Source organism: Deinococcus sp., from assembly GCF_018260555.1.
Classification (GTDB): Bacteria; Deinococcota; Deinococci; order Deinococcales; family Deinococcaceae; genus Deinococcus.
In genome coordinates, this window is sequence record NZ_JAGLBB010000008.1 from 1 (window position 1) to 57,671 (window position 57,671).

The window sequence follows — 57,671 nt, forward strand, 5'->3', positions numbered from 1 at the left end:
CTGCACCGCGCCGCCACGCTGCTCGAGTACCCCACCCCCGCCGAGCGCGGCGCCGCCCACAAGAAGATCGGGGGCACGCCGGTCGGCGAGCGCTTCCTGCTGCCCGGCACCGCCCCCTTCAAACTGCCGTCCGGCACGCCCATCCTGCTGGCCGACACGCCGCCCACCGCGACCTTCTCGTTCAACCCGGACGGGTCCTTCCGCGCCCAGGGCAGCGTGGACCTGCACGCCCGCAGCCTCCTGCGTGGCCGCGTGAGCACCCGCCCGGACGGCCGCCTGGAACTGCGGCCCACCACGCCCGGCGGGTTTCCCACCTCGTTCCTGCCGGACCTCGAAGCGCGCGTCAAGGGCCGCCTGCCGGGCGCGTTGCGGCTGCAACTGGGCGTCTGGAGCGGACAGACGCCGCCGCCGTCACTGGCGAGCGTGGCGCTGCTGTCTCACCCGCAGGCCGCCGCGCTGGCCGCGCACCCGCGCCTGAAAGGCCTGATCGGCCCGGTCATCGGCCCGAACCTGTTCACGGTGGACGCCGCGAACGTGGACGCCGTACGCCGTGAACTGGACCGCCTGGGTCTGAGCCCCACCACGAACCTGACCGTTCCGGGAAACAGCTCGGCGGAACTGACCATCATGGACGACACCCGCCAGAAACGCGCCTTCCTGGAACGCGCCATCGAGGCCGGTCAACGCGTGCTGGTACAGTACAACGTCGAGAAATACGTCGGCTGGTCCGGAAACCCCACCGCCGGGCGCAGCGTCCTGGAGGAACTCGAACCCCTGAGCATCGAGCGCGGCAGCGGGAGCACACCGTACCTGAACGCCCATCTTGTCGGGGAGCCCGGCAAGGGCCGGGCCGCGCAGGCGACCAAGGAGCGGCACATCCGCATCCAGTACATCACAGGTATGGCGCTGCGCTGAGGCGGGCCGCCTTCGAGGAACTCCTCCCCGACCTGTTCGGCCGGGGCCGGGGACGTCACGCTGGTCGTCCGCAAGGACCGCACGCAGGACATCAAGAAGGTCGTGCAGCAACCCAGGGGCAGACCCGGAGCTCGCCCGCTTCGCCTGAACGCTGCCCGCGTGCTGGTCAGGCTGGCACCGGTCCGCGCAGGTGGTCGAGAACCCCGCCGATCAGGGTGGTGACGTGGGCGTCCAGCAGGCGGTAGTACGCCACGCGGCCCTGCCTGCGGACGGTCACGATCCGCTGTTCGCGCAGCAGGCGCAGCTGGTGGCTGACGGCGCTCTCGCTCAGGCCGATCACGGCGGACAGGTCGCACACGCACAGTTCCCCGGTCCGCAGGGCACTCAGGAGTTTCAGGCGGGTGGGGTCGGCGATGACTTTCAGCAGGGTGCTGGCGGCCTCGATGTCTGCCGGGCCGGGCTGCTCCGCGCGGGCCTGCGCGACCTCCTGCGGGTGAAGGCATCTGACCTCGCACCGCGCGTCAGGGTCGGGCAGCGCCTGGTCAGCTGCCGGGCGGCGGGCGGGCGTGGTCACGTGGCCTCCGGGTGGGGGAACGCTGCGGGCGCGGCCGGGCGGGCGGCTGCCAGCGCAGCAGGCGCAGGGCGTTCGCGGTGACGATGGCGGTCGCGCCGGTGTCGGCCAGGACCGCCATCCACAGGTTGGTGTAGCCCAGCAGCGTGGTGATCAGGAACACGGCCTTGAGGCCCAGCGCGAAGGCGATGTTCACGCGGATGTTGCTCATGGTGGCGCGGCTCAGGGCGATCAGGTCGGCCACGCCACTCACCTGCTCCCGCAGCAGCGCGGCGTCCGCCGTTTCGAGGGCCACGTCGGTGCCGCCGCCCATGGCGACGCCCACGTCCGCCTGGGCCAGGGCCGGCGCGTCGTTGATGCCGTCGCCGATCATGGCGACCGCGCCGCGCGCCTGCAGGTCGCGGATCAGGCGCAGTTTGTCTTCCGGGAGCAGCGCCGCGTGCACCTCCAGTTCCGGCGCCCCGGCGCGCCGCAGGTCGTCCGCGATGGCCCGCGCGGTGCGGCCGTTGTCGCCGGTCAACATGACGGTTCGCACGCCCAGGCGGTGCAGCGCAGCCAGGGCGGGGGCCGCGTCGGGGCGAAGTTCGTCCCGCAGGCCGATCACGCCGCGCACCTCGGGCGCGACCCGCCCGCCCGGTTCACCGAGCAGGACGAGGACGGCGGTGCGGCCCTGTGCTTCCAGCCGCGTGACCTGCGCCTGCACGTCCGGGGCGAGGTCGGTCAGTGTGGCGGTGTGCCCGGGGGAACTCACGGTGACCTCGCGGCCCGCGTCAGGTTCAGCGCCGGTCAGGCGGGCGGTGACGGCCCGGCCGGGCAGGGCGCGCGCGTCGGTCGTGGCCGGAACGTTCAGGCCGCGTGCGGCGTGCAAGACCGCGCGGGCCAGTGGGTGACTGCTGCCCGCCTCGGCCGCCGCTGCCAGCCGCAGCACGTCCTCGCGGGTGCCGCCCACCGGGTGCACGTCCGTCACGCGTGGGTGACCGGCGGTGAGGGTGCCGGTCTTGTCAAACGCGACGGTCCGGACGCCGCCGATGCTTTCCAGGGCCGCGCCGCCCTTGATCAGCAGGCCGCGCCGCGCCCCGGCACTCACGCCGCTCGTAATGGCGGCCGGGACGCTCAGGATCAGCGCGCACGGGCAGCCGATCAGCAGCAGGCTGATGCCCCGGTACAGCCAAGAGTGCCAGTCGCCGCCCAGTAGCGGGGGCACGGTGGCCACCAGCGCCGAGACCAGGACCACGCCCGGCGTGTACACGCGGCTGAACCGGTCGATGAAACGGGCGGTGGGGGCGCGGCTGGCCTCGGCTTCCTCGACCATGGCGGTGATCCGCGCGATGGTCGTGTCGCTCGCCTCGCGGTCCACCCGCACGGTCAGCACGCCGTCGCCGTTGATGCTCCCCGCGAAGACGCCGTCGCCCACGCTCTTGACGACCGGGACGCTCTCGCCGGTCACGGGACTGTCGTCCACCCCCGACGTGCCACCGAGCACCGTGCCGTCTGCCGGGACGCGCGCACCCGGGTTGACCTGCACGGTCTGCCCGGCGCGCAGGGTACCGGCCGGCACTTCACGCGCCAGGGGCGCCGTCCCGTCAGCGCTGTCCGGCAGCAGCAGGGCCGTTTTCGGGGCCAGCGCCGCGAGCGCCTGAATGCCCGCGCGCGCACGGCCCGCCGCCACGCCCTCAAGCAGTTCGCCCACCGCGAAGAAGAACACCACGACCGCCCCCTCGGCCGCCTGCCCGATCAGGACCGCGCCGGTGGCCGCGAGGCTGACCAGCATGTTGATGCTGAACGGGTCCCCCAGGCGCGCACTCGCCACGGCCCGGCGTGCGAGCGGCCACACGCCCAGCAGCGTCGCCGCCACAAACGCCGCCGTACTCAGGGCGGGCGCTGCGAAGCCCAGGACCCACGCGGCGGCCAGAAACGCGCCCGACAGCACCACCAGTCGTCCCTGGGGACTCTGGTGCCAGGGTCGCCCAGGCCCCGCAGCGGCCGCCTGCGAGTGCCCGGGCGCGTGGCTGTCTCCGTGCTCATGTCCGTGCTCGTGCGGGTGCTGCGTGTCCGGAGTCGTCTCGCGGCCCTGCAACGTGGGCACGTACCCCAGCGACCGCAGGTGCTGTTCCAGCGTCTGCCGGGGCGTGCGGGTCTCGTCCAGTTGTACCTTCAGGGTCTGCCGCGTGAAGCTGGTACTGACCTCGCCCGTGCCGGGCAGGCCGCCCACCAGCCGCTCGACTTTTGCCACGCAACTGGCGCAGTCCATGCCCTGCACGAAGTAGCTCAGGGTGGTCGGCTGGGACGGTGTGGCCTGCCGGACCGCTGTGGGAGAGGGAAGGCGAGGCGAGGATGTCACGCCCCAGTATACCTGAGCAGACGCTCAGATGTCCCTGATCTACCGGACGGACGGCCGCCCGTTTTGATCACAACCCGTTCATGCGCCCGGTAGCCAACGACATGCCCAGTAGGTGATTCCCTCGTGCTGATGCTGCTCTGGTTCAACAGTCTCTAACTATCCAACCTGAGTCCACATGAGCGGTGAAGGCCAGCCCGACCAACAGGACGGGACGCCCTGAGGAGGTGTCCGGTGCGGGTGAAGCTTGACTGTTCGGACGGTTGTGGTGTGGAACGCAGGTGTTGTCCTGACTCGCCGTGTCCTGCCTGGCCGCGTCTTTACTCGCTGCCCTGCGCCGCGTTCCGGGCAGCGGTCTGCACACGCTCGGGAAACAGGACAGGCAGGGAGATCAGGGGGACCATGATGGCGGCCAGAGCGAACAGGAGTTCCATACCTCCAGTGTCCCTGGAATGCGGCAGGCACAGATAACAGTGGCCTTAGTGTCCCGCAGAGCGGCGCTTGAGGAGGTGCACACCTGCCCTTAGGGTCAGGCAGAGTCCGTTCTCATATCCATGTGAGTCCGTCTCTTATGGTTACTTGTTCGGTTCGCAGCCGACTGCGCTTGCGAGGTCTAATACGGATTCCGATTGATTTGGCGCACTTCCAAATCAATCCGAGCGGACGCGAGTAGGAACAGCATACGGATTTCGCGGTATGGAGCCGCAGGCGGCGATTTTCCGACTGTGGTGGAATTTAGCGGAATGCGTATAAGCGGAACAGACGGCAGTCTGCCTGACAGGTCTGCCACCCGGCCGGGCACCTGCTCTGATCACGGTCATTGGCCCTGACCGGCCAGCAGGGTATTCCCGACGGCGCGGCGCAGGCCCTGAATGTCGAAACTGGTGTGGCGGTTCGGATGTACGCGGTTGGTCAGCAGCGTCCACGCGAGGCCGCGCGCGGGGTCCACCCACAGGCCCGTGCCGGTAAAGCCGGTATGCCCGAACGCGGCGGGACTGGCGAGGGCGCCGCCGCTCCAGCCGGGGCTGGCCGTCACGAACGCGAGGTTGCGGCCCTCGACCTGGGGGCGCAGCGTTTCGGCCTGCGCGGCCGGGGAGAGCCAGCCGCCGCGCAATAGCCCTTCGCCCTGGCGGAGCACGCCGCCCAGCGTGCCGAACAGCCCAGCGTGCCCGGCGACGCCGCCCATCGCAGCGGCGTTCTCGTCGTGCGTCTCGCCGCGCAGCAGACGCTCGCGCCACAGGCAGTGTTCCGTGGCGACCGTGTCGGCCGGGTCGGGCGTGAAGCTCAGTCCGCCGTCCAGTGGCAGGTCCCGCAGCGGGTGCCCGTGCAGGCGTTCCAGCACGCGCCCCAGCAGCATGTACCCCAGGTCCGAGTACACGACCGGCCCGGCCTCGCTGACCGGCCAGGGTTCATGCAGGAAGCGGGCGCGGATGGTGCGCTCGTCGCCCCAGGTGAACAGTTTCGCCCAGGCGGGCAGACCGGCGCTGTGCGTCAGCAGGTGCCGCAGCGTGCGCCCGCGCAGGCCATCCCCGACCGACTGGCCCGGCATCCACGCCAGGTCCGGCAGGTGCGTGCCGAGGGGGTCGTCCAGGTCCAGCAGGCCGCGCTCGGCGGCGCGTATGATCTCGCGGGCCGTCAGCAGCGGCTTGGTCAGGCTGGCGAGGTCCCACCAGGAGTCCGCGTGCACGGGAGACGCGTGCGCCGACTGGTCGGGGCGGTGCAGCGTGCCCAGCCGGACGCTCGCCTGCTCGCCGGCGGCGTTCACCACGCCCAGCGCGGCGGCGCTCGGCCCGCCGTGACCCTGCGTGGCGCGCTCCAGCAACGCCCGCGTGTGGGCGGGAATGACCGGGCGCATGACCGCCGGGTCCGGGCGGGCCACGCGGCTCAGGCCTCGCCCAGGGCGGCGCGCGCGTGGCCGCCCGCTTCGTCCAGGCGGCGGGCGGCCTCGTGGACGCCCACGCCCAGGCGCAGGGCGACCACGGCGACTTTCACCTGCCCGTTCGCTTCGAGCAGCGCCGCGCGGGACTGCGCTTCGCTGGCGTTCGCGGCGTGCATGACCAGCCGCAGCGCCCGCCCCTCGAGTTTGGTGTTGCTGGCGCGCACGTCCACCATCAGGTTCCCGTACACCTTGCCCAGGTGCACCATCAGTGCGCTCGACAGGGTGTTCAGCGCGATCTTCTGCGCCGTGCCGGCCTTCAAGCGGGTGCTGCCGCTGATGAGTTCCGGGCCGGTGTCCAGCAGCACGGCGCAGTCGGCGGCGTCCAGCAGGGGCGTGCCCGGATTGTTCGACAGGCCGATGCTCAGCGCCCCGGCGGCCCGCGCGGCGTCCAGCGCGCCCAGCACGTAGGGCGTGGTGCCGCTGGCGGCCACACCGATCAGCACGTCGTCGGGACCGACCCCGGCGGCCTGCACGTCCCGCCGCCCGGCCTCACGGTCATCCTCGGCGCCCTCCACGGCGCTGCGAATGGCTCGTTCGCCCCCGGCGATCAGGGGCACGGCCCGCTCGGCCGGCCAGGAGAAGGTCGGCGTGAGTTCCGTGGCGTCGAGCACGCCCAGCCGCCCGCTGGTTCCGGCCCCGACGTACACGAGGCGCCCGCCGCGTTCCAGGCGGGGCAGCGCGGCCGTGACCGCGCGGGCCAGGGCGGGCGCGGCGTCTCGGGCGGCATTCACGGCCTGCACCTGGTCGTCCGCGAGCGCCTGCACCAGCGCGCCGGTTTCCAGACGGTCCAGGTCGGGGTGGTCAGCGCGGAATCCCTCGGTGCGGCGGGACTCGGGCGGCAGCGGCGCGGGCGGTCGCGGCGAACCATCCAGCCGGGGCAGGCGTCCGGCGGGCCGTGATGTGGCCGGCAGTGGTGTGGCCGGCAGCACCGTGTCCGGCAGCGCTGTGGCGTCCGGCGTGAGGCTCTGACCCGGGGTGTCCGGCTGGAGAACCTGCGGCTCGGAGGAGGGATCCGGTGGGTGCGTCAAGGGCGGTCTCCAGGGAAGAGGGCGGGGGTGACAGGAACCGGGCGGCGTGGCGCAGCTGGAGGAGCGGGCGTCCAGCGACCGGCGATGACGGCGTGGCGCGCACCCGTGGTGTGCGGCAGGGTGTTCGGCCAGCCCTGCGCGTGCGCGTACCCCAGGAACGCGAAGGCGGCGGCCTCACGGGTGGCGTCGGTGAATCCGGCGTCGGTCCAGCCGAGGTCCGCGAAGGTCCGCAGCGGCGCGGGTGTGGGCAGGTCCGCCAGGGCGGCGGCCAGCGCGCGCATCAGGGTGGGGTTGCGTGCCCCGCCGCCCGCCACGACCACCTCGCCGGGTGGGCCGTCCAGGAAGCGTAGCGACTGGGCGACACTCCGGGCGGTCAGGGCCGTGGCGGTCGCGGCCAGATCGGCAGCGCTCAGGTCCGGCGCGGCCGGCAGGCGTCCGAGCGTCCAGACCTCCCGCCCGGTGGCCTTCGGGGGGCGCTGCGCGAGGGCCGGGTGCGACAGCCAGCGCGCCAGGGTGGGTTCGTGCACCTGACCGGACGCAGCCAGGGCGCCGCCGGCGTCGTGGGTCTGGCCGCTGCGGGCGGCGATCTCGTCGATCAGGCAGTTGGCGGGCCCGGTATCGAAGGCCTGCACGCGCCCCGGGTCCAGGCCGGGCAGGGCGGTGACGTTCGCGATGCCGCCCAGGTTCAGCAGGGTGCGGTTCACGCCGTCCTGCGCCAGCAGCGCCCAGTCCGCGAACGGCACCAGGGGCGCGCCCACACCCCCGGCGGCCATGTCGGCGGGCCGGAAATCGGCCACGACGGGACGCCCGGTGTGGGCGGCGATCACGGCCGCCTCCCCGAGTTGCAGGGTGGCGGGGCGGGTCCAGCCGCGCGCCGGGTCGGGGGCCGGGTGGTGCTGCACCGTCTGCCCGTGGCTGGCGATCAGGTCGGCGTGCGCGGCGTGCGGCGCGGCGGCCAGCGCCAGCGCCTCTCCCAGCGCCCAGTGCAGCTGGGTCAGGTCGGCGGTGCCCACCCCGCCGTGCATGGCGGCCAGCACGGCGGCGCGCAGGTCCGGCGGGTAGGGCGTGAAGGTGTGTGCGACCACCCGGCCGCGTGGCGCGTGCGGCCGGTCATTCAGGGCGCTCAGGTCCCTCAGGGTCTGGGGGCTTGGAGGCGCGTGGGGCGCGCGCAGCCCGGGCCAGCCGGGCAGTTCCAGCAGCGCGGCGTCGATGCCGTCGGCACTGGTGCCGCTCATCAGGCCCAGCACCCGCGGCGCGCCCCTCAACGCGGGTCCCCGCGAAGTTCCATCACGAAGTCGTACCGGTCCCCGCGGTAGTGCGCGCGGGCGTACTCGATGGGCTGCCCGCCAGCCAGCCAGGACACGCGGTCGGTCGCCAGGAGGGCCGCGCCGACCGTGACGCCCAGCAGCGGCGAGAGGTGCAGGTCCGCGTTCAGGGCGCGCAGGTGGCGGATGGCGCGCACGGGGCTCAGGCCACGGCCCTGCAGCAGGGCGTACAGGCTGGCGTCCTGCACGTCCTGCTCGGTCAGATCGCCGACGAGCGTGGCGGGCAGCGTGGAATCCTCGACGGCCAGCGGCTCCCCGTCGGCGGTGCGCAGGCGGCGCAGGCGGTACACGCTCTCGCTGGGGGAGAGTGCAAGGCTCATGGCTTCCTGCGCGTTCGGGCGGGCCCGTTCGAAGCTCAGGACCTGCGCGCCGGGCGTCTGCCCGCGCGAGCGGACGTCCTCGGAGAACGAGGCCAGCAGCGCCAGGGGTCGGCTGGGCAGGTCGCCGGGCTGGGCGGGCGGCGTGACGAAGGTGCCACTGCCGTGCCGGCGGACGAGCAGACCCTGCTGGGACAGCAGTGACAGCGCCTGCCGGACGGTGACGCGGGACACGCCGAGGGTGGCGGCCAGGTCGCGTTCGGCTGGTAGGGCGCTGCCGCGGCGAAGCTGGCCGCTCTCGATGCGGCTGGCGAGTCCCTGCGCGACCTGCACGTAGACGGGCGTGGCGCTGGCCGCGTCCAGCGGGATGGCCCAGGTGGTGAAGGCGTCAGACATCGCCGTAACCATACCACCTTCAGACCACTGAGCGGCAGACTTGCAAGTGGACCCAAAGTGGTATTAGTCTAGGGGCTGCACTGCACAATTCGCCGCCCACAGCAGACACTCCCCTGACAGCCGTCACCCCCCGGAGGCCCCTCATGCGTAGACCCACCCCACTGGCACTGATCACCCTTACCCTGATGACCGCTGCCCTGGCCGGCACCGCCCACGCCGCCCCCAAGAAGATCAGCGGGTACGGCACGCTCGGTGTCACGACCGGCAAGCAGGGCGGCACCTACACCCTGCCGCTCGGTGACAGCCCCCAGAGCCTGTTCTACTACGGGGTCATCGACAACAACCTCGGCCTGGTCTCCCAGCAGCTCTTCGACGGCCTGCTGGAGTTCAACCTCGCCACCTACAAACTGGAACCCGCCCTGGCCGAAAGTTACACCGTCAGCGACGGAGGAACAACCTACACCTTCAAACTCCGCCAGGATGTCAAGTGGAGCGACGGCCAGACCTTCGACGCCGACGACGTGGTCTTCACCTACAAGAACATCATCATGAACCCCGAAGCCCGCGCCGGGGACGCCGCCAGCTTCAAACTGGACGGCAAACCCGTCGAGATCAGCCGCGTCAACCAGTACACCGTGAAGTTCGAACTGCCTCGCCCCAGCCCCGCTTTCCTGCTACAGATGCGCTCGTTCATCATGCCCAAGCACAAACTCCTGAAATTCTCGGAGGAAGGCGGCGCCAAGCCCAGCGACATTAACGGCGCGTGGCCCACCAACAGCCCCGAAAGCGACGTGGTCGGCACCGGCCCCTTCAAACTCGCCACCTACACCGCCGGGCAGAAAGTCACGCTGGTCCGCAACCCCAACTACTGGAAGGTCGACGCGGCCGGCACCCGCCTCCCGTACCTCGACCGACTCGAATTCCTGATCATCCGTGATCCGCAGGCGCAGGTCGCGCAGTTCCTCGCCGGGAACCTCGACCAGCTGAACGTCAGCGGCGCGCAGTTCCCCGACCTGAAGGGCAAGGAAGTCGCCGGCGCGCCCTTCAAGATCATGCGTTCCACCGCCCTGTTCGGCAGTCCTCCCTTCGTCGCGTACAATTTCGACGCCAAGGACCCCGCCCTTGCCAAGGTCTTCAGCGACGTGCGCTTCCGCCGCGCCATGCAGGGCGCCCTGAACCGCGAACGCATCATCGACACCGTCTACAACGGTCTGGCCAGCCTGCCCGGTCACGGCGTCGCGCCCATCAACAAGCAGTGGTACGCCAACACCAAAGCCCAGCTGGGCAGCTTCAACGTTGCCGCCACCGGTCAGGCGCTCGACGCCATGGGCCTGAGCAAGAAAAACAGCGCCGGCATCCGTCTGCTGCCAGGTGGCAAGCCCCTGGAATTCGATCTGACGTACGCCACCGACAGCAGCACGTACCCTGCCATGGCCACCATCATCCAGAGCGACTTCGCCAAGGCCGGCGTGAAAGTCAACCTGCGCGGCATCCTGAACAGCAAACTCTTTTCCACCGGGTTAAGCGGCGACTGGGAAATGATCCTGCACGGCTTCGGGGACCAGCCCGATCCGGAACTCCGCAAGCCCATCTGGCAGCCCGGCGGCGCCCTGTACTACTGGCACCGCAGCCTCCAGCCCGCCAAGGACGGCGACAAACCCAACATCGCAAAGATGGCCGCCTGGGAAAAAGACATCTACACCATCTTCGAAAAGGCCGCCACGACCACCAACGTCGGGGAACGCAAGGCGCTGTACACCCGCTGGCAGCTGCTGTTCGCGCAGAACCTGCCGGTCACGCCCATCGCCAAACCCGAGAACATCGGCGCGGTCAGCAACAAGTACGGTAACTACGTGTACAACCTGGGCGTCATTCCCGGTTACAACCCCGTTCCGCTGATCTACCAGAAGTAACGCATCTGACGGAGCCTTTTAAGCTTGTTCCGTAGGTAAAGATTGAGGTTTAGTCCCAGGCTTCACGCGCCCTGGTCAATCTTCTTCCACGTCATTTGAAACTTTACCAACTCTCCCACTTCTTTGCACTGGAGGACATTATGCGTACACAATGGGTTCTTGCATTCGGATTAAGCGTACTAGGTAGTATAGCCCCGGCACAGCAGGTAGCAGGTGCCAACCTTAAGAATGCCGGGATTGTTCCCGGGAAGTCGGGAGGAACGTACACTCTTCCCCTGGGCGACAGCCCACAGACGTTTAACTACTTTGGCGCCATCGATAACAACAATTACACGATTCTCAATAATGTTCTTGAGAGCCTTGTGCAGTACAATCTGGCTACCTACAAACTTGAGCCTGGTCTAGCTGAAAGCTGGACGACCAGTAAAGATGGTAAGGTCTGGACGTTCAATCTTCGAAAGGGGGTCAAGTGGCATGACGGCAAAACGTTCGACGCCGATGATGTGGTCTTCACCTATAACAACATTATCCTCAACCCCGGTGTGCGCGCCAATCAGATTCCCAATTTGACCTTTGGGGGAGAACCAATCAAGGTCGAGAAGGTTGACCAGTATACCGTCCGGATGACGCTCAAGCAGGCGGCGGGCGCGTTCTTGCAGCCTCTGAGGATTTTTATTTTCCCACAACACGTTTTTGCGGCCATAAATCCGCTGAAAAATCCGGATAAATTTATGCAGATGTGGGGAACAGACGAGGCCAGCAGTGTGGTTGGGACTGGTCCTTTTAAGCTGTCAAGTTATGTGTCGGGGCAGAAAGTCACCCTGACGCGCAACCCCAACTACTGGAAAGTAGATACGAAGGGAACGAAGCTCCCCTACTTGGACCGGCTCGAATACCTGGTGATACGTGATCCCCAGGCACAGGTCGCTCAATTCCTGGCTGGCAATATAGACGAGATCAATATCAACGGTGCTCAATTTCCCGACTTGAAGCAAAAGGAGATCAGCGGCGCGCCATTCAAGATTCAACGAAGTAAAGCGCTCTTCGGCAGCCCGCCCCACCTGGCATTCAACTTTGACGCCAAGGATCCCCAACTGGCGAAAGTCTTCCGTGATCTGCGCTTCCGTCAGGCGATTCAGTCAGCGCTCAACCGGCCCCGGATCATCAGTGACATATACAACACGGTTGCTGTTCTTCCAGGCCACGGCGTCTCGCCGATCAGCGAGTTTTATGTCAATACCCGCAACCAGCTTGGCCGGTATGACTTGAAAGCCGCCGCCGCGAAACTGGACGCCATGGGTCTTAAAGACACTGACCGTGATGGTATTCGCAATATTGCGCCCGGGAAAAATCTGGAGTTCGATCTGCTCTACGGCACCGACAGTACGATTTACCCAGCTGTGACCACCATTCTGCAAAATGACCTGAAAAGCATAGGGGTCAAGGCGAACCCCAAGGGCATTCTGGTATCTAACCTGCTGTCTACAGGCATGAGCGGTAACTTCGAGGCCATGATCCTCGCGTTTGGTGATCAGCCTGATCCTCAGCTGCGCCGTGAAATCTGGCAGCCGGGCCAGGCCCTACACTATTGGCACCTCTCGACCCGTAAAGCCGACGGAACACTGAACACGGTGACCATGTTTCCCTGGGAAAAACGGATTCACGACATCTTCGAGCAGGGTGCCACAACCATTGATCCGATAAAGCGCCGTGCGCTCTACGGTGAATGGCAGATGTTGTTCGCGAAAAACCTGCCCGTCATCATGATCGCCAAGGCGGATAACCTGGCCGCTGTAAGCAATAAGGTTGGGAATTTCATTTATAACCTTGGGCCCATTCCAACCTATAACACCAACACGTTTATCTACATGAAGTAAATGGAACAGGGCGAGTCGACAGCATTACTCCTATCGCCCTTCTCCATTTATTAAGGGAGTTTCTCAGTGTGTCTCAAGCTTCCCTCTCCATCTAACAACGGCCCAGCATGCTGAACTTCACTATCCGGCGCATTCTAGGCATGATTCCCACGCTCCTGCTGATCAGCGTGGTGTGCTTCACCGTCATTCAGATGCAGCCCGGCAGTTTTGTAGATCAGTACCTCGACGACCCGCGCGTCACCAAGGAGACGGTCGCCAACATCACGCGGCAACTGGGTCTGGATCAGCCGCTGTGGGTGCAGTACCTGACCTGGATGAAGGGGATCGTCACGCAGGGAGACTTCGGGTTCTCGTTCGCAAGCGGCCGGCCGGTGTCCAGTCTGATCTGGGAGCGTCTGGGCTGGACGGTCTTCCTGGCCCTGCTGACCCTGCTGGTCTCCTGGGCGATCGCGGTGCCGCTGGGCATCTACACCGCCCTGAACCGCTACTCCAAACGCAGCGCCGCCCTGAACTTCTTCGGGTACGTGAGCCTCGCCACACCGGACTTTTTGGTGGCGCTGCTGCTGATCGCGCTGGTCCTGAAGTGGGGCGGGTCGAACGTGGGCGGCCTGTTCAGCCCGCAGTTCATCGACGCGCCCTGGAGCGCCGCGAAGGTGCTGGACCTGATGAACCACCTGTGGATTCCCATGATCGCCATCGGCCTCGAAGGCGTCGCGGGCCTGATGCGGCAGATGCGGGCGTCCATGCTGGACGTGACCGGGCAGGATTACGTGCGCACGGCGCGCGCCAAGGGTCTCGCTGAGCGCCAGGTCATGTGGAAGCACGCGGTGCGCAACGCCGTGAACCCCCTGATCAGCCTCGCGGGCCTGAGCCTGCCCAGTCTGATCTCGGGCACCATCATTGCCAGCATCGTGCTGAACCTGCCGACCATCGGGCCGTTCCTGTACGACAGCCTGCTGAACAAGGACCAGTACGTCGCCATGACGCTGCTGCTGTTCAGTGCGCTGCTGCTGCTGATCGGGAACCTGCTCTCGGATCTGGCGCTGGCGTGGGCGGACCCGCGCGTGAGGTTCGAATGACTGCCGCAGCCGCCACGCCGGGTGCACCCACCCGGCAGACGCCCCTGACCCTGGCGCTGCGCCGGTTCCGCCGCAACCGCGTGGGCGTCCTGAGCGCCTGGGTGTTGGCCGCTCTGTATGCCATCGCCCTGCTCGCCGGGTTTCTCTCGCCCTACTCGATTACCGCTCAGCACGAGGGGTACTCCTTTCAGCGCCCCCAGCCCATTCACGTCGTCCACGACGGCAAACTGACGCGGCCATTCGTGTACGGCTTCAAGAAGACCCGGGATCCCGTCACGTACCTCAGCACCTTCGCGCCCGATACCAGCCGCCCCCTTCCGATCCTGCTGTTCGTGCGGGGCGAGGACCCGGCCGAATCCGCGTACAACTTTCTGGGCGTGATTCGCAGTCAGTGGCACATGTTCGGCGTGAAAGAGGGCTACTACTTTCCGCTGGGAACCGACAAGTTCGGCCGTGACCTGCTTTCGCGTATGCTGGTCGGCTCGCAGGTCAGCCTGACCGTCGGCGTGATCGGCATCCTAATCTCATTCACCATCGGCATCGTGCTGGGCGGCGTCAGCGGGTACTTTGGCGGCTGGACCGACAACCTGATTCAGCGGCTGGTCGAGGTCCTGCTGTCCTTCCCACGCCTGCCGATCCTGCTGGCCCTGTCCACCATCATTCCGGCCCGCTGGCCCAGCACCTGGGTGTACCTGGGGATTGTCGCCGTGCTGGCCCTGATCGGCTGGGCCGGACTGGCCCGCGTGATCCGTGGGCAGGTCATGAGTGCGCGTACCGTCGATTACGTGCAGGCGGCCCGCGCCATCGGCAGCAGCGACCTGCGCGTGATCCTGCGGCACATCATGCCGAACCTCAGTTCGTTCCTGATCGTCACCGCTACCCTCGCCCTGCCCGGCTACATCCTCGGCGAGAGTGCCCTGAGCTTCCTTGGCCTGGGCATCAAGGAACCCATGACAAGCTGGGGCCTGCTGCTCAAGGACGCGCAGAACTTCGAAACCCTGAACCTCTACCCCTGGCTCCTGCTGCCGGGGCTCATGATCGTGACGTCCGTCCTGGCCTTCAACTTCCTGGGGGACGCCCTGCGCGACGCCGCCGACACCCAGAGCCGCTGACCGCCCTGATCGGCGGACGCGTGACGGAGGCCGGGCCACACCAGGCGGCCAGGATGTCCCGGCACGCGACAGGTGTCCCGGCACACAGCAGGATGCGCGTCCGCTTTCATCCACTGCCAGCACCGTTCACGGAACGCCGCTGCTATGCGACTACTTTTGCGTGCCGTCCTGGTGCGCTCCGAGCTGGTTGAATTCCACCTCGGCGGCGCGTTTGATGGGATTGCTGCGAGTAGCCGTACCCTCGACCTCACGTCCCATTCGCGTGACGGTGGAACCGGACGGGGCGGGCAACAGGCGGTTGGTCAGGCCCATCAGGTCCGCCGTGAGTTGCGGGGCCAGTGCCTGCGCTGAGCGCATCAGCCACGCCGGGCCGCCCACCATGGTTTCTGCGTCACCGCGCACCAGCGCCGTCACGATGCGCCGCGCCGCCTCCTGCGCGTCCAGTGACACCACCGGCAGGCTGTCCGCCGTGGCGAACCACGCGTATTCCTGCGCGTGGCGGCCCTTCACGATGGCGTGCCTGGGACTGCCGGTCCGCATCAGGCCCGGCAGGACGGTCGTGACCGTGATGCCCTCCCGTTCCAGTTCCGCCCGCAAGGCCTGGCCCAGCCCCGCCGAGGCGAACTTGCTCACCGAGTACGGCGCCAGGTGCGGCACCGCCACCCGCCCCCCCACCGACGACACGATCAGCACGCGCCCCCCGCCGCGCAGGTGCGGGCGCGCCGCGAGCGTCAGGCGCAGCGGCGCCAGGGCGTTCACCTCCAGGATCTCCCGGAAGTCCCCCTCCGTCATGTCCGCCAGGGGACCCACCTGAATCAGACCCGCGTTGTTCACCAGGACGTCCAGCCGCCCGTGCGCCCGCACAGTCTGCTCGATGGCCCGCTCGATGTCAGCGATGACGGTCACGTCGCCTGCCACGACCTGAACCCGCTCGCCCGCGTTCAGACTGTCCTGCGCGCGTTCCAGGTCGTCGGCCGAGCGGGCCATCAGGGTCACACGCGCCCCGCGGTCCAGCAGTTCGCGGGCCAGGGCCAGCCCCAGTCCCCGCGACCCGCCCGTGATCAGCGCCGCGCGGCCCGTCAGGTCGTACGGCGCACGCAGAGCGCGGCGGGCGGCGATAGCCCCCACGGCGGCGGTCAGCAGCAGTCGTTTCGGGATTCTCATGACAGCAGTGTGCCGCCCGGCGCCGCGCAGGCAGCGCTGCGTGAAGCCCGCCACAAGGTCCGCCGCACATACGATAAAAGGGGAGGGCCTGACGCTCTCACGGCCACTCGGCTGTGGTGGTGCCGTGACTGACCTTGCGCCCCCCGCTGGAACGCAGGATGCGGCGCAGGCCCGCCTCCCACGTCATGCGTTGCAGGATGCCCACACCTAGCAGGTACGCCAGGCGGTCGAACCAGCTACTGGCCCGCATCTGCGAAACCACCTGCAGGCGGTAGCGGTCTTCGCCCAGCGACTCGGCGCGAAACTCGATCCAGCCGGACTCGGTGTGCTGTTTCAGGGTTTCGAGGCGGAAGCAGTCAGCGCCGACGGCCGTCACCTGCACCCGCGCGCGGCGCACACCGAGCATCAGAATGGTGAACTGATCGCCAACCTGCGTCCGTCCCGGTCCGCCCCGAACCCGCCGGAACCAGGCCAGGAGCTTCGGGATGCGGGCGGGCAGGTGCTGCAGGGCGCTGTCCATCACGTCCGTCATGGGCCGGGAAGGCCCGGCAAGATCCACCCAATATGTGCGGCGCGTGACCGGGCCGACCCCATCGCGCAGATCCGTGACGCGCCAGCCGCCCACCGGTAGGCGCAGAAATCGCGTGGCGTAGGCGGCTGTCAGCAGCACCCAGAAACGCTGGGCCGTCACGCGCCCCACCGGGCTGACAGCAGAGCGTGAACGAACAGAAGGGTGTCACTTCTCATACGGCAGTCTGGCCGCTGCGTGTCGCGGGCTCATGAGCCCTGTCTGAACGGTTGGCGGCCAACCTCTCATACGGCTGCAGCCTGTCGCAATACCAACGAGGGAGGCTGCCGGATTGCCAGCGCTGCGTCCGGCACCCGCTGTGCTTTCTCGTGCGTGAGCTCGAGATTGAACGGCTCTTACTGAACATCCAGTTGGTGTTGGCGGCATGCGACTTCCAGCCGATTCGGTCACCTCTCGGAGCGGAGATGGGTAGCCTCTTCCAAGCCTCAAATCCGCCATATTGACACCCGAACTGTTGATCCGCTTTCCCGGTCTGTTGCGGTGGAACGCTGGCTCAAACCACTGCAATGAGCCTATGTATGAGATGAGTGATACCGTTTCCTTAACGGTCCCTTGGACGGCGCTTATGGTTCGGGACTCCTGTTCGTACGGCCTACTACCATGCCGATATGACTCTGAACGCAGACCGTCTGTCCCACCGACTCTCCTGGCGAGGTGTCCTCGCCGGTATGGTAATGGGCCTCGTGACCACCTTCACCCTGCTGGCTCTGGGCACCGTGATCACGGCCCTGACCGGCCTTACCCTGTCCGGCGTCGGCATTGCAGCCGCCATCTGGTCCGGCATCGCCGCCCTGGTCGGTGCGTACGTCGCGGGCCTCACTGCCGTCCGTGCCGCCGCGCCCACGACCCGTAACGATGACGGCATCGCCGCCATGACCCACGACGACGCCACCCTGACCGGCCTGGTGACCGCCGGCATGCTCGTGCTGCTCAGCACCCTGTTCGCCCTGAACAGCGTCAGCCGCCTGCTGGGCACTGCTACCGCCACCGCCGGGAATCTCCTTGGAGCGGGCGTGACCGCCGCCGCCGGTACGGCCAACGCGCAGAGTGGCGGCATCCAGGACTTCGTGAGCGGCATCAATCAGGACGATATTGTCGAGCTGATCGCCGGGAACAGCGAGGACCTGAACGAACAGCAGGTGCAGGCCACCAGTAACGTCGTCAGCGGCATCTTCCGCCGCGCACAGTACGACCTGGGTAAACAGGACCTGGGGAACATCACCGACTTCGCCGGTGCCCGCGTCACCGCCATCAAGAACGCCCTGACCGGTGAAGAGTTCGTGACCCGCCTGGAACGCCAGGGCCTGAGCGCCCCCCAGGCGCAGGAAGTCCGCACGGTCGTCACCACGGAAGTGGACCGCCTTGAAAAGCAGGCTCAGGATATCGCCAAGGCCACCGAAGACGCCGCCCGCACGGCCGCCAGCACCGCCGGCTGGGCCTGGTTGCTCGCCTCTGGTCTGACCATCGGCGCCAGCGTGCTCGGGGCGCGCAGCGCCGCAACGCACCGGGCCGTCGCCGTCCGCCGCTGATTGCAACTCTCCCCGCAGGGCGATCAACCGTACAGGGTTGATCGCCCTGTCTCTATGGTGCGTATGCCCACCGGCTGGCGTGACGCTGGGCGGGCTGTGCGTTTCAGTCATAGGGGGTGGATTTCGTCTGTCTCGTTGCTTACCTCCCAGCATGCCGATTCGCTGACGCCACCCACAGATGCCGCTTTGCTGCCTATCGGAGAGACCGGTGTTCATCCATCATTGGGCCGCAGTTCGTATGCATTCCAGCCGGGTGTGGATCGCAGTGGTCCCTGACGGCGTAGACTAGCCTCCTCAAATTCTGCTGGTCTGACGGGCGGCGCGCGACGGGCGTTCCGGGTCCGACGAGGTGCGTATGTTCGATGAATTCAATGTGCACGAGATGCTGTCGGCCGATGAGCGGCTGGTCCGGGAGAGCGTTCGGAACTTTTGCGACGCAGAGTTGATGTCGGAAGTCGCGGCGTGGTGGGATGACAGTTCGCTCCCGGTGCGCAGCGTCATGCGCCGCTTCGGTCAGATGGGGCTGCTGGGACCCACCGTGTCCGAGGCGTACGGCGGGGCGGGCGTGTCGTACAGCGCGTACGGCGCCATGATGTACGAGCTGGAACGCGTGGACAGCGGCCTGCGCAGCGCCGCGAGCGTGCAGGGCAGTCTGGTCATGTTCCCGATCGACACGTTCGGCAGCGATGAGCAGCGCCGCCGCTGGCTACCCGGCCTGGCCTCGGGTGAACTGATCGGCTGTTTCGGCCTGACCGAACCCGACGGTGGCAGCGACCCCGGCGCGATGCGCACCCGCGCCCGCCGTGACGGGGATCACTGGGTGCTGGACGGGAATAAGATGTGGATCACCAATAGCCCCGAAGCGGACGTGGCCGTCGTGTGGGCCAAGGACGACGAGGGAACCGTGCGGGGATTCATCGTGCCGACCGACACGCCTGGTTTCAGCGCGCCGCCCATTCACCGCAAGATGAGCCTGCGGGCCAGCGTGACCGGCGAGATCAACCTGCAGGACTGCCGGATTCCGGCCGCGAACCTGCTGCCCGGCAGCTCGGGTCTGAAAAGCCCGCTGTCCTGCCTGACATCCGCCCGCTTCGGGATTGCCTGGGGCGCGATGGGCGCTCTCGAAGCGGTCTTGCAGGCTACCCTGGAGTACACTGGCACCCGCACGACGTTCGGAAAACCCATCGCGTCCCGTCAACTCGTGCAGGACAAACTGGTCCGCATGGCCACCGACCACAGTCTGGGTACATTACTGGCGTGGCGTCTGGGCACCCTGAAAGACGCCGGGCGCATGAACTTCGCGCAGGTCAGTTACGCCAAACGCAACAACGTCCGCGTGGCCCTGCAAGGCGCGCGACTGGCGCGTGAACTGCACGGCGGGAACGGCATCACCACCGAGTACCCGGTCATCCGGCACATGCTGAACCTCGAAACCGTCGATACGTACGAGGGCACGCACGACATTCACACCCTGATCGTGGGCCGTCACCTGACCGGCCAGGGCGCGCTGGAGTAAAACGGCCTCTGATTGAATGGGCTACAAAGTCCATTCAATCGGAATCCGTATCATACGGACTTCCGTTTGTTTCGCCGACAGGTCCGGAACATCACCGGATGGCCAGCTCCACGTCCGGAACCCGCCCTACTCCCACTCGCTTCGCTCGGATTGAATGGGCGGCAAGGACCATTCAATCGCAGTCCGTATCAGGTGTATTTCAGTGCTTCCATCAGTTCCTCTACGATCTCGACGCTGTCACCGCGCGTACTGGCGGTCGCCACATGCGCTTCCAGGTGCCCGCGCAGGACGACCTCACCCGCTCCGGACAGCGCGCCCTGCACCGCCTTGATCTGCCGTAGCACGTCCACGCAGTAGGCGTCCGGGTTGTCGAGCATGCGCACGATGGCGTCCAGATGTCCGCGCGCGATGTTCAGGCGGCGCGCAGCCCGCCTGCGGGCCTCTTCAGGCATGCACAGATGATCGGGACCGGTGTGGCAACTGGCCTGGGCGGCTTTCGCGGTCATGTCAGGCGGGGGCGGAAGTGGGAGCGGCGACCCGCGCCTCGTAGCCTTCCTCGACCACGGCGGCGATCAGGGCCTGCACGTCGGCGGGACCGGTGACGCTGGCGCGTCCGGCCGCGAGGTCCACACTGGCGCTCTGCACACCCGGAACCTGCTGGAGGGCTTCCTGGACGGCTTTCTGGCAGTGGCCGCAGGTCATTCCGCTGATCGTCAGTTCAGTCCTCATATGGGGATGGTACCCCCCCCCAGGGGGCCTGTCAATCCGAGCGGCTGACATGGCCTGCGCATGGGCCTGATCCTGACGGACGTGTGTTGCGTTGACCACCCGCCCACGCGCCGGAATCCCCACCTGACCCGCGCAGGGGGCGGCGCTCCCACTCGCAGTGCAGCTCGCCGATTTCGCTCGATTGGAACGCCGCCACCATGCCACCCGAGTCCCTCTCCGCACTTGTTTCGTGGGCTTGAAACGAGGTCGGGCGGGGCTTATCCTGTTCCTGTACCCCCCGGGGGAGGATTGGGCACGGGACAGTGCCGCTTCCCGCTGCCCGGCCTCACTGAATCCCGCCCGTCCACCACTGGAGCCCTGATGAGTCAGCCTGTCAAGTCCAACCCGCCGACCCCGGCCATGCCGATCCCCTCCATTCCAATACCGCCGTCCAGCGGCCTCCCGGCAGTGACGGCTGAATTCACGGTGCAGGGCATGACCTGCGCCAGCTGCTCGTCGCGGGTGGAACGCGGCCTGACGAAGGTCGGTGGTGTGCAGCAGGCCAGCGTGAACCTCGCGACCGAGCGGGCCAGCGTGACCTTCGACCCGTCACAGACCAGCCTGATGGACCTGACGGCCCGTGTCCGCGAGATCGGCTACGAGCCCCTGACGGCCACTGCCGACCTGAGTGTGCAGGGCATGACCTGCGCCGCCTGCGTGGGCCGGGTGGAACGCGCACTGAAGAAAGTGGACGGCGTGCTGGACGCCCAGGTGAACCTCGCCACGGAACGCGCCCACGTCACGTACCTGCCCGGCCGCGTGTCGGGCCGCGACCTGAACGCCGCCGTCACGCGGGCCGGGTACTCGGTCCTGACCGGCCTGAACAGCGGCGCGCCGTCCGCGCCGGACCGCGCCGCGCTGGAGCAGGCCGCCCGCGACGACCACGAACGCAGCCTTGAGCGCGACCTCCGTGTGAGCGCTGCCTTCGCCGTTCCGCTGCTGCTGCTGGCCATGCTGCCCATGATGTGGATGCCGCTGCACATGGCCCTGACCGGCCTGCTGGGCGAACGCGGCCTGAACGTGCTGATGCTGCTGCTGGCCACGCCCGTGCAGTTCGGTCCGGGTCGCCGGTTCCTGCGCCTCGGCTGGAACAGCCTGCGTCACGGCAGCCCTGATATGAACGCCCTGGTCATGATCGGCACGGGCGCCGCGTACCTGTACTCGCTGCTGGTCACGCTGGCCCCCGGCGTGTTCCCGGCCGGAACCGCGCACGTGTACTTCGAGGCGAGCGCTGTCGTCATCACCCTGATCCTGCTGGGCAAGGTCCTGGAGGCCCGCGCAAAGGGACGCAGCAGCGCCGCCATGACCACCCTGCTGCGCCTGCAACCGGGCGTTGCCCGCGTGGTCCGCGCCGGGCAGGAACTCGAGATTCCCACCGCCGACGTCCAGACCGGGGACGTGATTCAGGTCCGCCCGGGCGAGCGCGTCCCGGTGGACGGAGAGGTGCAGACCGGGGATTCCTGGGTGGACGAGAGCATGCTGACCGGCGAGAGCGTTCCCGTGCACAAGGGAGTGGGCGCGGCCGTGACCGGCGGCACCGTGAACGGCACCGGCGCGTTTACCTTCCGCGCCACACACGTCGGCGCAGACACTGCTCTGGCCCGCATCACCCGGCTGGTCGAGGACGCCCAGGCCAGCCGGCCGCCCATCCAGGGGCTCGCGGACCGCGTGGTCGCCGTGTTCGTGCCTGTCGTGCTGGTTATCGCGGCCCTGACGTTCCTGACCTGGCTGCTGCTGGGCGGCCCACAGGGGCTCAGTCACGCGCTGGTGAACACAGTCGCCGTTCTGATTATCGCCTGCCCCTGCGCCATGGGCCTCGCCACGCCCACCAGCGTGATGGTCGGCACGGGCCGCGCCGCCAGCCTGGGCGTGCTGTTCAAGAGCGGCGCGGCCCTGGAAGCCCTGCAACGCGCGGACGTGATCGCCCTCGACAAGACCGGGACCCTGACCCTGGGCCGCCCGGAACTCACGGACCTGATCCTGACCGGCCCGCACGAGGGTTCACCCCAGGACCCGCACGACGGGCCACAGGACCGCGCGGCCGTGTTGACCCTGATCGCCGCGGCGGAACGCGCCAGCGAGCACCCGGTCGCGCAGGCCATCGTATCGGCCGCCCGCGCCGAGGGCTTGACGCTACCGGAAGCCACGGCGTTCCAGGCCCTGCCCGGCGAGGGCATCGAGGCGACGGTGAACGGGCGGCGCGTGTGGGTCGGCAGTGACCGCCTGATGACCCGCCTGGGCCTGAACGTGGCCCCCCTGACCGCCCAGACCGACGCACTGGCCGACCTGGGCCGCACGCCTCTGTACGCCGCCGTGGACGGCCACATCGTGGCCGCGCTGGCCGTGGCGGACCCCATCAAGCCCGGCAGCCTGGAGGCCGTGCAGGCCATGCAGGCCAGTGGCCGCCAGGTCGTCATGATCACCGGCGATCACGCCCGCACCGCGCAGGCCGTCGCCCGGCAACTGGGCATCACGGACGTTCGCGCTGAAGTGCACCCCGCGCAGAAAAGCGCCGCCGTGAAGGAACTCCAGGCGGGCGGGCGGCACGTCGCGTTCGTGGGGGACGGCATCAACGACGCGCCGGCCCTGGCGCAGGCGGACGTGGGCGTCGCCATCGGCACCGGCACCGACGTGGCGGCCGAAACGGCCGGCGTGATCCTGATGTCCGGTGACCTGCGCGGCGTTCCGAACGCCGTCGCCCTGAGCCGCGCCACCCTCACCAACATTCGCGGCAACCTGTTCTGGGCCTTCGCGTACAACGTCCTGCTGATCCCGGTCGCGGCCGGTGTGCTCGAACCTGCCCTGGGCCTGCGCCTGAACCCGGTGCTGGCCGCCGCCGCCATGGGGCTGTCCAGCGTCTTCGTCCTGAGTAACGCCCTGCGCCTGCGCGGCTTCCGGCCCCCGTTGGCTGCCCCCCAGCTGACGGCCCCCCACTGACGTTCACGGGAAGCTCCTTGGCTGCTGCCTCGGGAGGCTGTCGGCCTGCCGCCCACTTCGCTCGACTCACCTCCGAGCAGCGCCCTCCTTCTTAACGAGAGCTTCATGGAGGGTCGTCTCACAGTGAAGGGCGGTCGGCGCGGACTAGAACGGAAGGCATGCAAAGCGTCAATCCGGCCACGGGCGAACCCTTCGCCACCCACGACGATCACACGGCCGCGCAGGTGCAGGCCGCCATCACGGCCGCTCACCAGGCCTACGGCGAGTACCGGCGCACCACCTTCGAGCAGCGCAGCGAGTGGATGAACGCCGCCGCCGCCATTCTCGAACGCCGTGTGGAGGAACTCGCGCTGCTCGCCACGCGCGAGATGGGCAAGACCCTGGAAGCCGCCCGGCAGGAAGTCCTCAAATGCGCCTCGGCCTGCCGGTACTACGCCGCGCACGCCGGGGCGTTCCTGGCCCCCGAACCCGTGAAGACCGAGGCGGACGAGGCCTACGTGACGTACCAGCCCCTGGGCGTGGTGCTGGCCGTCATGCCGTGGAATTTCCCGTACTGGCAGGCCTTCCGGTTCATCGCGCCGACCCTGATGGCCGGGAACACCGCGCTGCTCAAGCACGCCAGTAACGTGCCCGGCTGCGCCCTGGCCATTCAGGACGTGCTGCGAGAGGCGGGCTTCCCGGCGGGCGTGTTCACGACCCTGCTGATCGGCAGCCGTGACGTGCAGGCCGTGCTGCAAGACCCGCGCGTGACCGCCGTGAGCCTCACCGGTTCGGAAGGCGCCGGGCGGGCCGTGTCCGCCACCGCCGGGGGGGAACTCAAGCCCGCCGTGATGGAGCTGGGCGGCTCGGACCCGTTCATCGTGATGCCCAGCGCCGACATCGAACTCGCCGCTAAGACCGCCGTGACCGCCCGCACCATCAACAACGGTCAGAGCTGCATCGCCGCGAAACGCTTCATCGTGCACGCCGACGTGTACGACGCCTTCACAGACGCGTTCGTGGCAGGCCTGCGTGCCCTGAAGGTCGGCAACCCCGAACTGGAAGGCACCGACGTGGGTCCGCTCGCCACGCCGCAGATCCGCAGTGACCTGGACAGGCAGGTGCAGGACGCCGTGAGCAAGGGCGCGCGCGTCCGAACAGGCGGACAGGTGCCGGAAGGACAGGGCAACTACTACCCGGTCACGGCCCTCGATCATCTGACCCCCGACATGGACGTGTGGCTCGAAGAGACCTTCGGGCCAGTCGCTCTGATCTTCCGGGTGGACAGTATCGACGAGGCCGTCGAACTGGCCAACGCCACCACCTTCGGTCTGGGCAGCAGCGCCTGGACGAACGACGCGGACGAACGAGAGCGCTTCATCCGCGACCTGGAAGCCGGATCAGTGTTCATCAACTCGATGGTCGCCAGCGACCCGCGCCTCCCGTTCGGCGGCGTGAAGCACAGCGGCTTCGGCCGGGAACTCGGCCGCCACGGCATCCTGCAATTCGTGAACATCAAAACCGTGTCCATCGGCGCGCCCGACGGCGCCCACCGCAGCCAAACCGAGTAATCCAACCGGGCAACGCGCGACCGGCAGCCCGGAACTCCTCCTGCGCCGGATGACCAACATGGCGTTTCAGTGTGCCGCTGTCAGCACCGTTTCCCATCAGCCCAACCGACGCGTGCTGCTGGTGAAGCTCACAGCTGGCAACGATCCGCAGTGGGTGCAGCCCATCCTCGATCAGGTGCTGACCGTCTGGAAGCGGGACAGCCAGAATTGCGCCAGTCATTTCGCCCCGAAGATCCGCGCCGTCGCAGATGATACGGGTCGGTGACCACTGGAGGCAGCTCAAGCCAGGAGCGAGAGGGCCGGCAGCCCTGCTGGCGGAGAAGGCTGGGGCGACCCGGCCGCAGGAATCCGCTGGAGAGTGATACGGACTGCCGCTCCACTGCGCCACAGTCGGAAGGGCGCCGACTGCGGCTCCATACCGCGAAGGGGCGTCTGCCCTTCCTCCTCGCGTCCGCTCGGATTGACGCAGAAGTGCACCGAATCAATCCGAATCCGTATCACTGAACCAATCGGGTCCCGTCAGCATTTCTCCCGGAAGAGCGGTCCTCGCAGCTGGCGAGGCGGTTCAGTGTAGATCGACCGTGATGTTGACCAGTCCTGCATGCTTCCGGATGTCGGGGCGGCTTTCGTATTCTTCGAGGCTGGCCAGCACGTACACCACGCCAAAGACCCAGCGGGTCCCTTTCCACTTGAAGGACTTCGAAGTCACGCCGTAATCCTCACGCCAGCCCGTCAGGCCGTTCAGGTTTCCGTTGGCATCCAGAATTTCCTGCATTCTGGCGGCCTTGAGGTCGGTCACGTAACACGGTGTGTCGGCCGTCACCTGTGGAAGATCCCCGCACTCGACCTTCCTGAGTTGCAGGGCCTGTTCCGCGAATGCCTGCATCTCGCTGTACACCTTCAACCGTTCAGCAGCGTCCATCTGTGGACTCCTCTCCACGCAGCCTGTGAGCGCCGCGGCTATGAACAGGGCAGCGGCCATGTGGAACCGACGTGATTTCATTTCACACCGTCCGCGCCGGGATGCCAGTACCTCCAGCGGGTCGGGAGGGCAACTGCCAGAGCCTGTCGTTCGTTCACTTCAGTAGGACGGGGAATATCGAACGCCGCCTGGGTCATGCCCAGAGCCCCCAGATCATCGCGGTCGAGCATCCCGAAGAATTTTACGTCTTCCATCGTCAGGATGATCGACTCGGTTTCCAGAATTTTCTTCTGCAGGGACCACATGCGGATTCCGATTGATGCACTGCAGTTCTGAATCCATCCGAGCGGACGCGAGGAGGAAGGGCAGACGCCCCTTCGCGGTATGGAGCGGCAGTCCGTATCACTCCATGCCTTGCTGTCCTTTGCGCTCAGACCCGCTCCGCCCGGATGAGACAGTTTTTGCAAGCCGTTTTATCCGGGTCGGGATCAGTGGCGCCGCAACTCGCTGCTCAGACGCTCGCGCAGGCGGGCGTACACCTCACGCGCCACCTGATCCAGGTCCACGGACGGCGCTCCCTGGGCGCGCCGCCCCACTGGAGGGGCGCCCGCCTGCGTGTCTCTGGCTTCCTGGGGCTTCGCCCGGTCGGTGGCCGCCGCGTTCACCACGTTGCCCAGTCCGCCCGGCCCCGCCAGTCCCCCGCTCTGCAACCCCAGCCCCGGCAGGAGCGCCCGCCGGTCCTCGGACGCAGGCGGCAACTGGAATTCACGTGTCGGCGTCACCTCCCCCCATGGTGAACGATCCGGGCGGTCCCCCTGACCCGGCCCGGATGGGACGGTTTCCCACGGCAGCGGTTCCCATGGGGCTGGCAGGCCCGGTAGGCGGCGGGTGGGCGTGGAGCGGCTGGAGCCGTCGGGCCCGTGAACGCTGGCGTGCTCGGTCGCGAGCGCCACGGCCTCCTCGGCGCTGCCGTCCGGTCTGGCCGGTGCGCGGCGCAGCACGTCCGGCACGAACCCGGCCGTTTTCTGACGGAGCGCGTGCGTGAACTCGTGCGCCGCGAGGGCCCGCCCCGCCCCGGAATCCAGCGGTGTATCCGGCGACAGGAACACCGTGCGCCCCACCGTCAGCGCGTCGGCCTGCGCTGCCTGAAGAGCACCGGTCACACCTGCGTTCCGGATGACCCGCACGTCCGCCACCGAGGTACCCATCAGCCGCGCCAGGGACGCCTGCGCGCCCGGCGCCAGCGGCTGTCCGTGCCCGTCCTGGCGCACGGCCGCCTGCAGGGCGCGCAGCACCTGCGATTGCGGCCCGTTCAGTCCCGGCCCCTGCGGCGCACCGGCCAGCGGCACACCGAGCGGCGTGACCGCCTGCACACCCGGCACGACCGGAAGCCCGGCGACCGGATCTGACGCGGCGGGCGCAAGGGTCTGCGCGCCCGGCAGGACTGCCTGCGGCGCGGCTGGCCCCACGACCGGCACGACCCCCGCAACGAGTCCTGGCACCGCCACCCGTATCTGCGGACCACCTCCGAACAGTGACGGAAGCGCCGCGCGCACCATATCGTCCCACAGGGCGGGCGATCCCACCGCCGCCGGGGCGGGCGCGGTAACCGTCTCCGGGAGCGGCAGGTGTGACCCGCCGACCGGCAGAACGGATGACGGCCCCACGCCCGGCGGGAACTCCGGCCGGGGACCGGAAACGGGGAGTGGTGCGGGCGTGGGTTGGGGGCCCGGTCGGGTGAGCAGTTCAGACACGGGCACTGGTGGTGTGGGCAATGGTATAGATGCGGGCACCGGTACAGGCACCAGTGCGCTGAGTCCGGTCGGAGACGTGGCCCCGTCCGGCTGCAATCCGGCCCACCCCGGTCCCTCCAGCACGCCTTCCAGGCTGGTCTCGCCGGGCCAGAACGCCTCAGCGGCTGCGGGTCGCTCCGGTAACGCGGTGGCCGGGAACCATGACGGCGCGACCGGCACCAGCGGCGCGAACTCGCCCGGTCCGGACGCGGCGCGCGCCGGAACTGGCCTGCCCGAGACGCCCGCCGTGCCGCTACCGGGCGCCTTTGCTACAGCCGGACCCTGGTGTGGCGGCACCGCGACCGCGAGCGGCTGACCAGGCGCCGGTACGGCCATCACGGGCCACGCCTCCGGACGGAGTGGACCGGTCGCCTGGACCGGTAGCGTCACCACCGGCGGCAGGGGCAGGACCGGGGTCGGCACTGGGAGTTCCAGTGCTGGGATGGTCGGTGCCGGCCGAGGCTCGACCGGACGCGCGGGCGCCGCCACCACGGGCAGGTCGGGCACGGGCACCTCCATGGCGGGCGTCCCAGACCTCACGGGTACGGGCTGCTTCATGAAGGTCGGGCGAAGTTGCGGTGGCGCCTCCGGCTGGGGCCGCCACACCGCCCCCGGGGGGGCAGGGAAGGGCGCCGAAAACGGCTGGGCAGACAGGCTGCCCGGGGGTGGAACCGGACGCACCGGATCGCTCCCGGCAGCGACCTCGACCGGTGAGACCGGACGCGGTGGCAACTGCGCAGATCGCGTCAGGGCTGCCGGTGCAGCGGCCAGCAGAGAGGGGGCAGGCGGGGTCGGCTGAGTGCCCATCGGTCCGGTAGTGTCCTCTGTGGCGGGGCGGGACGCAGCGGAGGTCGGAAGCGCCGGTGCTGCCCCGACCGGTCCCGGCGCTTGCGGCTGCCCATCCGTCCCGGCCGGCTGCCCATCCGTCCCGGCCGGCTGCCCATCCGTCCCGGCCGGCTGCGCGCCGGGAGCCGCGGCCACCGCCCGGGTCGGCGTCAGCTCTACTGGCACACCTTCATCCGGCAGGGCTTCCCGCTGGTACGGCGAGGGGAGAGCGGGCGGAGCCTGCACGCCACCTGGCCCAGGAGCCGCCTTCACGGGCGGGCGGGCCTCCTGCTGCGCTGACTGCCCCCCCGGCGCCCCCAAAAGCTCCGGGGTTCTTACGGCGGGCGCCTGAACGGGGAACGTGGCGGGTCCCGGTGCGGGCGCGCCGAGCCTGAGCGCGCCGCGAACCGGTGACGCTGCGCCGCGACCATCCGGGATAGGCTGATCAGCCCCTCCCTCTCGGGGCGCATTCAGGAGCACGGGCGCGGTATTCACGAGGGCAGTGTTCAGGAGAGCAGTGTTCAGAAGAGTGGCGTTCAGGAGAGCCGTTGCCTCACCGGGCCTGACTGGCACCGGGGGCATCTGGAGTGAGGCCGTCACGAGCGGGGATTCCAGAGCACTCCATGCGGGCGCAGGAGGGACCGCTCCAGGCATGACTGGTGACGGTGGGAGTGATGGCTGGGCCTGCAGTTGTGGTCCCGAGGGCACCGGGGCAGGCGTTGGGTGGACCAGGTGAGACGCGGCGCCCTCGGGAACCCGGTCCGGTGGTCCGGCCGTCGTGGGCGGCTGAACAGGACCGTCCGCTGCCGCAGCTTCCTTCCGGGGAGAGCGCAGGGCGGCGCTGAGCTGATCCGGCACGTGGGCCGGCTGATCCTCCGCCAGCCCGTCATCCAGCGAGCGATCTGGCAAGGCCTCTTGCGCTGCGGGTGCCGGTGCTGATAGTGGTGGTGGGGCTGATAGCGGTGTCGGGACTGATGGTGGTGCCGGGGCTAGCGGCGCGGACGGTTCGAGAGGCGCGGCCGACTCTATGGGTACCGGCTCCACGGGTACCGGAAATTCCTCGGCTGCTGGTGATTCTAAGGACGCTGGCGGCGTGTGCGTGAGAGGCTGGCTGGCCCGCACGTCATCCCACACAGCCCCCTCCTGCGGCGCGAGCGGCGGGGTCCCGGTGACTGGCAGACTGGTCGTCTCGGGCCTGCCTTGCGCCTCAACCGGGCCGGGCTGAAGCGGGCCGGGTTGGACTGGCCAGGGGGCCAACGGCTCTGCGCGGTCCGTGGGCCGGTCCCCGCGAGGCAGTGGCGCAGGTACGACGGGCAGGACGGCGTCCGCCGATGATGGGTGCGGCCGCATGGACGGCGATGTGACGCCTGGAAGTACACCCTGCGGCGGCGCGGCAGTCGGCGCGGCGGGATGATCGTCAGCCTGTTCTGTCACATGGTCGTCGGGTTTCCCAGTCATCAGCGGGTCGGCCGTACGCTCCGCGTGCAGGAGTCCGGGAGACCCCAGATCGGGCAGCACCACCTCGGGGGTGGGGATCACCGGTGTGGGTCGCGGTTCCGCTGGACGCACCGGCACCGGCACTCGCACAGGCACAGTCAGCGGCGCCGGTGGGGTCTCCAGTTGTGAAGTGCGGTCTCCTGGGGCGGGCCGCGCGGCAGAACCGGGCCGGGGGTCTGGTCCGACTGGAGCGGCCGTCCGGGAAGACACGCGGGTCGGCCCCTCGGTCGGCGCCGCGTTCGCGTCCGACTCTGCCAGGGCGGGTGAGACTACCGGGGTGGTCGGCTGCGCCGTCTGGTCGGATTCCGCTGACGCGACCACGCGCGGCAGAATCACCGGTACAGACGGTGTCACGGCCGACTCGCGGCTGACGGCCGCTGCGGCAGTCCCGGCTGCGTTGGGTTCGGCTGCGTTGGGTTCGGCTGGGATAGGTTCGCTTGCGTTCGGTTCAGCTGGAGCGTCGGCCAGCGGCCAGTCGGTGTCGGGGCGCAGGGCTGACGGCGCGTCCGGCTCACCTGCCGGTACCGTGAATCCGTCTGGCTTTACCGGCGCTGGTCCGGGCTGGTCGGTAGGCTCGACTGTCGGCCCGTCAGGAAACGGTCCGTCTGCTGCGCGGCGCTGCACGCCCGTGGGAATACGGTCCGGGCCAGGGCGTTCCGAGTCAGCCTGTCCTGGGACCGGAGTCGGCGTCATGGGCATTGAGGCGACCCTGTCCGTGTCCCCACCGGCGTCCCTCCCCGCGTCGGTCTGGTGCGCGGGAGATTGCGGCCGTTCGGGGGCGCCGGTCGGTGGGCCTCCGGTGCGCGCCCGGCCCGCTGTGTCCGGTTCCTCGTCCGGGTCGGCCGGACCGCTGTCCGGGCTGCGGCGGTCCGCGTTGCGGCCACTGCGACTGGCCCGTGCTCGCAGTCGCGGCGTCACGCTTCCCCGCGTGCCCGGCTGATCGGCGCGGGGCGGCGCAGCGCGGTCCACGGCCGCGTCCGCGTCCAGTCCGGCCGGGGGCAGGGACACGTTGCGTTCCGGGTGGTGATCCTGCCAGGTGTGCAGCTGCCCCACGCCCAGTGTGGAGGCCTCCACCTCTCCCTTCTCCTCCAGTTCCGCAAAGCGGTTCAGGCGCGCCAGGATGTTCTGGGAGACCTCCTGAGGAATGGGGGGCGCAGGCTTGACCTCCTCCTCGGCGACCGGCGCGGCGATGGGCGCCACCTGCGGACGCGGACGGCGCGGCAGACGCACCGGGATGTCGTTGTTCCCGGACCGCAGCAGTTGTTCCAGGTCACGGCGCTCCTGTTCCTGCCGCTCACGTACGTCCGGCGGCAGGGGTTCCGGGAAGACCAGGGCCGGTTCGTCCCCGTCAGGGTCGGTATCGGGTGCGGGCCCGTCGGAACCGGCCGCAGGCCCGGTCGGGCGGACGACACCTGCCGGAGCGGACTGCGGGGGCCGCTCCGGCGAGGCGGGGGCCGACGTGGGAGCGCCCGGGAGGCCTGCTTCAGCCGGGACCACCGGCACGTCAGACGTCCGGGCCGTTCCCTCGGGTGGAGTGGGCGCCGTCTGGGCTGGTTCCCTCACCTTCACCGGGGCGCGGGTGGGTTCCACGACCGGGACTTCCTGTCCGGCGGGCGCAGTCGAGGTGGGGGCAGCAGAGGCAGGCGCAGTAGAACTGGGCCTGGAAGGAACAGCGCGCTCAGCCTGCTCAGCGGGCGCAGTCTGCGGCAGCCGGGTAGGCACGGGTTCCGGTGCTGCTTGCCGTGCGAATGGAGGGGTGGGCGCCGTGACGTCTTCCCGGCGTCCAGGCCCGTCTGTAGGACCCTCTGTCGGCGGGGTGTTCAGGGCCATGGTTTCCATGAATGACGCGGGCCGCAGCGGGGAGGGACGGTCCGTGTCCTCCCCGGAGGGCGCAGCGCTCACGGGCGCCGGTTCCGGCGGTAGGAGGCCCAGTGGCGGGTGCGCGCTCAGGCCAGCCGCCAGGGCCTCCTGCACGTCGCCGTAGGGATCGTTCATCAGGGGCGCGGGCAGGCTGACCGGTGGTCCGGAAGGCACACTGGGCTGGGCCGACGGGCTGACCTGGGCCGCCGGGCCGGACAGTGGAGCGGGTTGGCGGTTCTCCTCCGTCAGAGGGATCACGTCCGGACTGACCTGAGCATTCCATCCGGGCAGGGCCTCTGGCAGCCGGTCCGTCGAGTCGTCCGCTGCGGTGGGCCGGGCCGGCGTCGAGAGCAGCCGGGCCTTCACGCGGCGCGGGCCGCTGCGCTTGACCGTCACCCCGCCCCCGAAGTCAGCGCTCCCGGAGTCAGGACCACCCGACAGAGGACCACCGGTCCGTGATGACAGGACCGGCAACCAGGGGCTCAGGGGCGTGGGCACGGTGGAAATCGCCGCGAGGGCCGCGTCACTCCGGGGATGGTCGCGCTGGGTAACGGCCATCTGCGAGGCGTGTTTCAGGCGGCGCAGCCGCTCGTCGAAGATACTCACAGGACTCCTTTGAGGCGCCGGGCAGGGGCCGGGCCGCTGGTCGGGTCGCAATTCTGGCCGACACGTCTGCGCGACCTGTGGGACCGGGTAAAGCGGGGAGCGGCGAACTGGGCGGAACTTAGCGGCTGAGTTGCAGGAAGCCGGAGTGGGCCAGTTCCAGGGATTCGACGGCGACGGCGTCGCCGTTTCCGTTGAAGGTCGGGCCGCTCCACTTGACCGGGTACGCCTGCAGCAGCTCGAAGCGCATGCGGACCTGCGGATCAGCGGTTCTGAGGTAATGGTTGCTGCTGTCCCGGACGCTGGTGGGATGATCGTACACGGTGATGGTGATGTTGCGCACGTCCAGGTAGCCCTGCACGACGTTCAGGTGCCATTCGAGCAGTTCGTTCCCGGCGACCATGCCACGCTTGAGGATCAGGTTCCCCACACGCGAGCGAACGGGCAGGCGCAGCACGCGGTCGTTCACGCCGCCCTCCATGAAGTCCATGGTCTCGGTCTCGACCTGCAGGCCGCTGACTTCACTGAACGCGGCGTGCTCCAGGCCGTCGATAGACACCTGGTAGCGGTGGTTGCTCAGAACGTGCACCGACGTCTGCTGCGGCGTGACGTTCCGGAACTGGGTGGCCTGCGTCATGGTGCGTTCGGACGGCGCGACCGGGCGCGGCTGGAAGGTCTGCCCGGCCAGGGGGCGCAGGTCGGCCCCGGCGCTGAAGTTGATCTGTCCCAGCGGCCCGAGGCTGAGGGAAGCCGTCACGCGGGGTCGGCCGCCATTGAAACTGAAGTTGGATCGGAAGGTCATGGCCACTCTCCTGTGGGCGGGTACCGGTCGGCGGCGTTCAACCGCGGCCGGTGCGGCGGGTCAGGTCCAGGCGCAGGTCGTCCAGCATCAGCTGGTACACGCGGCGGGCCACCTCGTCCAGATCGATGGTGACGGCGCTCTGAGCGCGCGCGCCGACCGGAACGGCAGCGCCCGCCGCGCTGGATGGGCGTGGCGGTGCGGCCGGGCGGAGTGGGTGGGTCACGCCGGGTTGCCGGCGCCGGTCAGGTCACTGCCCAGGTCCAGTTCCAGAATCGCTCCGCAGTGCGGGCATTCCGTTTCGATCTGGCCGCTCATGAATTCGGGCGCACCCTGCGGCGCGCCGGGTGCGCTACTCAGGGGGCTGGTGAACTGGGGCTGCGTGAAGGCGGGGGCGGGAGTGGGCGCGGCGTTCATCTGCGCGTACAGCGTCTGCAGGTACGCGAAGTCGGCGGCGGGCAGGACAGCCAGCACGTCGGGCGTCACGGGCGCGAACGGCCCGAGGCGCGTGATGACCCGGGAGAGCAGCAGCAGCGGGTAGTAAGCCTCGTTGCGCTGCACGCGCGGGTCGCCTAGCGGCTCGATCTCGTCGAGTGCCGTGGCCAGGCGCATCACGCCGCCGCGGTGAATCTGCCCGTCGGACGTGTGCAGTCCGGCGGGCAGCATGAAAGACAGTTCGTTCACGCGTCAGTCCGGGTCACGGGTGCTTAGCCGCCCGCGGGGACGCGCTTGTAGCCCTCGTGAGTGATGGTCAGTTCTTCGATGGCGACCTCGTTGCTCTTGGCGTCGTAGGTGGGGCCATTCAGTTTGCTGGGCCAGGCGCGCTCGAAGGTCCAGGCGGCGACCGGCTCGCCTTTCTGGTTGTGCAGGGTGATGGTGCCGCTGCGCCGGGCTTCGTCCATGTTGCCTTCCTCGACCTGCTGGCGCCACACCCACATGTCCATGTCGTTGGTGATGCCGCGCTTGAGGACGATGTCGTTGTACTTCATGGTGCCGGGTTCGCGGATCAGGACGGCGCGGCCCTTGGCATCGGTGGCGCGGTACTCGACGACCTGACTTTCGCTGCCCAGGCCGCTGCACTCGCGGAAGGCGCCGACGACCTTGTTATCGAACTGAACGCTGAAGTAGGCGGCAACGAGGGGGTCCTTGCGGGTGGGTGCGGTCATATGAATACCTCCAGTGAAAGAGCGGGGAGCAGGGGAAGGCGGGCGTTGGGATGGGGGACACAGGGCGTGCCCCGGGAGTCAGGGGGTGTGGAGGCGCGGCGCGGTGTTGTGCGCGGCTGTTACTGTCCGCCGCCGGCGTACTGGCTGAAGCGGAACACGATGAATTCGGCGGGTTTCACGGGCGCCAGGCCGATTTCGACCTGCAAGACGCCACGGTCGCGGATCTCGTCGGGATTCAGTTCGGCGTCGCACTTCACGTAGAAGGCCTCGCGGGTGGTGTTGCCGAACAGGGCGCCGTCACGCCAGACGCTGGTCAGGAAGGAGTTGATGTCGCGGCGGATGCGGAACCACAGGTTCTCGTCGTTGGGTTCGAAGACCGCCCACTGGGTGCCGCGTTCGATGCTCTTCTCGACGTAGTTGAACAGGCGCCTGACCGGCACGTAGCGCCACTGGACGTTGCTGGACAGGGTCCGGGCGCCCCAGACACGCACGCCCATGCCGGGGAATTCACGGATGCAGTTCACGCCGATGGGGTTCAGGATGTCCTGCTCACTCTTGGTGATCTGCAGGGCCGGCCCGATAATGCCGCGCAGGACCTCGTTGGCGGGGGCCTTGTGCACGCCGCGTTCCACGTCGCTGCGGGCGTAGATGCCGGCCACGAAGCCGCTGGGCGGGACCATCATGGGGTTGCCGTCGGGGCCTTCGATCTTGACCCAGGGGTAGTACATGGCCGCGTAACTGGAGTCGAAGTTCGTGTCGACGTTGCGCCACTGCACCGCCTGCTGGGGGGTCAGGTCCGGCGGCGTGTCAAGCAGCGCGATGCGGTTGGCGTTGCGTTCACAGTGGTCGATCAGAGCGCGCTGCACGGCTTTCACGCCGTCCGCGCCGATCATGCCGGCCTGGTAGGCGCTCATCAGGTCCGGTACGGCGATCATGCTGACTTCCTCGGCGATTTCGAGACTCTCGATCCCGCTGCGGCTGTCCACGCTGCCCACGAAGTCCTGGCCCTTGAGTTCGCGGCCCTCCTCGATCACGTTGCTGTGGGCCTGCAGGACGTAACTGCCGACCTCGGGTGCACGTTCCACGAGGGGGCCGGTGGAGCTGGCTTCCTCGATGATGATCAGGGTGCTTTCCTTGTTGATGACGTCCGCGACGCTGCGGCTGTGCTTCTTGCCGATCGAGACGTTCGGGAAGGTTTCGGTCACGTCGTTGCGGGTGACGCGCAGCGTGAACAGGCCGTCGCTGCCCTCGTCGGGACCGGCGGGGCCGCCGTCGGCCGGTTTGCCGTCCTTGCCCTTGGGGGCCTGGTCGGGTTTGACGGGATCGGGGGCCAGGACCTCGATCTGAATGTCGCTCTGGCGGCTGTCGCGGGCGACGATGCTGAGGCTGGGCACGGCCTTGCTGGCGCGGCTGGGCAGTTGCAGCGGCCGGGCGGCCTCGACGGTGCGTGCGCCCTTGGCGTCCGACTGGTTAGGCACGAGGCGCACGACGTAGCAGCGCGTACCGCCGTTGTTGAAGTAGGCGTACACGGACTGCGCGAGGTAGGCACCTTCCATGAAGGGGTCGCGCTCGCCGCCAGCGGTCACGGTTCCGAAGATTTCCTTGAATTTCTGCCAGTTGGCCACGAACACCGGGGTGTTGGCGGGGCCGTTCGGCGCGAAGCCCACGAAAGCGGCGGTGGTGGTGCTGACACCCTCGATGGGGCGGGGACCGCTCTGGGTTTCTTCGACGTAGACGCCTGGGGACAGGTATTCGGCCATTCAGTTCCTCCGGATAGACAGCAGGGTTGAGGTGGGCGCGCCGGGTCTGGCGGCACCCTCGGGTTGTGAGATACCCAACATCGCAGACTGCCCGCACCGACTCAAGCGAACTTGAGCAGACACAGGCGGAGGGGCCGTCCTATACTGACCAGTCATTGATTCAGAGTCGAGGCCGAAACTTGAAGAATAGTGTTGCAGAACAAAAAATTTCAGTGCAAAACTCCACAGGCTGCCCACTGGGGGGGGCCGGCGAGAGGCTACCGGACTCGCTGTTTCCAGGCCGGTGCGGGCAGGGGTTGGGCCCGTGATCGACGAGGTCCAGCAGTCCCTGAAGGAGCTTGTCTATACCGAGGCGTCCCTGCCGCGTGACGCGCTCGACATCCGTTTCGCGGCCCCCACACCGTCCTGGGTGTCGGGCCTGACACGCCCCACCCTGAACTTCTTCATGCACGACCTGCGCGAGAACGCCTCGCTGCGGTCCATGGAATTCACGAACGGTCACAGCGGTCTGGGCGTGACCCGCACCCTGGCCCCGCGCCGCATGGACCTGCGTTTTCTGGTCACGGTGTTCTTCAAGGCGCAACTGGACGAACTGGGCCGCGACGAGTGGCAGGTGCTGTGGCGCGTGCTGGCCGCCCTGATGCGCCAGGACGAATGGGAGGACCGCTACCTGCCGGCCGCCGCCCGTGACACGGGACTGGGCATCCTGGGCCTGATCACGCCCGGTGACGCCAGCGGCGGTGTGTTCAGCAGTCTGGGACAGACCGTCCGGCCCCACCTGAACTACACGGTGACGGTCCCGCTCGATCTGGGCGTCACGACCCGCTCCCCGATGGTCCTGGAACGCGACCTGAGTTTCCGCGCGCAGGCCACACCCGGCGAGCAACCTCCCGTCTCCCGCCGCGTACGGAGCAGCTGGCAGCTGCTGGATGAACTCGGGCAGCCCATCGCGGACGCCCTGGTACGCAGCGAGGGCAGCGGCGACGGCAGTGGCGCGCGCGCCTTCAGTGACGAGGCGGGCGTCGTGCACCTGAACGCCAGCCGCAGCGAGGTCCGCTTCCTGAAGGTCCTGACCCTCGACGGCCGCGCGCTTCGGCTGCCGGCGCACGACGCCCCGCCTGCGCATGATCCCGCCGGTCCGGGTACCGCCGGGCTGAATTCCGCTGGGCCGCGCGCCCTGCCCGCCGACGCCCCCGGCGGTCCGGTGAGCCGATGAGCAGGAAGTGCCCGGGCGCAAGCCAGGCGCAATGTCGCCCACGGACTGGCCCGCCGTGAGCTTCAGTGCCGCCGATCCCACCTGGCCTGACCCGGCCTCCGCCCTTCCCGGTTCCGCTCTCAACTGGCCCGCCCTGCGCCGCGCGCAGGACACAGGAGGCCCCCGGTGACCCAGTCCAGACTTCCCACCCAGCCTGCCTCGCCGTCGGCCCCTTCCCAGGTGCCCCGCCCAGGGGGACAGGTGCAGGCCGCGCAGACCAGCGTCGCGCGGGCCGCCAACCCCGGTCGCGACCGGGCCGACGTGCTGGGAACCGGCGTGGCCTTCCCGATCGGCGTGAACCCGCGCGGACAGCTGGCCATGGTGTCCGGCGAGCGGGCCGTGACCCAGGCGATCCTGAGCCTGCTGATGACCGCGCGCGGCCAGCGGGTCATGCGCCCCGAGTACGGCTGCCGCATTCACGAACTGGTGTTCGCGCCCGGCGACGCCACCACCCTGGGCCTCGCGTCCTACTACGTCGACGAGGCCCTGCGGACCTGGGAGCCCCGCATCGAGGTCGATCAGGTCGAAGCGCAACTGGACGCGCAGGACACCGCCCGCATCGTCGTGGATATCCGCTACCGCCTGAAAGACAACCCGGAGCCCCGCTCGCTGGTCTTCCCGTTCTACCGCTCGCTGTAACCCCCGCTCCCCAGGCCCCGCCCTACTGCACCCGACCCAACCGACCCCGAACCAACCGGGCCGCCGCGCCCGCCTCAACTTTCCTCACCCTGGAGACCCCGCCGTGCCCTTACCGACCGTGAACCTCGACGACCGACGCTTCGACGACATTCTCGACGAGGCGCGCCGGCTGATTCCGCAGTACTGCCCGGAATGGACCGACCACAACGCCAGCGACCCCGGTATCGCCATCATCGAGATCTTCGCCTGGATGACCGACCTGCTGCTCTACCGCGTCAATCAGGTGCCGGATAAACTCCTGATCGCGTTCCTGGACATGATCGGTGTGCAACTCGCCCCGCCCCGCGCGGCCGTCGCGCCCGTCACGTTCTACCTCAGCGCCCCGCAGGACACGCCGCTGGCCATCGCGGCCGGGACCGAGGTCGCCACGCTGCGGACCGAGGTGAACGAGGCGATCGTGTTCTCCACCGACCGCGGCGGCGTGGTCCGCCCGCCCACCCTGCTGGGTCTGTTCAGCGCGAACACCCTGGCGCAGGTGCGGATGGACAGTGACGGACTGACCGGCGCGGATGGAGGCGTCACCGCCGGGACCGGTCCGGGCGGCGCGGGCACCCGGCATGACCTGGCGCAACTGGGCCTGCCGGGGCACCGGTTTCCGATCTTCCAGCCGGAACCGCGTCCCGGTGACGCGCTGTTCGTGCAGCTGGCCGGGGATCACAGTGACCACGTGCTGGCCCTGACCTTCGGCGTGGAACTCGCGGGCGGGGCGGGCGTGAACCCCAACCATCCGCCGTACGTGTGGGAGGCGTGGCAGGGCGGCGTGGGCCGCTGGGCGACGTGCGAGGTCGAGTACGACGGCACCCAGGCCTTCAACGTGAGCGGCGAACTGATTCTGCGGCTGCCTGCCATGCGTGAGGGCGTGTTCTTCGACACCAGCGGCTACTGGCTGCGCTGCCGCCTGACGAACGAACAGATGCACGCCGGGTACAAGGTCAGCCCGGACCTTGAAACCTTGCAGATCGACGCCCGCGGCGTCACGGTGCCTGCCCGGCACGCGACCATCGTGCGCAGCGAACTGCTGGGGCAGAGCAGCGGCGTGCCGGGCGGGCGGTTCCGGCTGCTGCACGGCCCGGTCCTGAACCTCGACCCGGAACGCGACGTGATCGAGGTCATGACACCGGAAGGCGACGCGCACCTGTACGCTCCGGTCACGGACTTCTCGGCGTCCACGCCGGACGACCGGCACTTCACGCTCGACACGGGCAGCGGCGAGGTGTCCTTCGGTCCCAGCATTCTGCAACCCGACGGCAGCGTGTACCGCTTCGGCGCGGTGCCGGCGCAGGACGCCACGGTCCGCATGCGCCGCTACCAGTACGGCGGCGGGGCCAGCGGTAACGTCCCGGCCCGCACGTTGACCGTCCTGAAAAGCAGCATTCCGTACGTGGCCCGCGTGACCAACCACGCCCCGGCCGCCGGGGGCCGCAACGGGCAACTGCTCGAGGACGCCATTCAGCGCGTGCCGACGCTGCTGCACACCCGCACCCGCGCCGTCACCGCCGACGATTACGAGCACCTGGCGGCGCAGGTTCCGGGCGTCGCCCGCGCGCGCAGCGTCACGCCGAACATGGCCACGCCCGGACAGACCTACCCGGGTCAGTTGCGCGCCCTGAACGTTCCGCCTGGACAGGTGACACTGGCCATCCTGCCCAGCGTGTCCTTCGAGGATCAGATCGTGCGCGGCGACGACAGCGCCGACCCCTTCGCGCCGCTGACCGGACGGATCGCGCCGGAACGCCTGACCCTGAGCGCCGAACTGAGAAGCGCCGTGCAGGAGGACCTGGACCTGCGCCGCCCGGTCGGCACGACCCTGGACCTGCGCGCCCCGCAGTACGTGTGGGTCAGCGTGACCGCCACCATCCGCGCGTACGCCGGGGCCAGCCGCCCCGCCCGTGAGGACGTGCGCCGCCGCGCCACCCAGGCGCTGTACGGGTACCTGAACCCCTACACGGGCGGCCCGGACGGGCGCGGCTGGCCGTTCGGGCGGACCCTGAGCCTCAGCGAACTGTACGGCCTGCTGCGCGGCGTGAGCGGCGTGGAAGTCGCCGAGGACGTGCAGGTCGTGCTGACCGAACCCGGCCAGCCTCAGCAGCGGGAAACCATCACCGGTAGCCTGCCGCTGCCCCCGCAGGCGCTGATCGTGTCGGACGTTCACCACGTGCGGGTGGATCACTGATGCCGCAACTTCAGGTCCGGCAGCGCGGGGACGTGCTGCGCACCCTGAACCTCGGGATGCGCCAGCTGTCCATCGGCAGAACGCCCGACAACGGCCTGCCGCTGCGGGACCCGTCTGTGGCCGTGCGGCACGCCGAGATCAGCGTGGAGGGCGGCGCGCTGCTGCTAACCGATCTGACCGGCGGCGAGGCCTCCACCTTCGTGAACGGGCACCGCCTGACCCCCCACCAGCCCTGGCGTCTGGAGCACGGCGACGAGATCCAGATCGGGCCGTTCACGGTCGCGTTCCTCAGCGAGTCGGCCGCCTTGCCCCCCGAGGCCCCACAGGGACGCACCGACGTGCAGGGCACCCTGGCCGCCCACCCGGCCCGGCCTCCCATCCCGACCTTTCCGGCCCCGCGGCCCCCCCTGGGCGGCCCGGCGCTGTACACGTCGTTCCTGCCGCCTTACTTTCAGGAATCCGAGTTCCTGGGCCGCTTCCTGAAAATCCTGGAGAGCGTCTGGGAGCCCATGCAGCGCCGCCAGGACAGCGTGGACCTGCACTTTGATCCGCGCGTATCGCCGCCGCAACTGCTCGGCTGGATGGCCGGGTGGCTGGGCGTGCCCCTGGACCCGCACTGGCCCGAGGCCCGGCAGCGGGCGTGGCTGCGCGAGGCGGTCACGCTGTACCGCTGGCGCGGCACCCGCTACGGCCTGAGCCGCGCCCTGGAGACCGTGTTCGGCCTGACGCCTGTGCTGAGCGAGGACTCCGCGCAGCCGCACACGCTGCGCGTCACGCTGCTCGACTCGCTGGACGGCGACGACACCGCCAGCCGCGAGACCATCACCGCCTTCGTGCAGCGTCACGCCCCGGCGCACACGCAGGTCACGGTAGAATTCGTGGACACGCCCCCAGCCCAGAGCGCAGCCCTAGACCAGAGACCCGCCCCAGACCAGACCCCAGACCAGACCCCAGCCCCCACCACTCCGCCACCCTCGCCCAGTGGGCCGGGCGGCCCGCAGGCAGGTGCCGCATGACCGACCGCATCTTCCACCACTACCAGTTAGGACGGCTGCTCGGGGGCGGCTGGCTCGGGCCGGTCCACGCGGCCGCCGACCTCGACGAGAACCGCGAGGTCGCCCTGCGCGTTCTGGACGACGCCAGCAGCGGTCAGTCCTTCCTGATCATGCAGCTTGAGCGGCTGCTGCTGAAAGTCGGCTCATTGCGCCACCCGAACATCCTGCCCACCGGGGCCCTGGAGCAGCGGGAGCGGCGCGCCTTCTACGCCATGGACATGGGCCAGCAGGGCAGTGCGCGCCAGCTTCTGCAGGGGCCGGCCCGCGCCGCGCAGCCGCTACCGGTCGTGACGGCCGTGGACCTGATCCGCCAGGCGGCCGTAGGGCTGGCGCACGCGCACGACCAGGGCCTGATGCACGGCAACCTGAAACCCGAGAACCTGATCTTGCAACCTGGCCGGACCCTGCTGGGCCACACCGGGTACGGCACGCAACTCTCGGATTTCGGGCTGGCCGAACTGCGCGCCGGGAGTTACGGCACGCACGACCGCGCCGTCGTGAACGCCCTGGCGTACATGAGCCCCGAGCAGTGCCGGGGGATCCGCAACGAGCTGCGCACCGACCTGTACGCGCTCGGCCTGATTCTGTACGAACTGCTGACCGGACTGGTGCCCTTCGACATCCGCGACGCAGCCGAGGCGCTCGAGAAACACCAGCACGTCGCGCCCCGGCAGCCCAGCCTGCTGCGCCCCGACCTGCCTCCGGCCCTCGAGGAGATCATCCTGACCTGCCTCGCCAAGGACCCCGGGGACCGCTACGTCAGCGCGCAGGCGCTGGAAGCGCCGTTGCAGGAAGTCCTGAACACCCTGATGCCCGGCGGGCCGGAACCCACCGTGCGCCTCAGCGCCCTGCCGGTCATGCCGCCCGCGCCGACCCTGGACGGACACGCCAGCGGCCCGGAACCGACCCTGCTGGTGTTCAGCGAACGCCTGGAACTGCTGCGCAGCGACCCGGTCACGCAGGCCAGTTTCACGGTGGGCCGCGCGCCGGACAACGTCGTGAAACTCGAGCACGTCGGCGTGAGCCGTCATCACCTGAACGTGGAATGCACGGGCGGGCAGGCGCACGTGACCGAACTGACCGCCACGAACGGCACCGTCATGGACGGCCTGCCCCTGACGCCCATGACCCGCCTGCGCTGGCCGTACCGCACGCCGCTCTACCTGCGGCCCTACTGGCTGGTTCTGCTGGAACCGCAGCAGGCCCCGGCGCGGCCCCGCATCGTCGTGAAACCCGAACGGGACCGCGTGACCCTCACGCCCGGTACGCCCCTGACCCTGCACGTCATGCTGGCGAACACTGGCCCCACCGTGGATCACTTCCGGGTGGACCTGCGCGGCATTCCGGCCGAGTGGGTGCAGGGCGCACACACTGAAGTGCAGTTGAACCCCGGTATGCAGGGGGGCGCGACCCTGACCCTGCTGGCCCCCCGCCACAGCAACAGTCGTGCCGGGGAGTACGACGTGACCGTCGTAGCCCACTCGCGCGAGGACCCCACGCAGACCGGACAGGCTCCGCTGGCCGTGACGGTTGCGCCCTTTCGTGAACTGGTCGCCACCATGCTGCCCCCGCTGCGCCGTACGTGGCGGCACGCGCGCTACACGGTGCGGCTGGAAAACCGTGGCAACACCGACGAGACGTACCACCCGCGCCTGCGGGACAACGAGGGGCAACTGCGGATCCTGCCGCGCCTGCAGGACCTGATGACGGTTCCGCAGGTCGCGACCACCGGGATGCCGGTCGATCCGACCCAGCTGGCGCGCGAAACGGCCCGGCAGGCGACCGCCGAGGCCCGGCACGCCGCCATGGCCGCCGCCCGTCAGGCCGTGCAGGGCCAGGGTCGCATCCGCGTGACCGACCTGCCCACCCGCCTGCCCCTGAGTGCCGGGCAGAGCACAGAGGAAACCCTGAAGGTGCGGGTGCCGCTGCGCTGGCTGGGCGCGGTCACGCAGCATCAGATGCACGTGGACGTCTTCCCGGAACTTCCGGGCGGTGAGAGCGGCGAACACCCGGCCGCGCACGCCGCCGCCGAACTGAACCACCTGCCGCTGATCCCGCTGTGGATGCTGCCCATCGTGCTGATCCTGCTGGGCGTGCTGATCTGGCTGCTGACCCGCCCGCCGCAGATCACGCAGTTCGACCGGGCCGACAGTAACACCGTCGTGCGGCCCGGCACGCCGTTTACGCTGCGCTGGGACACCCAGAACGCCACCCGCGTGACCATCCCGGAGCTGGGCGCGGCGGGCCGCAGCCTACCGCGCGACGGTCAACTGACCGTGCCCGGCATCACCCGCGACCAGAAGTACACCCTGACCGCCCGCTCGCTGCTGGGCCGCACCGTGATCAACGCGCAGACCGTGCAGGCCCGCTTCGACCGCCCGGAAATCCAGGCCTTCGAGGTCACGCCCGCACGCGTCGCCGGGAACCAGAAGGTCACCATCCGCTGGCAGGTGCTGAACGCGCAGCAGGTGACCATCAGTGAACTCGGGAAGGTGCCGGCCAGCGGCACGCGCACCTTCTCGCCCAGCCGCGACACGACCTTCACCCTGACCGCGCAGAACGGCACCGAACGCGAGACCGACGCCCGCAGCGTCACGGTGCTCGGGCCGCAGGTCAAGACCTTCAAACTGGAACCCGCCGAAATCGAGCGGGGCGGCAGCGCCGTCCTGTCCTGGGACGTGCAGAACGCCAGCACGGTCATGATCGAGGGCCTGGGCATCGTGACCGCCAAGGGGAAAAAGACCGTCAAGCCGCGCGAATCCATCAGTTACACCATCACGGCCAGCGGCGCGAACAACCTGACGAACAGCGCCAACGCCCGCCTGGAAATCACCTCGCCCGCCCCGGAATTCCTGGACTTCGAGGTCAGCCCCAGCCCCGTGCGCTCGGATCAGGACTTCACGATCCGCTGGAAGACCAAGAACGCCAGCAGCGTGAACGTGCAGTACGGCAGCGGCACCGAGGACAGCGCCCCGGAAGGGCAGACCATCAAGCCCGCGCCCACCACCGACGTGGACATCATTCTGACCGCCCGCAACGACGCCGGCGATACCGTGATCGTCAAGAAACCCCTGGCCGTCACGCCCGTGGACAAGCAGGCCGAGAAGGAAAAAGCCGATGCCGAGGCCGCCGCTGCCGCTGAGAAGGCCGCTGCCGCCGCCGAAAAGACCAACGCCAGCAAGGTGACGTTCACGGCCCAGCCTGCCAGCATCGTGGGAGAGGGCGACGTGACCCTCAACTGGAACGCCCAGGGCTTCGAGTCGGTCACGATCCTGCCACTGAAAGGCCCGCAGAACGGGAAGTTCGATCCCAGTGGCAGTGAGATCATCGAGAAGGTCAACACCACCCGCACCTACAAGCTGGTGCTGTACCTCAAGTACGGCAGACCGCTTGAGATCGTCCGGACGGTCAAGGTCACGCCGCGCCCGGTCGAGATCCGCAGCTTCAAACCGAGCGTCACCGACCTGCGCGCCCCCGGTTCCGTCACGCTCAGCTGGGACGTGGCGAACACGCCCGCCGTACGCATCGCCGGACTGAGCGGCCCGCTGCCCGGCAGCAAGTGGCCCCCGCGCGGCAGTACCACGCTGACCGTTCCCAGGACCCGCACGTTTGTCCTGAGTGTCGGCAGCCAGCAGCAGAGCGTGACCGTGCGGGTCAAACCGCCGACGCCCGTCATCACCTTCAGTGCCGCGCCCACGCAGCTCACGGGCGGCGGCACGGCCGTCCTGACCTGGACGGTCCGGAACGCCAGCGCCGTCCGCATCGACGGGGTTCGCGGCCCGAACGCCGACGGCTCCTGGCCTGCCACGGGCCGCACCACCCTCCCCGTGAACGCCAGCCGCACCTTCACCCTGCGCGCCGGCAGCGTCACGAAAACCGCGTCCGTGACCGTCACGCCCGCCCCGCAGGCCCGCGTAAACAGCTTCACGGTTTCCAGCACGGCCCTCAACGCCCCGGGAGCGGTGCGCCTGCGCTGGAACGTCAATAACGCCGACTCCGTGCGCATTACCGGCGTGGCGCAGGTTCTGCAATCCAGCGGCGAAACGACCGTGAACATCGGCAAGACCACCACCTTCGTCCTCACGGCCGGCAGCGCTCAGGCCATCCGGACCGTGACCGTGAAACCTCCCGTCAAACCGCCCGGCACTCCTCCCAAACCCTCCAGCACGACGGTGACACCGATTCCGAACGTCACGCCAGCCGCCGCCCTACCCGTCAGCGTCTCGTATTTCAGCGCCAAACCCGCCAGTATCCGCGCGGGCGGTAGCGCCACCCTGGTCTGGAAGGTCACGGGCACCGACTCCGTGACCATCGAGGGCGTGAGCGGAAGTCTGCGCGCCAGCGGCGTGATGCAGGTCGCTCCCGCCCAGACGACCACCTACACCCTGAACGCCGGAAGCGTGCGCAGCGAACCCGTGACCGTGACCGTCACCCACGCGGCCGCCCAGAGCAGCGAGTACAGCGACCTGATCGGCTCCTGGACGCACCCTTTCGGGTACCTGACCATCTACAACATCGAGGGCCGCCGCGCGGCCGGCACCTTCGCCAGCGAACGCGACGACATCCCGGACCTCCCCATCAACGTGATCTTCAACGGCGGCACCCTGACCGTCACCTCACCGCAACTGGACACCTTCAAGATCGTGGCGTCCATCGACCAGAGCCGCAAGATCCTGCGCGGGCCGTACACCCTGCAAGGCCAGAGCGAACGCTGGTGCGCCTACCGCCCCACCGTTCAGCAGCCCAGCGACTGCCGCTGAGGCCCGGGGGCCCGCCACGTGCGCCCTTACCCAGACACACGTATCAACGGCACATTGACCACACAACTTCCACTCGGTCCCTACGCAGCCACCACGCATCTAACACGCATTCAGCACGCGTTCACCACGCATTCACTACGGAGGAACCCATGACCATCACCTCGGCAGGCGGCACCGGCGGACAGTTCACCAAGGCCCAGATCGTCCCCATTGATGACAGCAGCAACCGCACGCCCATCGAGTGCATGTTCAATCCGCGCGAGTACACCATTACCCGCAACGTTCAGTACGACAACCAGACCACCGATACCGGCGACAGCGCCAACAAGATCTTCCGGGGCGGTCAGCCTGCCACCATGACCCTGGAGCTGTTCTTCGACACCTACGCCCGCCGCCAGTCGGCCGGAACGGTCGAGGACGTCCGCCGCTACACCAAGCCGCTGTGGGACCTGACCCGCATGAACCCCGAGACCTCTGAGACAGCCAAGGGCTCTGGCGTGGAAAAGAAACGCCCGCCCATGGTGCTGTTCCAGTGGGGTTCCACCTGGCACTTCCAGGCGGTGATCAAGAGCATGGAGCAGCAGTTCACGCTGTTCATGCCCGACGGCACGCCCGTACGGTCCATCATCAAGGTCAGCCTGGAACAGGGCGACGCCAGCACCGGCTTTGAGGGAAAAAGCGGCGGCACCTCGACCTTCCACATCAGCCAGGGCATCCGCGCCGCCGCCGGACAGCGCGGCTTTGTAGGTGACCTGCGGCAGACCTCCTACGGGAAGGGCACATGACCCGCAGCGCAGCCCGCGACCCGATGGAAGGCGCGGTCAGCACCCTGTACCTGAATATTGACGGCAAGGACATGACCCCGGACGCCGTGCGCATGATCGACGAGATCACCGTGGACAGCAGCCTGCAACTCCCGGACGTGGCCACCGTCTCCCTGCGCGACCCGCAGGGCCTGCTGATCGACGATGAAAGCTACCGCCTGGGCGCCCGCATCCGCGTGATCGCGCAGGTGAAAAGCAACCAGGAAACCGTCTTCGACGGCGAACTCGTCGAGGTCGAACCCCGCTTCGCGCGCGGCACGCAGCACCTGCGCCTGCGGGCCTTCGACCGCCTGCACCGCCTGGCGCGCGGCACGCACACCCGCTCGTTCCTGAACGTCAGCGACATGGACCTCGTCAAGAAGCTCGCCGGCGAGGCCGGCATGACCGCCAGAACGGCCGACAGCAGCGTCGTGCACCCGTACGTCCTGCAACACAACCAGACCAACCTAGAATTCCTGCGGGAACGCGCCTCCCGCCTGGGCCTGATCCTGTACGCCGACGGCACCACCCTGCACTGCGAGGACGTGCGCGGCCAGGACCCCATCGAGCTCACGTGGGGCGACACCCTCACCGAGTTCACGCCCCGCCTGACCAGCCTCGGCCAGACCAGCCAGAGCACCGTGCGCTCCTGGGACCCCAAACAGAAACGCAGCGTGGTCGGCCAGGGCAGCGGCGGCCAGGGACGCGCGGACGTCCCCGAAAGCAGCCGCAGCGAAGGCGTGTCTCAGCAGGCGTTCGGAATGGACACGCCCGCCACGACCAGCACCCTGATCGTCCGCGAGCAGTCCTACGCCACCGCCATCGCGCAGGCGCAGCGCAACCGCGTGACCGAGCATCTGATCGAGGCGCGTGGCACCGCCGCCGGGTACCCCCGCCTGACCGCCGGCACCACCCTGAACGTCCGTAACGTCGGCCGGCGCTTCAGCGGCGCGTACGTCGCCAGTAACGTCCGGCACCTGTACCGCAACGGCGAAGGCTACAGCACCGAATTCAGCGTCACCGGGAGTCGCCCCGACTCGCTGGCCGCCCTGATCCGTGAGAGCACCGCCGGACCCCACGACGCGCCGTTCACACCCACTCCCGGCCTGATGATCGGCGTCGTCACCAACAACGACGACCCCGACAACCTGGGCCGCGTGAAAGTCAAATTCCCCGCCCTGACCGAGGACGACGAGAGCGACTGGGCCAGGGTCGTGAACCTGGGCGGCGGCCCGAACCGCGGCTCGCAGTTCACGCCGGAAGTCAACGACGAGGTCCTGATCGGCTTCGAACACGGCGACATCCACCACCCGTACGTGATCGGCGGCCTCTGGAACGGCAGCGACGCGCCCCCACGCCCCACCGGCAAGACCATCAAGAATGGCAGCGTCATCCAGCGCGTCTACCGCACCCGCCTGGGCCACGAACTCATCTACGACGACCCGCCCGACCCCGACCCGCCCCGCATCACCCTCCAGAGCAGCAAGAACCACGCCCTGGAACTCAACGACGACAAGAAAAAACCCTTCCTGCAACTGCGCACCACCTCCGGCCACCGCCTGACCCTGATGGACGACCCCAGAGCCCCCCACGTGACCCTGGAAGACAAGAACGGCAACCAGCTCAAACTCGACACCAAGACCAACACCCTGACCATCACCAGCACCGGCCGCCTGGAACTCAAGGCCCGCAGCGGCATCAAGATCGACGCGGGCGGCGGGAACGTGGACGTCAAGGGCGTCATGATCAACCTCAACTGAGCAACCTCTGCCCACAACCGACAGGAGATCTCATGACCCAGTCCTCGCCTACCACTCCAGCCAGACGCCTGTTGCACCAGCTTGAGGACGGTGCGCAGCGCCTCACCGGGCAGCTCATGGCCGGACTTGGTCTCCAGGGCCCGGTACCTGCCACCGCTGCGTCTGCCAGGCCGAAAACCGGTCAGACCTGGGAACGGGACTTCACCGTGACCAGCGGCACGCTGACCATGAACCTGCACCTGAAACGAGCCAGTGGCGGCGCACTCGGCGGGTCCTCCACCGTTCAGAACAAAGGCAAGCCTCGCAGTCAACGGTGGCCTGTCGCAGGTCAACTCCTGCGGGACGACTCGTTTACCCTGCACGGCACCCAGAACGGCGCAACCTTCACCGGCAGCCTGCGGGGCGGCATTCCCCAGGTGAGCGACTTCCAGAACCGGAAGTTCCAGTTGCACAACCTGCGGTTCCGGCGCTTGCCCGCCGCTGCCGCCGTCCAGGTCGCCACCGTCCAGGTCGCCACGGGCACGAGTGCCGCAGGTGCGGGCTCAGCGGGCGCCAGCAGTGCCCTGCCCGCCCTGCCAGCCCTGCGCGAACCCGGGTTCCTGCCGCGCCTGAGGCAGGTCGCTGCCGCCATCAACACCACGCCCGAAATCGTACTCGGCTTCCTGACGCTGGAAAGTACCCTCGATCCCACCAGCAACAAGGGAAAAAACACTCAGTACAAGGGTCTTGGGCAGATCGGTGATGCTGCTCGGATAGACATCAACCGGTACATCAGTTCGCACGGGTTGAGTCTGAAGACACTCAAGTCCACCTCCGACCTGACGGGAATGACCGCCACTCAGCAACTGGAGTACATCGAGATTCACCTGAAGATCCACATGCATCAGGTGGACGTCGAGAACAGGGCCGCAGGGAAGACCAGCCCGCTGGAACAGGTCTACATGGCGCACCTGGGGGGCAGCGCCCGGTACGCGCAGAAGGACGTCTGGGTGACGTCCAGCAGCCCCGCGTACCGTCAGAATCCCATGGACGCCGATCAGGATGGGAACAACACTCCCACGGAAGCGGCCGACACGGTGCGCGGAAAATTCACGGCCACCTTCCGGGCCAATCTGGACGACCGCAGCCGACACCTGCGCCCGACCAGACGGAATTTCAACGGAACGGTGCAGCTGTTCTACGTGTACGACCCGAAATTCGACAACGGTTACCCGATGTTCACGCTGGGCGACGCTCCCACAGCAGTCACGCCGACCCCTGCCGCAGGTGCAGCCCCCGCTGCCGCTGATCACCAACCGGCCGACGCGCCGGACGCCCTGGACCGCCTGATGAAATTCACGCAGGAGACGCCGGAGTACACGATCGCCCAGGTGAGGATCGCCCGGCAGGTCATCCAGATCCAGCCCGCACCGACACGCTCCGACCTGTACGTGCTGCTTCAGGAAAAGACCCCGCACCACTCACAGCGGAACAACCTGAGCCTGGGCCGCGCCGTCGATGGCGACAGGCCCGGCGGCAGGATCGGGAACGTCATGTGCAATCTGACGAGCGCCGCCATGGTGCTGGAACAGCTGGGCATCGAGAACCCCGACCCGGAACACTTCCCGCAGTTCGAGGACTACTTGGAGGACCTGCGCCGGAAGTTCGTGGACGCCAGGTACCAGGAACTGCTCAGGGCCGGGGTGTCGCCCGCGAAAGCAAAACTGGACTCGTACGGGCGGTTTCACCGGACGACACAGGAAGGCTGGGGAAAAGTGCTCGACCTGATGGGCACCCAGCACACCAACCTGCAAACTTCGCCAGATCGATCGTTTTGGGAAGCAAAGATCAAACCTCATCTCGCAGCAGGCGAGGCTGTCATGATGAGCATCTACGGACACATTGTGAGGCTTCAGGGGATGAATGACGAAGGCTTGATTGTGGATGACCCTTACGGAAAGTCCGTGTTGTTCCGAACCGACAATCTCAAACCTAAGTACCGGTACGGAAAGTACGAGCATCAGGCGAATGTCAGTGGTAACAACACAGTCTGGAGCTGGAAGAGCGTGGCTGAGCACCCGATGCTGTGGCTGGCTGTGGTCAAGAAGAAATGAATACGAAAATGAACGGAGAAACGGTCCACTTTCTTCACGCATGCGTTTTTGGTCTTGTTCTCATCTCTTGCGCTAGGGCGATCAATGACCAGACCCCACTGATCGGTAAGGCGTTGATCACAACGCGACAGACTCCAGAAGGTTCCGTCAAGGCCCTGCCCTCTGTTGAAAAAAGCGGGTTCTGCAGGATGTACCAGTGTGTGATCACTGAGCCGCCAGAAGCTCCTACAGGTGACGCAATCTGGGTTGTTCTGCCCGTCGCTGCCCGATCCGGTGAGGCTCTGGCCCAGCGATACAAAGGCGCATTCTTCCCTGAGTTGACCGTTCATATCGAAAAGAACGTCGTGCTGTTCGCGGATCTGGCTCTGGATACGAAGGTGCGCTCGCCCATGCCGGGTGCGACATTGAATCTGCTGGGGAACTTCACGCGGCTGATGCTGGGCTCGCCCTTCAGTGCACAGAAACTCTCGGCGTGCTACCGCTCGTTGGTGACCGAGGCGACCTGCACGGTCGGGCGGGGGCAGGTGCGCGTGGCGGGGGTGCAGCGGTGGTACGTGGCAGCGTTCCGTACCTCGGATGACGGCGAGGGGTACTCATCCGTGAATTACTCGATTGGACTGGAGGAGTGATGGGCGGGGCGGTGAGTGCAGCGGACCTGGGACGAGTGCAGGCCCTGCACGCCCTGTGCGACGCCCTGAGCGCGCAGGTACTGGACGTGGCGCTGAACGAGCAGGCCCAGCCGGACGTGCGGTACGTGGTGGTCCTGCCGGACCTGAGCGGAACGCGACTGGAGGACGTGCAGGCGCGGCTGGAGCTGACGGAATTCGAGGTGGGCGTGCTGGCGCTGGCCCTATCGACCGAGCTGTTCCCCGAGCGGATGCTGGCAGCCTGCGCCACCGCGCTTCAGATGGACAGTCCGCACGCCGCCTTCCTGACGCCGTCACTGACGCGCCGCTGGTTGCTGGAGGACGACTGGGCGCAGGCCGCCGCGTTCACCGCCGGGCGGCCCCTGCTGGCCTGCGGCCTGATCGAGTTCGGCGTGAGCGTGAATGCCAGCGTGCTGGAGGCCCTGACGCCCCTGCGGCTCAGTGCGGGCCTGCTGGCCGACCTGCGGGGTCTGCTGGACGTCCCGCCGGATCTGCGCGGCGTGCTGCGCGCCCTGCCGCCCGGCGGTCTGCTGAGCGACTCGCAGGAGGCGCAGCGTGAGACCCTGGCGCGGCACCTGAGGAAAGAGGACCGCGCGGCGCTCCTGTTCGGCATGAATGTGGCCGGGATGCAGGCGGTCGCCGCGCACCTGCTGGGCAGCGGCGCGCACCGGCTGGACCTGGCGGTCCTGGCGTCCCGCTCCCCCGAGGAGCAGGAGGCCGCGCTGCGTGCCCTGCGCCGCGACACCCGGCTACGCGGCACCCGGCTCGCCGTGGACGCCGCCACGCCCCTGCCTGACGCGCAGCCGCCCGAGGGCCTGGTGGACCGTGTGCTGGACATCGCCGCTGGTCCCGTGGTGATCCTGTCCGCCGACCCGTTGCCGCTGGACTCGCCGCGCGCGGTCCTGAGTGCTGAGCTTGGGGCGCCCACGCCCGCCGAGCAGCGCGAACGCTGGGCGCACGCGCTGGGGGTCAGCGGGGATCCGGCGCTGCTGCGGCAACTGGGGGACCAGTTCCACCTGAATCTGGACCGCATCGACGCGCTGGCCCGCGACGCCCGCGCGTCCCTGAGCGGCAACGCCAGCCACGCCGCCCGCCTGGAACGTGCCTGGGAGGCCGCGCGCGGCGCCAACCGCCGCCTGATGGGCAGCCTCGCGCAGCGCATCGACGTTCGCGCGACCTGGGAGGACCTGATCCTCCCGCACACCGAGCGGCTCGCCCTGGAGCAGATCGCCGCGCACGTCCGGCACCGCTCGCAGGTGTACGAGGACCTCGGCATGGCCCGGCCGGGGCGGGGCCGCTCGATCACGGCGCTGTTCAGCGGCCCCAGCGGCACCGGCAAGACCCTGAGCGCCGAGGTGCTCGCCCGCGACCTGAACCTCGACCTGTACCGCATGGACCTGAGCAGCACCGTCAGCAAGTACATCGGTGAGACCGAGAAGAACCTCAAGAGGATCTTCGACGCGGCCGATCAGGGGGGCTGCGTGCTGCTGTTCGACGAGGCCGACAGCGTGTTCGGGAAGCGCGGCGAGGTCCGCGACAGCAACGACCGCTACGCGAACACGCAGGTGAACTACCTGCTGCAACGCCTGGAGAGCTTCAATGGACTGGCCCTGCTGACCACCAACCTGGAGAGCAGCATGGACGTGGCCTTCATGCGCCGCCTGCAGTTCGTGATCAACTTCCGCGCCCCGCAGGCCCCGGAACGCGAGCGGCTGTGGCGCGGTGCGTTCCCCCGCTCACTGGACACCAGCGAGGTGGATTTCGCGCGGCTGACGCAGGCGGACGTGTCGGGCGGCAACATCCGCAGCGTGGTCATGAACGCCGTGTTCATGTCCGTGGCCCGGGGTGTGCCTGTCAGTCAGGCCCTGGTCGAGGAGGCGCTGCACCTGGAGTACCGCAAACTGGGCCGACTGGTGCTGTCGTACTGATACGGACTCCGATTGATTAGGTGCAGTTCCGAATCAATCGGAGTCCGTGCAAGTGTGTTTCCGGCGTCGTCGCGTACCGCTCAGCGGCGTATTTCCAGCGGCGGGGCATTCCACAGTTGGTGTCGAAGCGACTGGCGCGCCTGTAGGAGGGCCCGGTCGAGTTCCGGTCCCCGGGCGGCCGCGCCGCGCAGCCACACGGCGCCGCCTGCCGTAGAGCCGGTGGCGATCAGGCCCGGCACGGCCGGGAACTCCGTGACGGTGGGGGGGGCCAATCCCTCGCCGGCGCCGGTGAACACACCGGACGCCTGATAGTCCAGGTCCCCCCACACGCCGGGCGCCCGGGTGAACTCGCCCGGCACGAGCCGTTGCCGGTCCAGGTACACCCGGCGCGCCCCCACGTTGACCTGCACGCGGCTCTCGTAGGACGCGAAGGCCAGCCGCTCCCCGGTCTGTACGCGTCCGCTGGCGAGCGTCTCGGTCAGGGCGAACTGCGCGCCTTCCTCCAGGTCGGCGGTCAGGTTCTGTGAGAAGGCACTTCCGGCGAAGGGGAGGGTGCGTTCCGGGTGGTACTCCAGTCGCCCGCCCGCCGCGACCTGAAAGTGAATGTCCTGAGTGGCGGGCCGCCGGTCAGGCGAGGGCTGCACGCGCGTGGCCGACTGCGTGAGGATCAGCACCCGCGCGCCCGGCCCGACCACCACGCGGATCTCGGCGTGATCGCCGCCCAGCACGCCGCCGGTGGGGTTCACAATAAAGACCATCAGCGTCCCGCACGGCAATTCGAAGGGCCGGACGACCATCAGCGGGGCCTTCTGCGTATCGCGAAGCAGCGCCGTCCGCGCGCCCCGCACGCCGAAGTGCAGGTGCAGGACCCCGGTGCGCGTGCGCGTCAGCAGGCTCAGGGGGACACCCGCTGCAACCCCACGCGGGGCGGCGGGACCTCCCGGAACAGCAGGTCGTGCTCGATCCACGCGGTCACGTCGGCCAACCCGTCCCCGCTTTTCAGGTTCGTGAACACGTACGGCCGCACCTCACCGCCCACCGTGCGCCCCGTCCGGGCGTCGGCGTCCATCACGCTCAGGTCGGCGCCCACGAGCGGTGCGAGGTCCGTCTTGTTGATCACCAGCAGGTCACTGGCGCGGATGCCGGGGCCGCCCTTGCGCGGCACCTTCTCGCCGCCCGACACGTCCAGCACGAAGATCCACGCGTCCACGAGCTCCGGCGAGAAGCTGGAGGCGAGATTATCGCCGCCCGACTCGATAAACACAATCTCCAGACCCGGGTACTCGAGGGTCAGTGCCTCGGCCGCCTCCTGGTTCAGTGAGGAATCCTCGCGGATCGCGGTGTGCGGGCAGCCGCCCGTCTGCACGCCCCGAATGCGCCCGGCCGGGAGGGCGGCGGCCGCCGTGAGGATCCGCTGGTCCTCGAAGGTGTAGATGTCGTTCGTGATGACCGCCAGTTCGTAGCGGTCGCGCAGCGCGCGGCACAGCGCCTCCAGCAGCGCCGTCTTGCCGCTACCGACCGGGCCGCCCACGCCGATCCGCAGGGGAGAGGAGGGTTGGGTCATGAAAACTCCTTTGGATATGATGTCATACGGATTCCGATTGATTCGGCGCACTTCTGAATCAATCCGAGCGGACGCGAGTAGGAACAGCATACGCCCCTCCGCGCTGTGGAGCCGCAGGCGGCGCTTTTCCGACTGTGGTGGAATGGAGCGGAGGGGCGGATCATGTCTGGAACAGTCTTGAGTCCAGCCCCGGCTGCTCACTGGCGGCGAGGTCCAGCAGGGGCGTGAAGGTGCACAGGTCGTCCGGCGTGGCGTGCAGGGCCGCGTGAATGCAGGCCCGGGCGGCGTCCTCGCAGGTGGCGGCGCAGCGCTGGGCGTCCAGCCCGCCGAGTCTCATCAGGCGCGTGGCGCTCGTGGCGCGGCCCAGCAGCCACCCGCTCACGAAGGCCGTCACGGTATCCGCGCGCGGCACGCCGAGTGCGCAGGCCAACACGCCGAAGGTGGTGGCGTGGTGCCGCGTGACCGGCAGCGCCGCCGTCACGTCCGGCCAAAGGTGCGTGGCGGCGCGGCGCAGGTTCGCGCCGACCCGCGTGCTCGCGCCGCGCGGCCCCGGCACGAGCTTCAAGTCGTCCAGCAGCGCGTCCAGTTCCGCCAGCGTACCGGCGTCAGCGCTCCAGGCCAGGGCGCAGGCGGGCGCGTCCTGCTGGCCCCAGCCGTGCGCAAGCTGCCCGGCCAGGAACGCGCGCAGGTCGGCGGGCGACCGCACCGCGCCGCGCGTGGTCAGGGTCTCCAGGCCGTCGCTGAAGGCGTACGCGCCGGTCGGGAAGGCCGAGTCCGACAGCTGAAGCAGGCGCAGCAGGCTCACGACTCGTGCTCCCAGGCCGGGCGGCCGTGAAACGGGCGTTCCTCGCGCGTGAACGGCACGCCCAGCCGCGACAGCAGCAGTTCCAGCGGCGCGTCCCAGAGGGCCAGGAACACCCCGTGCTCGTCGGCCGGGACGAAATCCCGGTGCAGATTCCCCACCGCGTGCGCCACGGCCGCCGCCTCGGGCAGGTCGCGCGGGCGAACGGCGGCCACGTCCTCCGGCGCGGCCCCCACCACGTAACTCACGCCGCCCCGCACCTCCAGCACGCTGCCCGGCGTGAGCACTGTGCCGGTCGGCAGGGCCAGCAGCAACTCCTGACCGTCCGGGGCGCGCAGGCGGCGGCGCACCCGGCGGCGATCCAGGGCCGTCATCGGCACGGCGACCACCGCGCCCGTCACTGGACCAATCACCGACCCCTTCACTGGCCCCGTCACTGGTCCGGTCGCCGTCCCGGTGCCCAGGATCGGGCGGCGCAGACCGGACAGCCGGGTCAAACGCTTTCACCCCGCACGAACGCGAACCACGCGTCCAGGCCTGCGCCGCTGCGGCTGCTCAGTTCGATCACGGGCACGCCGGGCCGCGCGCGGTCGATGTTCTCACGGCACAACTCACGGTCGAAGCCCACCGCGTCCGCCAGATCCATCTTCGTGATCACCACCACGTCCGCCGTGTTGAACATCGTCGGGTATTTCAGGGGCTTGTCTTCACCCTCGGTGGTGCTGATCAGCACCGCGCGGGCCGCCTCGCCCAGGTCGTAGGAGCTGGGGCATACCAGGTTCCCCACGTTCTCCAGGAACAGCACGTCCAGCCGCGGCAGATCAAAGCGTGGCAGGACGGCCCGCACCATGTCGGCGTCCAGGTGGCAGACGGTTCCAGTCACGATCTGCTCGGCCTGCGAGCCCCACTGCCGCAGGCGCGCCGCGTCGTTCTCGGTCGCCAGGTCACCGACCGCCACGCCCATGCGTACGCTTCCCGTCAGGTCACGCAGCGTGCGTTCCAGCAGGGCCGTCTTGCCCGCACCGGGACTGCTGGCCAGGTTGATGGCCCGGACGCCCGCCGCCCTGAAGGCCGCGCGGTTTCCGGCCGCCGTCCGGTCGTTCTCTTTCAGGATGTTCTGCCGCACCGTCACGATGCGGGGCGTGGTCGTTGTCATGAGCCCTCCGGTTGGGGTTCTAGCAGTTCGATCTCGTCGAGTTCCAGTTCGTCGCCCTGCAACAGCGTCGGCGTGGGAGCGCCGCACTGCGGGCAGCGCAGGCCCCCTTTCAGGTCCAGCGTCACCGGCCCGTGGGTCGGGCACTCGCCCACGCCCGGCACCGTCACCACGTTCAGGCGCGCGCCTTCAAGCGGCGTGCCCTGCGCGCAGGCCGGGAACGCTGCTGTCAGCGCCTGCGGCACCACGCTCGACCACGCCCCCACCCGCACCGTCAGCGCCGACGCCCGCGCCCCGCCGTTCTCGCGCAGCACCTCGGACGCCACGTCGATCAGCGACAGGGCAATAGAAGCCTCATGCACGCGCGCACACGGTCCCCTGCGGCCCTCCTCGCTGCTGCCCTCCTCGCCGGGCGGCGCCGCTCCCCGGGTCCGCCAGGGTTACACGGTGTCGCAACCCTTGCCAATGTCCGCCCGCCCCCATCATCAGAACAGGAAGTACCGCTGGGCGAGCGGCAGTTCGTCCAGCGGCTCGCACGTGGCGATCTCGCCGTTCACGCGGACCTCGTAGGTTTCGGGGTTGACGTGAATGTCGGGCGTCTCCGCGTTCAGGATCATGTCTTTCTTGCCGATGTCGCGGGTGTGCTGCACGGCGCTGTAGCGGCGGCCCACGCTGGGCAGGTTGCCTTCTTGCAGGCTGACCTGCGACACGAAGTGCAGGCAGGTGGCGTCCGGCCCGCCGCCGTGCGCGGCGAACATGGGGCGCGGGTACACGGGTTGCGGGGTGGGGATGCTGGCGTTCGCGTCGCCCATCTGCGCCGCGACGACCAGACCACCCTTGATCACCAGTGCCGTTTTCGCGCCGAAGAAGGCGGGTTTCCACAACACCAGA

General features: G+C 68.7%; 46 protein-coding genes (1 of these 46 running past the window's edge). 21 read left to right on the forward strand and 25 right to left on the reverse strand.

What is annotated here, in order from left to right; all coding sequences use genetic code 11:
* Nucleotides 1-915 (forward strand): hypothetical protein (locus QZ271_RS02790; RefSeq protein WP_291428767.1); only part of this gene is annotated, 915 nt, incomplete at its 5' end.
* 166 nt (nucleotides 916-1,081) lie between these two features.
* Here the strand turns inward: QZ271_RS02790 and QZ271_RS02795 are convergent.
* From QZ271_RS02795 to QZ271_RS02820, 6 genes are all read right to left on the reverse strand, one after another.
* On the reverse strand, nucleotides 1,082-1,489 hold the full coding sequence (locus tag QZ271_RS02795) for a helix-turn-helix transcriptional regulator (protein WP_291428768.1): 408 nt from the start codon (nucleotides 1,487-1,489) through the stop codon (nucleotides 1,082-1,084).
* On the reverse strand, nucleotides 1,458-3,758 hold the full coding sequence (locus QZ271_RS02800) for a heavy metal translocating P-type ATPase (RefSeq protein ID WP_291428850.1): 2,301 nt from the start codon (nucleotides 3,756-3,758) through the stop codon (nucleotides 1,458-1,460). The genes QZ271_RS02795 and QZ271_RS02800 overlap by 32 nt, the downstream gene beginning before the upstream one ends.
* An 883-nt stretch (nucleotides 3,759-4,641) precedes the next feature.
* The gene (locus QZ271_RS02805; RefSeq protein ID WP_291428769.1) at nucleotides 4,642-5,703 is read right to left on the reverse strand and encodes a serine hydrolase; all 1,062 of its coding nucleotides are present in this window, start codon (nucleotides 5,701-5,703) and stop codon (nucleotides 4,642-4,644) included.
* Between the two features lie 5 nt (nucleotides 5,704-5,708).
* Nucleotides 5,709-6,605, reverse strand: coding sequence for an N-acetylmuramic acid 6-phosphate etherase (gene murQ, locus QZ271_RS02810; RefSeq protein WP_291428853.1), 897 nt, complete (start codon nucleotides 6,603-6,605; stop codon nucleotides 5,709-5,711).
* 182 nt (nucleotides 6,606-6,787) lie between these two features.
* On the reverse strand, nucleotides 6,788-8,056 hold the full coding sequence (locus QZ271_RS02815; RefSeq protein WP_291428771.1) for an anhydro-N-acetylmuramic acid kinase: 1,269 nt from the start codon (nucleotides 8,054-8,056) through the stop codon (nucleotides 6,788-6,790).
* Complete coding sequence (locus QZ271_RS02820) at nucleotides 8,053-8,829, reverse strand: GntR family transcriptional regulator (protein ID WP_291428773.1); 777 nt, start codon at nucleotides 8,827-8,829, stop codon at nucleotides 8,053-8,055. Before QZ271_RS02820 ends, QZ271_RS02815 begins: the two co-directional genes overlap by 4 nt.
* Before the next feature lie 143 nt (nucleotides 8,830-8,972).
* Here QZ271_RS02820 and QZ271_RS02825 point away from each other — a divergent pair, with 143 nt between their 5' ends.
* From QZ271_RS02825 to QZ271_RS02840, 4 genes are all read left to right on the forward strand, one after another.
* Entirely contained in the window at nucleotides 8,973-10,742 is a 1,770-nt protein-coding gene (locus QZ271_RS02825) for an ABC transporter substrate-binding protein (protein WP_291428774.1), read from the forward strand.
* A gap of 140 nt (nucleotides 10,743-10,882) precedes the next feature.
* On the forward strand, nucleotides 10,883-12,619 hold the full coding sequence (locus QZ271_RS02830) for an ABC transporter substrate-binding protein (RefSeq protein ID WP_291428776.1): 1,737 nt from the start codon (nucleotides 10,883-10,885) through the stop codon (nucleotides 12,617-12,619).
* A 107-nt stretch (nucleotides 12,620-12,726) separates the two neighbouring features.
* Nucleotides 12,727-13,698: an ABC transporter permease gene (locus QZ271_RS02835; RefSeq protein ID WP_291428777.1), complete on the forward strand. Its 972-nt coding sequence runs from the start codon at nucleotides 12,727-12,729 to the stop codon at nucleotides 13,696-13,698.
* Nucleotides 13,695-14,810: an ABC transporter permease gene (locus QZ271_RS02840; protein ID WP_291428778.1), complete on the forward strand. Its 1,116-nt coding sequence runs from the start codon at nucleotides 13,695-13,697 to the stop codon at nucleotides 14,808-14,810. Before QZ271_RS02835 ends, QZ271_RS02840 begins: the two co-directional genes overlap by 4 nt.
* Nucleotides 14,811-14,960: 150 nt before the next feature.
* On the opposite strand, the gene QZ271_RS02845 is transcribed toward QZ271_RS02840, so the two are convergent.
* Complete coding sequence (locus QZ271_RS02845) at nucleotides 14,961-15,974, reverse strand: SDR family oxidoreductase (RefSeq protein WP_291428780.1); 1,014 nt, start codon at nucleotides 15,972-15,974, stop codon at nucleotides 14,961-14,963.
* A gap of 97 nt (nucleotides 15,975-16,071) precedes the next feature.
* The gene (locus QZ271_RS02850) at nucleotides 16,072-16,665 is read right to left on the reverse strand and encodes a DUF1990 family protein (protein WP_291428783.1); all 594 of its coding nucleotides are present in this window, start codon (nucleotides 16,663-16,665) and stop codon (nucleotides 16,072-16,074) included.
* Nucleotides 16,666-17,237: 572 nt separating this feature from the next.
* Between QZ271_RS02850 and QZ271_RS02855 the strand changes: the two genes are divergently transcribed.
* Entirely contained in the window at nucleotides 17,238-18,092 is an 855-nt protein-coding gene (locus QZ271_RS02855) for a hypothetical protein (protein WP_367114294.1), read from the forward strand.
* A 355-nt stretch (nucleotides 18,093-18,447) separates the two neighbouring features.
* A complete protein-coding gene (locus tag QZ271_RS02860) occupies nucleotides 18,448-19,608 on the forward strand; it encodes an acyl-CoA dehydrogenase family protein (RefSeq protein ID WP_291428787.1) in 1,161 nt (386 codons plus the stop codon).
* A 188-nt stretch (nucleotides 19,609-19,796) separates the two neighbouring features.
* On the opposite strand, the gene QZ271_RS02865 is transcribed toward QZ271_RS02860, so the two are convergent.
* Both QZ271_RS02865 and QZ271_RS02870 read right to left on the reverse strand, forming a co-directional pair.
* Nucleotides 19,797-20,060, reverse strand: a complete 264-nt coding sequence (locus tag QZ271_RS02865) for a metal-sensitive transcriptional regulator (RefSeq protein WP_367114293.1) — start codon at nucleotides 20,058-20,060, stop codon at nucleotides 19,797-19,799.
* Nucleotides 20,061-20,115: 55 nt separating this feature from the next.
* Nucleotides 20,116-20,337 carry a heavy-metal-associated domain-containing protein gene (locus QZ271_RS02870; RefSeq protein WP_291428791.1) on the reverse strand — a complete coding sequence of 74 codons (222 nt, stop codon included), beginning with the start codon at nucleotides 20,335-20,337 and terminating at the stop codon, nucleotides 20,116-20,118.
* Between the two features lie 447 nt (nucleotides 20,338-20,784).
* Between QZ271_RS02870 and QZ271_RS02875 the strand changes: the two genes are divergently transcribed.
* The 3 genes from QZ271_RS02875 (at nucleotide 20,785) to QZ271_RS02885 (ending at nucleotide 25,128) form a co-directional block, all read left to right on the forward strand.
* A complete protein-coding gene (locus tag QZ271_RS02875; protein ID WP_291428793.1) occupies nucleotides 20,785-23,313 on the forward strand; it encodes a heavy metal translocating P-type ATPase in 2,529 nt (842 codons plus the stop codon).
* Between the two features lie 158 nt (nucleotides 23,314-23,471).
* Nucleotides 23,472-24,863, forward strand: coding sequence for an NAD-dependent succinate-semialdehyde dehydrogenase (locus tag QZ271_RS02880; RefSeq protein WP_291428794.1), 1,392 nt, complete (start codon nucleotides 23,472-23,474; stop codon nucleotides 24,861-24,863).
* A gap of 49 nt (nucleotides 24,864-24,912) precedes the next feature.
* A complete protein-coding gene (locus QZ271_RS02885; RefSeq protein ID WP_291428795.1) occupies nucleotides 24,913-25,128 on the forward strand; it encodes a hypothetical protein in 216 nt (71 codons plus the stop codon).
* Between the two features lie 300 nt (nucleotides 25,129-25,428).
* On the opposite strand, the gene QZ271_RS02890 is transcribed toward QZ271_RS02885, so the two are convergent.
* The 3 genes from QZ271_RS02890 to QZ271_RS02900 all read right to left on the reverse strand — a co-directional run bounded on the left by QZ271_RS02890 (nucleotide 25,429) and on the right by QZ271_RS02900 (nucleotide 27,287).
* The gene (locus tag QZ271_RS02890) at nucleotides 25,429-25,785 is read right to left on the reverse strand and encodes a hypothetical protein (protein WP_291428797.1); all 357 of its coding nucleotides are present in this window, start codon (nucleotides 25,783-25,785) and stop codon (nucleotides 25,429-25,431) included.
* A gap of 77 nt (nucleotides 25,786-25,862) precedes the next feature.
* Complete coding sequence (locus tag QZ271_RS02895; RefSeq protein ID WP_291428799.1) at nucleotides 25,863-26,090, reverse strand: hypothetical protein; 228 nt, start codon at nucleotides 26,088-26,090, stop codon at nucleotides 25,863-25,865.
* A 183-nt stretch (nucleotides 26,091-26,273) separates the two neighbouring features.
* Nucleotides 26,274-27,287 (reverse strand): DUF4157 domain-containing protein, encoded by a 1,014-nt coding sequence (locus QZ271_RS02900; RefSeq protein WP_291428801.1) that lies wholly within the window; start codon nucleotides 27,285-27,287, stop codon nucleotides 26,274-26,276.
* A gap of 439 nt (nucleotides 27,288-27,726) precedes the next feature.
* On the opposite strand from QZ271_RS02900, the gene QZ271_RS02905 reads away from it, so the two are divergent.
* Complete coding sequence (locus QZ271_RS02905; protein ID WP_291428804.1) at nucleotides 27,727-27,894, forward strand: hypothetical protein; 168 nt, start codon at nucleotides 27,727-27,729, stop codon at nucleotides 27,892-27,894.
* Nucleotides 27,895-32,484: 4,590 nt separating this feature from the next.
* Here QZ271_RS02905 and QZ271_RS02910 read toward each other — a convergent pair.
* The 5 genes from QZ271_RS02910 to QZ271_RS02930 all read right to left on the reverse strand — a co-directional run bounded on the left by QZ271_RS02910 (nucleotide 32,485) and on the right by QZ271_RS02930 (nucleotide 36,088).
* Complete coding sequence (locus QZ271_RS02910) at nucleotides 32,485-33,165, reverse strand: phage tail protein (protein ID WP_291428806.1); 681 nt, start codon at nucleotides 33,163-33,165, stop codon at nucleotides 32,485-32,487.
* 37 nt (nucleotides 33,166-33,202) lie between these two features.
* Nucleotides 33,203-33,388 (reverse strand): hypothetical protein, encoded by a 186-nt coding sequence (locus tag QZ271_RS02915; RefSeq protein ID WP_291428807.1) that lies wholly within the window; start codon nucleotides 33,386-33,388, stop codon nucleotides 33,203-33,205.
* Nucleotides 33,385-33,846 (reverse strand): hypothetical protein, encoded by a 462-nt coding sequence (locus QZ271_RS02920; RefSeq protein ID WP_291428809.1) that lies wholly within the window; start codon nucleotides 33,844-33,846, stop codon nucleotides 33,385-33,387. Before QZ271_RS02920 ends, QZ271_RS02915 begins: the two co-directional genes overlap by 4 nt.
* A 23-nt stretch (nucleotides 33,847-33,869) precedes the next feature.
* On the reverse strand, nucleotides 33,870-34,328 hold the full coding sequence (locus tag QZ271_RS02925) for a phage tail protein (RefSeq protein WP_273991240.1): 459 nt from the start codon (nucleotides 34,326-34,328) through the stop codon (nucleotides 33,870-33,872).
* Between the two features lie 119 nt (nucleotides 34,329-34,447).
* Complete coding sequence (locus tag QZ271_RS02930) at nucleotides 34,448-36,088, reverse strand: phage tail sheath subtilisin-like domain-containing protein (RefSeq protein ID WP_291428818.1); 1,641 nt, start codon at nucleotides 36,086-36,088, stop codon at nucleotides 34,448-34,450.
* 304 nt (nucleotides 36,089-36,392) lie between these two features.
* Between QZ271_RS02930 and QZ271_RS02935 the strand changes: the two genes are divergently transcribed.
* From QZ271_RS02935 to QZ271_RS02980, 10 genes are all read left to right on the forward strand, one after another.
* A complete protein-coding gene (locus QZ271_RS02935) occupies nucleotides 36,393-37,304 on the forward strand; it encodes a DUF4255 domain-containing protein (RefSeq protein WP_291428819.1) in 912 nt (303 codons plus the stop codon).
* Between the two features lie 165 nt (nucleotides 37,305-37,469).
* Nucleotides 37,470-37,982, forward strand: coding sequence for a GPW/gp25 family protein (locus QZ271_RS02940; RefSeq protein WP_291428821.1), 513 nt, complete (start codon nucleotides 37,470-37,472; stop codon nucleotides 37,980-37,982).
* A gap of 103 nt (nucleotides 37,983-38,085) precedes the next feature.
* Entirely contained in the window at nucleotides 38,086-40,215 is a 2,130-nt protein-coding gene (locus QZ271_RS02945) for a putative baseplate assembly protein (RefSeq protein WP_291428822.1), read from the forward strand.
* Complete coding sequence (locus QZ271_RS02950) at nucleotides 40,215-41,231, forward strand: FHA domain-containing protein (protein ID WP_291428823.1); 1,017 nt, start codon at nucleotides 40,215-40,217, stop codon at nucleotides 41,229-41,231. Before QZ271_RS02945 ends, QZ271_RS02950 begins: the two co-directional genes overlap by 1 nt.
* On the forward strand, nucleotides 41,228-46,030 hold the full coding sequence (locus QZ271_RS02955) for a protein kinase (RefSeq protein ID WP_291428825.1): 4,803 nt from the start codon (nucleotides 41,228-41,230) through the stop codon (nucleotides 46,028-46,030). The genes QZ271_RS02950 and QZ271_RS02955 overlap by 4 nt, the downstream gene beginning before the upstream one ends.
* 149 nt (nucleotides 46,031-46,179) lie before the next feature.
* A complete protein-coding gene (locus QZ271_RS02960) occupies nucleotides 46,180-46,815 on the forward strand; it encodes a hypothetical protein (protein ID WP_291428826.1) in 636 nt (211 codons plus the stop codon).
* The gene (locus QZ271_RS02965) at nucleotides 46,812-48,593 is read left to right on the forward strand and encodes a VgrG-related protein (protein WP_291428828.1); all 1,782 of its coding nucleotides are present in this window, start codon (nucleotides 46,812-46,814) and stop codon (nucleotides 48,591-48,593) included. Before QZ271_RS02960 ends, QZ271_RS02965 begins: the two co-directional genes overlap by 4 nt.
* 32 nt (nucleotides 48,594-48,625) lie before the next feature.
* Nucleotides 48,626-50,686: a hypothetical protein gene (locus QZ271_RS02970; protein ID WP_291428830.1), complete on the forward strand. Its 2,061-nt coding sequence runs from the start codon at nucleotides 48,626-48,628 to the stop codon at nucleotides 50,684-50,686.
* Between the two features lie 317 nt (nucleotides 50,687-51,003).
* Entirely contained in the window at nucleotides 51,004-51,315 is a 312-nt protein-coding gene (locus QZ271_RS02975) for a hypothetical protein (RefSeq protein ID WP_273991250.1), read from the forward strand.
* A gap of 11 nt (nucleotides 51,316-51,326) precedes the next feature.
* The gene (locus QZ271_RS02980; RefSeq protein ID WP_291428832.1) at nucleotides 51,327-53,261 is read left to right on the forward strand and encodes an AAA family ATPase; all 1,935 of its coding nucleotides are present in this window, start codon (nucleotides 51,327-51,329) and stop codon (nucleotides 53,259-53,261) included.
* Nucleotides 53,262-53,341: 80 nt separating this feature from the next.
* On the opposite strand, the gene QZ271_RS02985 is transcribed toward QZ271_RS02980, so the two are convergent.
* The 7 genes from QZ271_RS02985 to ureC all read right to left on the reverse strand — a co-directional run.
* Nucleotides 53,342-54,109, reverse strand: coding sequence for an urease accessory protein UreD (locus QZ271_RS02985; protein ID WP_291428834.1), 768 nt, complete (start codon nucleotides 54,107-54,109; stop codon nucleotides 53,342-53,344).
* Nucleotides 54,110-54,156: 47 nt separating this feature from the next.
* Nucleotides 54,157-54,825, reverse strand: a complete 669-nt coding sequence (gene ureG, locus QZ271_RS02990) for an urease accessory protein UreG (protein WP_291428836.1) — start codon at nucleotides 54,823-54,825, stop codon at nucleotides 54,157-54,159.
* Nucleotides 54,826-54,985: 160 nt separating this feature from the next.
* A complete protein-coding gene (locus QZ271_RS02995) occupies nucleotides 54,986-55,630 on the reverse strand; it encodes an urease accessory protein UreF (protein ID WP_291428838.1) in 645 nt (214 codons plus the stop codon).
* Nucleotides 55,627-56,040, reverse strand: coding sequence for an urease accessory protein UreE (locus QZ271_RS03000; protein ID WP_291428841.1), 414 nt, complete (start codon nucleotides 56,038-56,040; stop codon nucleotides 55,627-55,629). The genes QZ271_RS02995 and QZ271_RS03000 overlap by 4 nt, the downstream gene beginning before the upstream one ends.
* 80 nt (nucleotides 56,041-56,120) lie before the next feature.
* A complete protein-coding gene (gene hypB, locus QZ271_RS03005) occupies nucleotides 56,121-56,783 on the reverse strand; it encodes a hydrogenase nickel incorporation protein HypB (RefSeq protein WP_291428842.1) in 663 nt (220 codons plus the stop codon).
* Nucleotides 56,780-57,142: a hydrogenase maturation nickel metallochaperone HypA gene (locus QZ271_RS03010; protein WP_291428844.1), complete on the reverse strand. Its 363-nt coding sequence runs from the start codon at nucleotides 57,140-57,142 to the stop codon at nucleotides 56,780-56,782. Before QZ271_RS03010 ends, hypB begins: the two co-directional genes overlap by 4 nt.
* Before the next feature lie 123 nt (nucleotides 57,143-57,265).
* Nucleotides 57,266-57,671 carry the 3' portion of an urease subunit alpha gene (ureC, locus tag QZ271_RS03015; RefSeq protein ID WP_291428846.1) on the reverse strand. The gene runs 1,316 nt beyond the window's last position, so 406 of the gene's 1,722 nt are visible here — the last part of the coding sequence; its start codon lies beyond the right edge, outside the window; its stop codon occupies nucleotides 57,266-57,268.

Coding starts and splice junctions, on each gene's coding strand:
- QZ271_RS02930 (WP_291428818.1), bottom strand. CDS start 36,088: ATGGCCGAATACCTGTCCCCAGGCGTCTACGTCGAAGAAACCCAGAGC.
- QZ271_RS02825 (WP_291428774.1), top strand. CDS start 8,973: ATGCGTAGACCCACCCCACTGGCACTGATCACCCTTACCCTGATGACC.
- QZ271_RS02855 (WP_367114294.1), top strand. CDS start 17,238: ATGGGCCTCGTGACCACCTTCACCCTGCTGGCTCTGGGCACCGTGATC.
- QZ271_RS02950 (WP_291428823.1), top strand. CDS start 40,215: ATGCCGCAACTTCAGGTCCGGCAGCGCGGGGACGTGCTGCGCACCCTG.
- QZ271_RS02965 (WP_291428828.1), top strand. CDS start 46,812: ATGACCCGCAGCGCAGCCCGCGACCCGATGGAAGGCGCGGTCAGCACC.
- QZ271_RS02910 (WP_291428806.1), bottom strand. CDS start 33,165: ATGACCTTCCGATCCAACTTCAGTTTCAATGGCGGCCGACCCCGCGTG.
- QZ271_RS02960 (WP_291428826.1), top strand. CDS start 46,180: ATGACCATCACCTCGGCAGGCGGCACCGGCGGACAGTTCACCAAGGCC.
- QZ271_RS02865 (WP_367114293.1), bottom strand. CDS start 20,060: ATGCCTGAAGAGGCCCGCAGGCGGGCTGCGCGCCGCCTGAACATCGCG.
- QZ271_RS02840 (WP_291428778.1), top strand. CDS start 13,695: ATGACTGCCGCAGCCGCCACGCCGGGTGCACCCACCCGGCAGACGCCC.
- QZ271_RS02830 (WP_291428776.1), top strand. CDS start 10,883: ATGCGTACACAATGGGTTCTTGCATTCGGATTAAGCGTACTAGGTAGT.
- QZ271_RS02890 (WP_291428797.1), bottom strand. CDS start 25,785: ATGGACGCTGCTGAACGGTTGAAGGTGTACAGCGAGATGCAGGCATTC.
- hypB (WP_291428842.1), bottom strand. CDS start 56,783: ATGACAACGACCACGCCCCGCATCGTGACGGTGCGGCAGAACATCCTG.
- QZ271_RS02845 (WP_291428780.1), bottom strand. CDS start 15,974: ATGAGAATCCCGAAACGACTGCTGCTGACCGCCGCCGTGGGGGCTATC.
- QZ271_RS02860 (WP_291428787.1), top strand. CDS start 18,448: ATGTTCGATGAATTCAATGTGCACGAGATGCTGTCGGCCGATGAGCGG.
- ureG (WP_291428836.1), bottom strand. CDS start 54,825: ATGACCCAACCCTCCTCTCCCCTGCGGATCGGCGTGGGCGGCCCGGTC.
- QZ271_RS02880 (WP_291428794.1), top strand. CDS start 23,472: ATGCAAAGCGTCAATCCGGCCACGGGCGAACCCTTCGCCACCCACGAC.
- QZ271_RS02870 (WP_291428791.1), bottom strand. CDS start 20,337: ATGAGGACTGAACTGACGATCAGCGGAATGACCTGCGGCCACTGCCAG.
- QZ271_RS02895 (WP_291428799.1), bottom strand. CDS start 26,090: ATGTGGTCCCTGCAGAAGAAAATTCTGGAAACCGAGTCGATCATCCTG.
- QZ271_RS02955 (WP_291428825.1), top strand. CDS start 41,228: ATGACCGACCGCATCTTCCACCACTACCAGTTAGGACGGCTGCTCGGG.
- QZ271_RS02925 (WP_273991240.1), bottom strand. CDS start 34,328: ATGACCGCACCCACCCGCAAGGACCCCCTCGTTGCCGCCTACTTCAGC.
- QZ271_RS02835 (WP_291428777.1), top strand. CDS start 12,727: ATGCTGAACTTCACTATCCGGCGCATTCTAGGCATGATTCCCACGCTC.
- QZ271_RS02820 (WP_291428773.1), bottom strand. CDS start 8,829: ATGTCTGACGCCTTCACCACCTGGGCCATCCCGCTGGACGCGGCCAGC.
- QZ271_RS02885 (WP_291428795.1), top strand. CDS start 24,913: ATGACCAACATGGCGTTTCAGTGTGCCGCTGTCAGCACCGTTTCCCAT.
- QZ271_RS02970 (WP_291428830.1), top strand. CDS start 48,626: ATGACCCAGTCCTCGCCTACCACTCCAGCCAGACGCCTGTTGCACCAG.